Below are 44193 nucleotides of genomic sequence, written 5' to 3'. Positions count from 1 at the left end.
AGCTTAATATTAGATTCTTCGCTTCGCTCAGAATGACAGGGAACTTCTCTTGTCATTCTGAGGAGGAACGACGAAGAATCTTTTCCATTGAGGTAAAGGTAAAGGCTGAGGTTGAGAGCTTACCACTAATTGAAAATTTCTAATAATCAAAGAAAAATAAGATGACACAGTTTTTTGAACAGCCTCCTTTTTTTTAGCAAATTTATGACTATCAATTATTCAAAATGTCAACCAATATTAGGACACCTCAACCGAACCCAGAACTCAAAACCCCGAACCCAGAACTCAGAACTCAGAACTCAAAACCCAGAACTCAGAACTCAAAACCCAGAACTCAGAACCCAGAACCCAGAACTCAGAACTCAGAACTCAGAACTCAAAATCCAAAACTCAAAACCCGAAACTCTAAAACCCAGAACTCTAAAACTATGCAAACAGTAACAATACATCCACCCAAGCAATTAAATCAGGCAGTCATTTCCCTGCCATCCTCGAAGAGCATCAGTAACCGGTTGTTGATACTCAATGCATTGTCTTATAGCCCGTGGCCGGTGAAAAATCTGTCGGATAGTGACGATACGCGCGCACTTTATACGGCATTACATTCCAATGCAAACATTTTTAATGTTGGAGCGGCCGGTACTACCATGCGTTTTCTTACCGCGTTTCTCTCAAGGGTAGTAGGGGAGTGGATCATCACCGGCAGCGAGCGGATGAAAGAACGGCCTATTGGTGTTCTCGTGGATGCCTTGCGCGAAATCGGTGCGAAAATCGATTATCTTGAAAAGGAAGGATACCCGCCGCTGAAAATATTCGGAAGTTCCCTGCAGGGGAAAACACTGGAATTACCCGGAAATATCAGCAGTCAGTACATTTCTGCCTTGCTGATGATTGCACCCTGTGTTTCCAATGGCCTGACACTAAAACTGATGGGTGATATAACCTCCAGACCTTACATCCATCTTACGCTGAAACTGATGGAACAATATGGTGTAAAGTCGGAGTGGAAGGACAATATGATTACCGTACCCGAACAGCCAATGACCCCCGTTAAAGTGAAAGCCGAGGCCGATTGGAGTGCGGCCTCTTACTGGTTTCAGATAGCAGCGTTGAGTGGTGGCAGCAGCTCCATTGTTCTGAAAGGACTCGACCGTTACAGTTGGCAAGGCGATTCGAAGGTTGCCGAACTTTTTGAATCGCTGGGCGTGAAGCATAAATTTTCGCAAAAAGGACTGGTGCTGACATCTACCGGTGAAACTACCAAACGATTTGCATACAATTTTACGGATCAGCCCGATCTGGCACAAACCTTCGCCGTTACCTGTGCCTGCCTGGGTATTCCGTTTCATTTAACCGGACTTCATACGCTCAGGATTAAAGAGACTGATCGCATAAATGCTCTTATCACCGAAGCCCGGAAACTCGGGTTTGTTTTTACTACCAACAATGTTGATGATCTTAGTTGGGATGGGACAAAGGAAGAGGCGGAGGAGCAGCCGCTCATAAATACCCATCACGATCACCGTATGGCCATGGCTTTTGCACCCGCGTGCCTCACCCGGGGAGCTTTGCAAATCGAAAATCCTTCGGTGGTCAGTAAATCGTATCCCGGCTTTTGGCAGGATTTGGCAAAAGCGGGTTTTGCTGTTGAGGGAATGGGTTGAAGTGCCCGAATATGAGCGCAGAGGGAATATCTTGTTGTGGCAATCTTTACCATGCCCGTTGCAAACGGTATATATTTTCGGTTGTAATCGAAAATAACGGCTTTTTTTTTTGAATATAACCAAAAATCTAATTAAAAATTTTGAACATAACCAAAAAATTCATTAAAAAATTTCGGTCAATTCTCTTAATCTCTTTGAGGTTGTTTTTTGTTTGAGGCGGGTTCGACACTTTCAGCGTTGGTTTTGATTAAGGAGTGCGGTTTGAAAAGCAGATTAAGGAACACTGAGTCTTTTAGACTGGGCTCAAAGAACCAAAATAAAGTATTCTCTTAATTTCTATGTGATTGTTTACAAATCGAATTGACGAACATCAAAAAATAAGTGATTAAATACTTAAAAAATTCCATGAAAAAAAATTTGCTTTTCTATTGAATATCTTCATGTTGTCCGAATTCTAAATGTTAAAATCACATTTCTTCCCTTTTTTCTGCCTTTTTAGGCCAACTTTTTTTGATGGTTTTGCGTAAAAACTTATCGAAACTGTTTTTGTTTTTGCAGAAATTAATGTTTCTTTACAGTATGATTGTTTTAGAGAAATATAAATTATGAAAAGCAAGAGAGATCGTTTTCAGATTTTTTTTGTTCCTAACCCCCCAAAAATCGGAAAAAACAAAATTGCATGAGCAGGCTGTAAATAACATAAAAATTTTATCCGATAATAAAATTTGAATTTTTCCTGCGATTACTTAAGCCTGTGCATGACAGGCCGTCTGAGAAAGTAGTGACAACCAAAGGGCCATGGATGACCACTTCTGACAAAATTCCCCATTTTATGGTTCCGGTATTGTTACTTTGATTTATGGAAACGAGTCCTGATTTCATGGGACAGGTTCTTCCAATAAATCGGGTCAGGCTATCAGGTTCGTAGTAACAACCTGATTTTATTCTGATAAATAAAAAACAACTTTGCCAAAACCCACTTTTGGCCCAATGATAATAAGCTGATGAGGAAAGGTTTACAAAGAAAAGGAACATGGTTTTTTCGTAACTGGCTGAAGAGTGCCCTGCTCTTTGCAGGACTTGTTGTGTGGGGGGGGGATGCTGTTAGTCAGAACCCAACTGTTTGTGCCGGAGGATATTTGACAGGGACAGAGGTGATGAATGATATGTCCACAGCTCCTGGACAAAGAGAGGGGGGGAATTTTAATCTCTTTTCAACAACTCCGCCAGGGGGGACGTTGAATATTATTCCTGCAGCATCAAATGAAGATTTTATTTTTTCAGGGTTTGATGCATCTTACAGTAGTTACACAATTTATTATGATAGAGGGCCTGGTTATTATGTTACTTATGATGTTTCAGGTTCTGCGCCGACCGTTACTCTTTCCTCTCCATCTCCGTCTAATGTTTGCACGGGAGATAATGTCGTTGTTGAAATTACTCTTTCAGGAACAGGTGGAAATTGGAATGTTCAACTTGATGGAACCCCCAGTGGAAGTCAAACTTATAGCCTTTCTTCTTCAAATTCCGGGGATACTCATTTTTTTACTTATGCATTAAACTCCGATGCAACTTTTGAAATATCTTCTGTTGTAGACCTTTCCGGGTCTGGTTGTGAAGTTACTACGAGTAATTTGCCTGATCCTCTCTCTTTTACCGTTGAACCTGATCCCACCCCGCAACTTACTTCCGGCACAGGTGTTTGTTCATCCGATAATCTTGATATAATCCTCGACAATTCCGAAAGTGGCATTGAGTATTATGTTGTTTACGATGACGGAACCACTGCATCTGAAGTGTCCGATACTCGATGGACTGGTGATGGAGGAAGTCATCTATTTCCATCTATAAATGAAGGAACAGGTGAATATTATATCGCTGCCGATGGTTGCAATGGCGAAGTCATGATGAATGGTGGCCCGTTTTACATCAGTTCTTCTCCAAGTTCTAATCCCTCTATTAGTTCTACAAGTCCCGCATGTCCCGGGTCGGATTTGAATGTTGCTGACACCGAAGGATCGGATGTACGGTATTATCTTTTGCGGAATGGATCACCAACCGGCGCTTATAAGGATGGAAATAATAATGGTACAATTATCTTTGGGGGATTAAGTACACCAGGTACTTATACTATTGAAGCTGACAGGAATGGTTGTTCGGTTCTTATAGGTGGTTCTTTTGTGATACAAGCTTTTCCATCCGTATTTAACCTTTCAGCGAACAAGACATCTTATTGCGCAGGAGCATCTCCTACGGGCGTTCAGCTTAGCCTGGATGGTTCTGAATCTGGAATTGAGTACCAATTGCAACATGATGACGGTTCCGGATATACAAATGTTGCCTCACCAATAAACGGTGATGGAAATCTGTTATCCCCGGCCTCATGGAGTGATTTGACAGAAGGCTCTTACAGGGTAATAGCTACTTCAACTGCCGGGTGTACTACCAATATGAGTGGAATTCCTGTTATAGTTGAATCCAATCCGCCTACTGCAACTATTACCACATCTACTCCCAACATTCGTTGTGAAGGAACATCGGTTGATTTTTATATTAATGTTTCGTTAACCGGTACACAACCTTTTAGTTTTGAAATAACGAATAATATTGGAGATGCTCCAATTACTGTAAATAATAACAATAATGACACCTATTCATTTCAGGTAAATCCATCGTCTAATGTCACTTATACTTTAACCAACCTTGTGGATGGTTCGGGTTGTAACCCGGTTACCAATGTCGGGCAGGTGCAGTTTTATGTCCGCCCCAATCCCGTTTTTACATTTGAAGCAAGTCCAAATCCTGTAACAACTTCCGGAGGAACTTCATCTACAAGTGTTTGTGCCGGAAGTCAGGTAACTCTGGGAGCCAATGTATCGAATACATCCGGCCCCTATGATTATTTTTGGAGTAACTCGTTAGAGACGACTCAACTCGTCTCTTTCTATCCCAATACAACAAGAACTTATTATGCCACCGTTGAAAATGAATATGGTTGTACAACCACACGCCAAATCGATGTTGTTGTAAATTCACTTCCAATTGTTGATTTTGAACCGGAAAATGGAGATTATGAGGTTTGCGCCAATGGAGGAAGTGTTGAATTAATTCCTGTTGCACCAAATACCGCGGGTGACTTTACCGGTACTGGTGTTTCGGGCAACTTTTTTAATCCTTCTGTGGCGGGAGTAGGAAGGCACCCAATTACATATTCTTTCACCAATACCACAACAGGTTGCGAGAATAGTATTACCAAAGATATTGACGTTAACCCGGTACCAAATGTAGATGCTCAGGGAAATCAAACAGATTATTGTGACGGAGCAGGAGTAGTTGATATTTATGGATATCCACAAAATAGTAATGGCATCTGGACAATTGTAGGGGGTTCAAGGCCTTGGTTCGGGGACGGTGGAGACGGAACAGCCCAATTGGACGTTGATCAGGCATTAAATTTAACAGTTGGTGGATCGTTTGATCTGGTTTACCAATATACTGATCCGACAACAGGGTGTATTGGGCAAGATATTCTTACTGTAAATATCCATCCCAATCTTGCTGATGAACTTGAATTTGAATATCGGTCAACAACAGCTGCCCCAACTGATCCTTGGCTACCATTCCCTGCAGGTGATCTTCCCATGTGTCAGACCGGTGATGTTATTAATTTGCGTGGAATTTTTGATGGTACCGGGACAACCGTTGGTGATGGTATATTCACAGGGCCGGGAGTTACCGATACAGGTGCGGGTACGGCCGAATTTGATCCTTCTGTTGCCGGCAATGGTAATCATACCATAACTTATACCTACACCGATCCGGTGACAACCTGCACAGGTACTATTACGCATACTATTCAGATTGGGACTACGCTGGAGTTCCCCGGTCTCAATTCTTTGTATTGCGCCGCAGATGGCCCTGTTAATGTTTATGGGGATGAAGTACCGTCATCCGGTATAAGCGGAACTTTGGAAATTTTTGATAATACCAATCCGGCCATTCCTGTTCCCATTTATACACAATCCGGCAATTCAGCTGCCATTCCGTTTTCTTTTGATCCTTCAACAGAGGGGGCAGGGGATTATTTATTCAGGTTCACATATAATGATGGCACTTGTAATAATATTATTGAACAGGAAGTAACGGTTGCTGATGAAATTGATGCCACATTTACATTAGATGCGCCCTCAACGCAGTTTTGTGAGACGCAGGGGCCGGTTGAGTTGGTTCCCAATCAGACCGGAGGTGTCTTTACAATTAATACGGCTACCGGAGGCGGAGTCTCAGGCTATTACTTTAATCCGTCGCATCCTGATATTATTCCGGGAACTACTTATACTATTACTTATACAATAAACACCGGAGCATGTTCTGATTCTTACTCTCTGAATGTTAATGTTATAGCGGCGCCTACAATAGATATTTCAGGACTCATTTCTGATTATTGTGACAATGACAACGGGACTCATTTAATCGGACCTAACAACGATGGTATTTCCGGAGCAGTATATACTTTCTCATCCACGTTGAATGGTGTTGGCCGTTCTCCACTTTATTATGACGATGGAATTGACACCACTCATGTTGCTTCCTATTCATATACAGGCAGTACCGGAGATCCTTTTTACTTCGATCCGTCGCACGTAGGTTACGGCACTTATACCATTACTTATACTTTTGACAATACTGCCAATACCGGTTGTGTTACATCCGTGTCTGAAACGGTGACCGTCCATGAAATCCCTGGAGTTACATTTGAGGGAACTACAGACCCGATAGAATATTGTCAATCAGATGATCCTGTGACATTGCAGGGAAGTTTTGTTGGTGGTGGATTTACAGGGACAGGAAACTTTTCCGGTAATGGTATAAATAATCTTACAGCGGATGATGGAGTAGCCGAGTTTGACCCCTCTGTGGTTACACCCGGTGACCATCCTATTACATACAAATATGTGGGTCCCAATAGTTGTGTCTCAGAAAAGACAAAAACATTTACAGTAAAAGAGACACCAGCCGCTTATAATGTCACACCCAATTCTTCTACGACTTCTTACCCTGGTCGCTTCTGTCCCGGTGATAATGTAACGATTGGAGTTGACGCCTCCCAGGATGGGGTTGATTACAGATTGATTCTTAATGATAATTTTTCTTCTCCCATAGAGATAATATCAGGTAATGCCAGCGCCCCATCCATCGATTTTAGCCCGGTAACGACTCCGGGCGATTATACAGTACAAGCCGTTTGGCCAAGTCCTTCCGGCTGTACAGCTATGATGAACGGAACCGTTGAGGTGCGCGTAAACAACGTGGCTGCTTCAGTTACAAAAACCAATGTTTCCTGTACCGGCGATACCGATGGTGAAATCACGGCATCTGCTTCCAATGGTACGGGACCCTATCATTTTTATTTATATAATGATGCAGCTGCAACTTCAACAGACTTAGTGAATGATAACAATTCAGGAATATTTTCTGGATTATCTGCGGACACATACTATCTCCAGGTAGAAGATGCCATCGGCTGTTCCTTGTCCAATCCCGTTGAGGTTACTATTACCCAACCTGCTTCTGGTCTTTCGATAACAACCGACAGTTCACCTGTCGGCTGTTCCGGATGCACAGCAGGCGTCGATTGTGAAGGAGTGGCTGAAGTGAATATTTCGGGCGGTACAGCTTTTGCTGATCTGACTGCTTATCCTTCGGGGTATGATGTACAATGGACCGATGGCGGAGGAAACCCTGTTGCTTCTGTTGGAGATGGTACCGGGATTGAGCAAATGCCGGCCGGTCAATATACCGTTTTAGTCACTGATGCCAATGGTTGCACCATTTCAGATAATATTATTATTAACACTTTACCACCTTTGAATGTGACAAGTGCCATGGAAACACAGTCTGTTTCCTGCAATGGAGGAGTAGATGGAGCAATAGAAGTTACTGCCGAAGGGGGTTCCGGATCTTTAGGTTTTCTTTTGGAATCAACTTCATCATCTTATACGTCCGGATGGCGGAATACAGGTGTAACTGACAATGGTGATGGCACATATACTTATGTTTTCACAGGACTTGAAGCCGATGAGTATACTGTTACCGTACGAGATGAAAATTATACACGGTGTACGTACGTGCATACTTCCACGGTAACCGTTTCCGAACCTGCTGCCTTGTATGTTAATGAAATTTTAGGTTCGCATAGTGATGTTGACTGTAATGGAAATTCAACCGGCCAGTTTGAGCTGACAGCTATCGGCGGCTCCGGTAATTATGATTACTCTAATGATTATGGAACCAATTGGCAAACGGGAAGCTTATTTAGCGGTCTAAGTGCTGGCACCTATTCTGCATGGGTGAGAGATGCCAATGCTCCTTCATGTGTTAATCGGACCCTTGAAATTACCATTACCCAACCTGATAAACTTTTAGTAAGTGATTATTCTTCAACTCCTGTTTCCTGTTATTCGGGCAATGATGGAAGTATCTCCGTTACAGCTTCGGGAGGAGACGGTAGTTATGTTTACTCAATAACCGACGGACCGGAAACCAGACTAAATCAGTCGGGTGATACTTTCAACTATCTTCCTGCCGGAACTTATGAAGTTACGGTTACCGATGGAAATGGCTGTCCGGCAACTTATTCCGGAATTGTTGTTGGAGAACCTGCTTCACCACTTTCTTTGACCGGCGTTGTTGATCAGCCTGTTTTGTGCGGGGGTGGAAGTACCGGTGAATTAACGGTAACCGCTTCCGGAGGCTCGGGAGGATATGAATTTAGTATAGATGGCGGCACCAATTGGGTTACCGATAATACGAATCAATATACATTTGGTGGTCTGGTTGTCGGGATTTATACCATTGATGTCCGTGATGTGAAGGGCTGCATGACCAATACTTCAGTAAGTGTAAATGAGCCTGCCACAGCTTTCTCACTAATCGGCTCTGTCGATAAACATGTTACCTGCTATAACGGGAGTGATGCCCGGATAATTGTGGACGGAGTTGGGGGCTCGTCAGCATCCGGCGTTAATTATGTTATATATAAAGATATTTCGGGCGCCTGGGTGGCTCAGGCTTCTCAATATGATGGAGTCGGCGATCCATATACATTTACCGGTTTGGATGCTGGTGATTACCGCATCGAAGCATGGGACGATAATAATTGTACAGACATTGTAGAACTGACTGTTAACCAACCTGCTTCGGGAATTGAGATCAATGCTGTAGCTATAAATAATGTAACCACACCCGGTGGCAGCAACGGTTCTATTGAGATTACGATTACCGGTGGCAGCGGTTCTTATCCCACCATTAACTGGGATGGCACAGCTACTGGTCTGGTAGATAACGTTTATGTTCAGCCTAATCTGGCAGCCGGCACATATACTGTTGAAGTTACAGATGACAACGGATGTACCGTAATGTCCGATCCTTTCGTGGTGACCGATCCCGACTCACCACTCGGTCTGATCATTTCCAAAAGTGATCCCGGTCCCTGTCATGGGGCCACCAATGCCATTGGTCTGACAGCTACCGGTGGTGTTCCTCCTTATGCTTCTATTACGTTAAGCAGAGGCGGTACGGTTATTTCTCCTGCAACGGCGGGCAGTGACTATGCAAATTATAACAATCTGGGCGAAGGTACTTATGAAGCTAAAGTAATTGATGATGCCGGAAATAGTTATACCGAAACCATAACATTTACGTTGCCACCCGAGCTGACACTTGATTTTGCCATTGATAATGATGCTACCTGTGCAGGAAACTCAGATGGGGCTGTGACTTTCAGTGTTAGTGGTGGTACACCCGGTACCACTACCCCTGATACTTATGATTACTATATTACGCCGCCTTCCGGGAGTGTCATATCGGGGACTGTCGCTGTAGGAGGAAGCGAAACCATTTCAACACTGGCAGCCGGAACCGGTTATAAACTCCAAATTGTCGATGCAGTTGGATGTTATGTTGAAACTTTCTTTAATATTAATGAACCCGATCCGATAACATTTGATATAGAGTCTGAAAACCTTTCCTGCTTTGAAAGCGATGACGGTGAAATTTCCGTGAGTAATGTCCATGGAGGTTGGGGAAGTAACTATGGTTATGCCTGGGAAGTTTATAATGGCAGCAGTTGGGTTACGTATCCGTCATCCGGTCAGGCTACAACGCTAACAGTTACCGACCTTCCGGCCGGAACTTACCGGGTAATTGTTACGGGGAACCTTCATGGGTGTACGACAATCTCTTCCGGTATCCTGATAACTCAGCCCGAAGAACTTGAGCTTACCCTGTCGGGACAAAAAGACATTACCACATGTTTTGGTGATAATACCGGCGAAGTAACACTCCGGGCAGAAGGCGGCACACCGCTCTACGATCTTACCGGCAGTGCTATCAATATGAACTGGAATGGCGATACTTACGTTGTTACCGGATTGTCTGCCGGCACCAATAATTTTACTGTCCGGGATGTTAATGGGTGTACTGCCAATGTTTCGACCAACATATCTGAACCTGAACAGTTGGTTATCAACAGTGTCGATTCCCAAATTGAATGTGAACCCAATGGTACAGGCGGAGAACTTGACCTTGAAATAGAAGGTGGCCTGGCTGATGCCTCCGGAGATTACTCATACCGGATTGAATTAATAAACCAGACTACGGGAAACAGTTTGGTTTGGATTCGAACATCTGATGTTCAGCCTTATGTCATAAATGATATTACAGGTATTCCTGCCGGGGATTATGACCTGGAGATTACCGATGCCAACTCCTCCAATCCTTCCGGGTGTGCATATAATGACGTGATTAGTCTTTCTTACATTGATATTCAGGCCAATGTAACAGATGTTACCTGCTCCGGGGCTGCCAACGGTGCCATTGACATTACAGTCAGCGGTGGTTCAGGAAATTATATCTTCAGTTGGGCGAAAGAGGGGAATCCCTACGCCACTACTTCCGACTTAAGCGGATTAACGAGCGGTACTTATACATTGACCTTGATGGATACAGACCGGGGTTGTACTTTGGATCCCCGTGATTTTACGGTTAACAATGCGAAAACTCTTGCCATTGATGCGTCTGTTATTCCGGTAAGTTGTAACGGAGGTGCCACCGGGGCTATTATTATCGATGATGTGATTGACGCAACGCCTCCTGTTAATTATTATCTGAATGGTGTATTGGATAGTAACAACGATGGTCAATGGACCGGTCTGACTGCCGGTACCTATGAAGTGACTGCGATTGATGCGGATGGATGCGAGATTACAAAATCCTATTATGTGTCCCAGCCATTGGCAATCGATTTTTCTTTGAGTACTTCACTTGATTGTTCGGTTGACTATAACCGCTCTATCGTACTAAACGGTTTAGCAGGAGGCACTCCGCCCTACTCATACGTCTGGAGCGGGCCCGGTGGCTTTACTCAGGTATCGGATGTGGAAATTGCAGGTATTGTTGTGGGAGGCACTTATAGTGTTAAAGTGACCGACCACAGAGGTTGTTCTGTAACCAAAACCATTGAGGTATCTGGTAAACCTGTCCTTACTGCTGATGTAACACCTGTTCAGTGCAACGGCGGTGCCAACGGCATTATTGACCTGACAGTTACGGGTGGCAGCAATAATTACACTTACTCATGGGATGATCCCGCAACATCGACCACTCAGGATTTAAGTGGATTAGCTGCCGGAACATACGTAGTTGAAGTGACCGACCATTCTCAGATTTGTGCAACAAGTAGTGCTCCCTATACAACCACGCTTCAGGTTGATGTCCCTGAACCCGATCCCATTGTTGTGGACAGTTATGTTGCGCACAACGACTGTGGTGGCGGTACGCCCGAAGGGGAAATTAATATTACCTCGATAACCGGAGGTGCCGGAGGCTATACACTTACATGGGATGCATCGCCCTACATTACACCCGGGGCCTGGCATCAGACCGGCCTGCCGGGAGGTGAGTACACCGTCGTTATTACTGATGCTGACGATTGCAGTGTAACCAGGAGTTTTACGGTTGATGAGCCCGATCCGCTTGATTTTACATTGAATGTTGATAATTCCGATTGCAATCAGAATAATGCCATTGAAATTGTTAACCCGGTTGGTGGTACAGGTAGCTATGAGTATGTTTGGGCAGGTCCCGGGGTGAATACATCGGGTCCGACAATCACTACCCAGAGCAATTTGCCCGGTGGTGAATATACCGTTACCATGGTGGATGTGGGCAATGCGCATAATTGTAATGTCAGTAAATCGGTGACCCTTACCAAACCATTGGATGTTACTTATACTGTCCAGGCAGAAACCTGCCCCGGTGCCAATAACGGCTCCATCAACATTACCCCGGCTGAGGGTGTACCACCCTATTCTTTCAGTTGGACAACAACGGATGGCAGTGGATTGTCGGCCACCCAGGAAGACCAGAGTGGATTGTCAGCCGGAACTTATGAAGTGACGGTAACCGACAGTAATCCCAACGGGCCTTGCACGTTTCCCATTTCAGATATTGTTGTTCCTGTAGCAAATACGATCACTATTGCCGGCGATATCACGCATGTAAGGTGTTTCGGGGCTTCAACCGGCGCAATCAATATTAATGTCACAGGAGGTTCGGGGGCATATAATTATACATGGAGCGGACCGGATGGTTTTACCTCTTCCAGCCCGAATATCTCAGGATTGGAGGCAGGCAGTTACACAGTGGTCGTTACCGATGTTATTTCCGGCACAACCTGTTCTGTAACACGAACATTTGCTGTGAACGAGCCGGCCACCTCTGTTGAAGTTACCGATGTTGTCGTTGACAGTGCGGAATGTCGTGGTGAAGCGACCGGGTCTGTTGACATAACAGTTGCCGGAGGCACATCACCCTACAGTTTCCAATGGACCGGCCCGGGAACAATACCCGATCCTACGCTCGAGGATATTGATAATATTCATTCGGGCGATTACAACGTGGTCATCACCGATGCCAATGGTTGTGTGCTTGACTATCAAAGCACTTATGGCAGTCTTATTCATGTTCCGCAGCCCGACGAAGCCTTGTCCGTCACTCTGGTAAATGTGCAGGATGTCACTACTACGGGAGGAAGTGACGGTTCCATTGAGGTTGAGGTATCAGGAGGTGCCGGGTCATATACCATTCTCTGGTTCGATGAAAATGGCGATCCTGTTCCCGGAAGCACCGGGCTTGAAGTGGTTGATAACCTTTCTGCCGGCATTTACCGTGTCTATGTGGAAGATGAACACACCTGTTCTGATGAAATTATCAATATAGCGGTAACAGAACCAAACGCTACACTGGAACTTATCGTCAGCAAGCGGAATGTCGGACCATGTAATGTTGCCGGTAACGGACGAATAACTGTGGATATGATTGGCGGAACATTACCCTATCAGTCCATTACGTTATATGATGGAGAAGGTCAGGTTGATCAGGTGACCAATGACAACAATGCTGTATTTACCGGTTTGCCTGCCGGCGAATATGAAGTGGTTGGAATCGATGCCAACGGGGTCGATGTAAGAGAAGATGTTACCATATTGCAACCTTCTGCTTTGCAGTTAAATGCCTCGATCACGCAACATGTTGACTGTTACAGCGAATCTACGGGAATTATTGAAGTTTCTGTCAACGGTGGTGTGGCTTATGAAATATCGGGAACTTATTATGTAACGTTGAGTGGCGGCCCGTTTGGAACAGCAGCCAATCATTCGCCAATATCCGGAGAAGTCTTTACTTTTGACAATCTTCCTGCCGGAACTTATACGGTTCGGGTCATTGATGACAGTAACATCAATGAGGTAGCCTTTGATAACGATGCTTTTGCCGATGGCTATGGCGATGGTGCTTTCAATATGAATACGGATTGTTACACGGAGCAACAATTGGTGGTTACCCAACCGGAGGCAGAGCTTGAAATCAGCACTGTTACAGGTAGTGAAGAATTGTGCGAAGGAGCATTGCCAACGCTTCAGATTATTTCATCGAATTGGAATCCGGCAGCCCGTCCACTGGAAGTTGAATTGAGCGATGGTGAGACTTACACTGTTGACGACTCACCATACCAGTTCCAACCGAATAACGTGCCGGATGTCGGAATAACTCAGTATTCAATTGTCGGATTTGTTGAACAGGGAACCACATGCAATAAGGGAACAGCCACCGGAATTGCTACGGTAGAAGTACATCCGTTACCTACTGCCCGTATTTTTGGTAATGCTGAACTTTGCACAGGCGAAAGCAGAGACCTTGGGATAGAACTTACAGGAACTTCTCCCTGGGAAGTGGTGATATCGGACGGTACGAATACCTGGACTGAAAACTATACAGGTACTTTCAATATTTTTACTGTTTCACCGGTTGCCAACACTACTTATGAAATATTACGCGTCACTGATGCCTATTGTAGCAATACCGGGACCGGAACAGCTGATGTGACCGTCAACGAATTGCCGGACGTGACCCTTTCCGGGAATGCAGAAATCTGCAAGGGACTAAGCACCGATCTTACTTTTGATTTTACTGCCGGCACAGGACCTTGGACAGTAACATTTACCGAAAACAGTGTCGAAAGAACGGTTGGCCCGATTATCAATAATACTTATGATCTAAGCGTTACACCATCCGTTACCACCGATTATGAACTGGTAAGCATCCAGGATGCCAATGGTTGTTCTCAGCCGGTATCCGGTAGCGTGAGGGTTACGGTTCGTGAATATCCCGGGCAGCCCCTGGCAATAAACGGCAGCGATATTGTTTGCCAGGGAAGTACACAAACCTACTCTGTTGACCCCGTGCCCAACGCGGTCAGCTATGTTTGGTCGTTGCCAACCGGTGCAACCATTAATCACGGTGATGGCACACGGGAGATTGAAGTTGAGTTTGCTACCAATGCACAAACGGGTAATTTGTCTGTTTATGCTGTGAATAGTTGCGGAGCCGGCCCCAACAGGACGCTTCAGATAAATGTGGATGAATTGCCACAGACCATTGGCGTTATTTCAGGCCCTGAAGATATTTGCCAGGGAACAACCGGGATAACGTATAGCGTTGCACCTGTTGCCGATGCTTCAATCTATAACTGGACTGTTCCAACAGGGTTTTCTATTGTTTCCGGCCAGGGAACCGCCAGAATTATTGTAGACCTGGATCCGGCTCTGGATGCTACAATTGGAAATGTCACGGTAACGCCAGAAAACAATTGTGGTGTTTCCTCAAGCACCTCTGCTCTTGAGGTGGCAGTTCATCCTCTTCCCCAGGCCGATGCCGGGAGTGATCAGCAATTGTGTGGAAATTCTGCTACTTTGGCCGCAGTTGACCCAACTACAATAAATGCAAATTGGGAAGGAACCTGGCAGGTTGTCTCCGGCTATGCCGATATTGCTTCACCAAACGATCCTTCTTCCTCTGTTACCAATATAAGCCGCGGTGATGTCGTGTTAAGCTGGACGGTTACCAATACAGCAGCCGGTGGAAACGGTTGTAGCATTAGCGATGAGGTAACCCTCAGAAATAACACGCTTACCGTTATTGCCGATGCAGAAAAAACACTGACCTGTGACGGGTCAAGTGATCTTTATGCAACGCCGGTGCCTGCATATCCGAATACCAGTGGGCGCTGGACGGTTGAGTCAGGAAACGGTGTTTTTGAGGATGCCAGCTCTCCATCCACAAATGTATATGAGTTGGATCCCGGTTCGAATATTATCAGATGGACCATTACCCAAAACACCTGTGAGAGTTATGCCGAAGTGGAAATTGTGAATGATCAGCCCGATCAGGCTGTTATTTATGATGAGGCTGTTATCAACCTTTGTAGTACCAACACCGTCCTTACTGCCAATGATCCGGTAGAAGGTACCGGTGAGTGGACCGTTGAGAAGGGACGTGCTACCATAACGCCAATAGGAGGCAATGATTATGAGGTTGAGGTTACAAACCTGGCCAGAGGAGAAAATATTATTCGGTGGACCATCTCTAAGAACGGACATTGTTCGACTTATGACGAGGTAATCATTCGTAACAATCAGTTGGATGTGGATGCAGGTGATGACTATACAACCTGTCAGTCTTCCGTTCAATTAGATGCAACACCACCGCCATCGGGTGTTGTGGGACACTGGACTGCCCTTGATGCGGCGTCCGGATCGGTCGTCTTCGATAACGGAACATCCTATCAGTCGCTGGTGAGTAATCTCGTTAATGGTGAAAATCGTTTGAGATGGACACTATACAAAAACGGATGTGAAAGTTCCGATGAGATAATAATTACCAGCAATGCTCCTACTCAAGCAACTGTTGGGAGTGAGCAAACAATTTGCAAGAACGATACCATTCTTTCGGGGAATACACCTGAACTTTATGAAACAGGCCGATGGACCGTTGTTCAGGGAAGCGGGGATTTTGAAGATTTGAATGATCCGACGACCAGAGTAACCGGTATCGGACTGGGAACCAATATTTACCGTTGGACCATTTATAATGGCAATTGTTCTTCAACGGCCGATCTGAAAGTCATTAATCAGCAGGTCGAAGCTTTTGCCGGTAAGGATACCGTTTCCTGCGACCGGTATGTAAACCTCAATGCCGATCCTGTCCCTTCAGGCTATACAGGACTCTGGACAGTAGAGTCCGGTGGCGGTGGTGCTGTCTTTGACGGATCAGCCAGCGATCCCCGGGTGGGCGTACAACTGGCCAAGGGAGAGAATATTTTGCGTTGGAATGTGGTGCACAACCAGTCGGGTTGTTCTTCTTCCGATGTGGTCAGTATACTGGTCAATGCGGTGGAAAATGTGGATGCCGGTGGGGACCAGATAATCAATGATGGCAGCGGTCAGGCTACAATGCAGGCACATTTACCGCCTCGTGGCACTGGTCAATGGAGCATTGTTATCGGTGGCGGAAACATTATTGATCCATCTGACCCAAATACAGTCATTGAAAATCTTACCAGAGGCCCCAATATTTTCCGATGGACAGTCTCTATTGGTAATTGTACCGATTATGATGAAGTGGAGATCGTTAACGGCGATGTCATTGAAGCCGATGCAGGGCCTGATATCTTTACCTGTAATGACGAAGCCGATATGCATGCCAATGACCCTGAAAATGCCATCGGCCGATGGACATTGGGTAATTACGGGGCAGGTAAATTTGAAGATGACAGGGACCCGCAAACGCGCGTTTACGATATTGGCCCCGGAGAAAATGAGTTTGTATGGACGATTTCTTATGGTCAGGGAACATCATCCTCCAGCGATGCCATAATTGTTACCAACAACCGTCCTGATGATGCCAGAGCAGGTTCTGACGATTATACCTGCAGCAACACCTATACATTACTGGGCAATACCCCTGACCCGGGTATGGGAACAGTTTCATGGAGAATAATTTCAGGTAGCGGAACGCTTGTTACTCCTGATCAGCCCGAGACAGAGGTGACCGGTCTTTCGCAGGGTGAAAACAGATTCGTATATACGATTGAAAAAGGCTCTGGTAATAATGTTTGTTATTCTTCTGATACGGTGAGCATTGTTAACGGGCTCGCTACAGAAGCCTATGCCGGAGAAGATCAGACGCTGTGTACCGATAGTGTGAAACTGGAACCCAATGTTCCCAATCATGGCATCGGTGAATGGCGTATCCTGGAAGGAGCGGCTGAATTTGACGGTAACATGGCCCGTAACATTGCCCGCGGAACCAATCGTTTCATGTGGGTCATCTCAACCGAATATTGTTCTTCTGTTGATACGGTTACTATTATTAATAACGAGCCTTCCATCCCTCATGCAGGCCGGGATATTGCTGTCTGTGTCGATAGTGTAACACTTTCCGGCAGTCTGGATGTATACCATACCGGGGAATGGACGCTTATATCCGGTTCGGGTAATATTGAAGACCCGACAGCACCTGATACAAAAGTTACCAATCTTGGTGTGGGTGAGAATAAATTCCGGTGGACCATTACCAACGGGAACTGCTCAGATTTTGACGATGTCGTCATCAGGAACGACTTTAAAAAAGCCATTATTCGTTATGATGCATCTACTCCTTTGTGCGTTGATTCTACCCTTCTCGAAGCCAATAATCCTTTACCCGGGATTGGCACCTGGGGTATTATCGGTGGTGGGGGGTCTGCCGAATTTGAAGATACGGAAGATCCATATTCTGTTGTGCGAAACCTTGAACAGGGAGAAAATTTTCTTACCTGGAGTATAACCAATGGTGAATGTACCGATGTAGATACCATCAGAATTATTAACAACCGGCCTACCCCTGCCGATGCCGGAGGTAATGCCGCCACATGTGATAACTTTGTTTATCTTTCTGCCAATACACCCGTTGTTGGAAACGGAAACTGGACGATAAGAAACGGTAGCGGCGTGTTTTCATCTCTGATCGATCCCTCGGCAAGAGTGGACGATCTTAAGTTTGGTGCCAATGTCTTCCGCTGGACCATAGAGCATGAGGGGTGTAAATCGTTCGATGACGTCCAAATCGATTACAATACCATCCAGGCAAAAGCAGGTGACGACAGAACCATTTGTTCCGATACCGAAATACTTCAGGGGAATAACCCGTCGCCGGGTACCGGAACCTGGATTGTTGCCGGAGGTACCAGCCAGGCTACCTTTGATGATATCAATGATCCCAACACCACTGTTCGTAATTTGCGTAAGGGAACAAACAGATTGCGTTGGACGATCAACTACAAAGGTTGTCAAACTTATGAGGAAGTAGCTATTACCAATGCTTCGCCCAGTACCGCCTATGCAGGTAATACGCAGCCGCTTTGTGCTGATGAAACGGTGCTTGATGCGCTGCAACCCGATATTGGAACAGGACACTGGGAAGTAATTGCCGGTTCCGCAACCATTGCGTCTTCAGACATTAATAATCCTAAAGCAAGCGTTACCAATCTTGCCAAAGGAGATAATGTGCTACGCTGGATTGTTGAAAACGGAATATGTGAGAGTACCGACGAAGTGCTGATCATCAATAACCTTCCATCTACGCCTTTTGCCGGGAGTGATCTGGAGGTTTGTGAACCCAGGCACGACCTGATGGCTGCTACGCCCGAATATGGCGAAGGATATTGGTCTGTTGTTGAAGGTGGAGGCTACATCTCGGATGTTACAAACCCGAGAGCCAGGATACGCAATCTTGTGCCGGGAGTTACCCGTCTTAAATGGACGGTAAGTAAGGGGCAATGTACACTCTCTGATGAAATTGTTATTGAAAATAATACCCCTACTCAATCCAATGCAGGACCTGATGTGGCCGATTGTAAAGACTGGTCACAACTGGATGCCAACCCGGCTATGCATGGCACGGGAGAATGGTATATTGTTTCGGGAACAGGAACTTTCCAAAATCCCGCTGATGAAGGTACGGTGATAGAAAATCTTGGCTTTGGCGAAAATATCCTTATGTGGGAAATCTGGAACGGAGATAAGTGCTTCTCACGTGACACCGTTAAGATTTTCAATAAAGTTCCCGAACAAAGCGATGCCGGAAACGACAAGACAATCTGTGAAAACTATACCACTTTAAATGGTAATTATCCGCCTGATCCGGCCATTGGTACATGGACGGTTGTCAGTGGTGCCGGCGATTTTGATGATTCTCATTCACCAAGTTCTATCGTCAGGAATATCGGCTTTGGAGATAATCTCTATAAATGGACAATATCTTACGATGATTGTGTTACTGAAAGTACCGTTACCATTACAAGTAACAAAACGGATGCGTATGCCGGAGAAGATATGGTTGTTTACGATCCAGAGGCCATGCTGAATGCCAATAACGTGGGAGAACTCGATGCCAGTTGGGGAATCGTGGGTGGTACAGGTGAATTTGAAGACCCGACCTTCTTTAATACCCTGGTTACAGGATTAAGCGAAGGTATTAATACCTTCAGATGGACCATTGATGTGGAGGGATGTGATTCTTACGATGATGTGAGTATTGAATACCGTCCTGTTCCTGATGCCGGCTTTATTACCAATGTCGATGAAGGCTGCTGGCCACTGCAAGTTATTTTTACAAACTATTCGGTTGGCGTACAGGTAAGAGATTATCATTGGGACTTTGGCGATGGAAGCAGCAGTGGGGACCAGAATCCGACGCATACCTTTGAAGAACCGGGTGATTATCCTGTTGTATTGACTGTTCCGGGACCCGATGGTATTGAAGGGCATTATCAGAAGATTATTCGTGTGCATGAACACCCCCAGGCTGCTTTTAGTGTTATGCCGGAGGAAGTATATGTGCCCGGTGATGAAGTCAGATTTTTCGATCTGTCGGTGGGTGCTGTGGAATATGAATGGCATTTCGGCGATGGAAATACCTCTGTCGAGCCTCATCCGGTTCACGAATATGCCGAAAGCGGTGTTTATGATGTTACACTTCATGTTGCCAATGAATTTGGATGCGTTGACAGTGTCACCATCGAAGATGCCGTTACTGCCATATCGAAAGGATTTATTAAGTTCCCCAATGCATTTAAACCCAGACCCGATGGCGGAATTGAAAACAGACCGAGTGAAACAAATAACATTTTTAAACCCGTATACAGGGATGTGGATACTTATCACCTCCAGATATTTAACCGGTGGGGACAGTTGATTTATGAATCCGATGATATTTCAGAGGGCTGGAACGGGTTCTATAAAGGTCAATTAGCACCACAAGCGGTTTATGTCTGGAAAGTGAACGGAACATTTGTTAACGGCGAAGAATTCCGTGAAACAGGAACGGTTTTGTTAGTGAGATAAGAGTTTCGGGTTCCGGGTTCCGGGTTCTGGGTTCTGGGTTCTGAGTTTTTTGGTTTCTGGTTTTTGAGTTGAGGTGTTTGCGGAACGGGGTTTCCTTTTAAGGAGAGTCATTGGGCGTGGGTAAGAGAAGTTGTTAGCCGGCAGCTCTTATTTCTTTGATGATTGGAGATTTTCAATTTGTATTGAGTGCTCAGCCTCAACCTCAGCCTCAACCTCAACCTCAACCTCAACCTCAACCTTAGCCTCAACCTTAGCCAAACTGGTAATTGTTCATTGAATCAGCATAACCTGATTACTCAAAAGTTTAGATTGTGAAAGAAGAGATTAGACATATTATCTTATTGTTGGGAATAATTCTGACAGGAATGGGGAATGCGAAAGCGCAGGATCCCACTTTCTCGCAGGTTTATGCTGCTCCGGTTTATCTGAGTCCTTCTTTTACCGGCTTAACCAACGGAAGCCGGGTTGCTCTGACCTACAGGGATCAGTGGCCCGGCATTCCCAATACATACAGAACTTTATCCTTTGCTGCCGATCATTTTTTTGAAAAGTACAGCAGCGGCGTCGGATTGGTCTTTGTTCGTGATGACCAGGGAGGCGGACAGCTGATTACGCAAAACATTGGTTTGGTTTATGCTTATGAATTTCCTTTGACACGTAAAATTTATATGCGTCCCGGACTTAATTTCAAATATTTTGAAAGAAAGATTGATCCTGCTTCACTGCTCTGGGGCGACCAGATAGGTCCTGACGGTGATATTCTGGCCAGTGCCATCGGGGATTTTGAAAAGGAAAGTTATCGCAAATTTGATGCAGCTGCATCCGCAATGGTTTATAGTGATGATTTCTGGGGAGGAGTTGTGGTTGACCACCTGGTAAAAAGTGATCTCGGGTTTACCGATATTGAGTCGGCTCTGCCCATAAGAACGACTTTTTACGGCGGGGGAAAGTACCGTTTCAGAACGAGAACAAGAAATCAGGATGAAGTGAGTGCTACCCTGGCTTTTATGTATCGAATGCAGCAAGATTTTCAACAACTGGACATAGGGAGTTACTGGTACATCAATCCCTTTGAACTCGGTTTGTGGTATCGGGGTATTCCAATCGGTAGCAGTGACGGGCTTACCAATAATGATGCGCTTATCTTTATTGTCGGGTTTAATATTGGCGATGTACGGTTGTCCTATAGTTATGATCTTTCTTTGTCTGATTTGGCAGGGCATAGTGGCGGTGCTAATGAGTTTTCGCTCATTTACCGGTTTTCGACCTCCGGCATTAACAAATCTCCCAGGGGCGCCATCCCGTGTTCCGAATCGGGGAATGACTGGTTCCGCAATAAATCTTCTTCCAGAAGAGGCAGCAGAACGCTATTCTAATTTCTGCCATTTTGCCATCCCTCAGCGGTTGGTTTAATTAATTCTAAACCTCACAAACAAACCCAAAAATTCAAAACCCGAAACCCAACCAAAACTCAGAACCAGAAACCCCGAACTTAAAACTCAAAACTCAAAACTCAAAACTCAGAACCCCTTCCTTTCCAACTCCCGGTATTTTATCAGTAATTCCTTTTCGTCCAAAATGTCGTCAATGTTTTGGCCGGATTGTTCGAGGAGCGATAAAGCTGCATCGAAAACGTCCTTTCTGGCATAAAAATGCTCGTGAGAATAGTTGAGATACTTAACAACCCGGAAGGCATTAAAAACACCAAAGAAACGCTTTAAAAACGTTTTATTGCGGTTGCTGTTTTTTCTGATGACGGATAGTTCTTCCTTGAAATTCGAATTGAGAAGAAAACTCCGCAGCGGGCCTGACAGATTATAGGTCCATTCTTCAAATGATTCGGGGTTAATGTCTCTCAGTTCCTGAATTTTTGAAAACAAGCTGCTAAGGTCTTCAAATGCGAGAGGATTGTATGTGGTCCCCTGTCGCCGGCTGCCTTCGAGGTGTTGCTTAATGCTGGCCCCTGTTCCGAATACAACCCTGTCCGATGGTCTTGGTGACGGATACACGGCTGTAGTGTTTATTTCACCAAAACCGCCGAGGGGAATTAGTTTTTGAAGGAAATAGAAATCTTCGCCTGCCTGTTTTTTTGGCATTCCGCCTGCCTGAACATATTTTAATGCCCGGAACGTCATGCATGAGCCGATGGTGTGACAGGCATAGGGGAATCCTGCTTCCTGCAGGGCTCTCCGGTAGTATCTTAAGTGCAACTCGTAAAGCGTGATGGCTTCATAAACTTCGGGCGGATATTCCTTCCCTTCCAGCGGATGCTCAAAATAAATCATTGCCCCTTGATGCGTGGGGTCTTTGTACCATTCTTCTATGGCCCGGAAGTAATTCGGAGCTACCGGAGAATCGGCATCAAGACAGGTAATGATCCCATCGGGTTTTCCGAGTTTATAATACCTTCTTACGGCTTCATCCAATCCCGTTTTTCGGGCCAGTCCTGCACCAAAATGTTTTTTACGCAGGTTGTAGGCTTCCAGGGGATGAATATGAAGCCAGTCGTTGCTTTTCCTGTTTTTATAATTCAGGATTTCAGTAAAGCATTCTTTTTGTTTTTCAAGAATGTGGGGGGAGTCACTTTCAGAGGTGTTGAGCACGATTATAACTTCTGCCTGTCCCGACGGAGGCGTACAAGCATAAAGCGATTCCAGCGTTTTGAAAAGGTAATTTTTTTCCAGATAGGAAGGAATAACAACAATTAGTTTAAGGTCGGCGGGAGGTGGCGTTTCAATGCGAAATGCAGGAAAATGTTTTTCCAGGTAATTCTCAAAAACAGCTTTCGTTTTATCTTGTGCCATCATAATGCCTGAAAAAAGCAACAGGCCATCGAAAGTAAGCAACAATCAATGACCTGCTTTTATCTGACTGGAATCTTAAAATGCTTAATTGTTTCTGCCTTTTGCCTGTCAAACTTCTGCCCGGGTCGCTACCTGTATCTTTAATTTAAAAATCTAATGATCTGTTCATTGCTGTTCCCCGGTTTTTTTCTGAGCTTTTTCATAGCGCTCATTCAGAATGGCAACTACCTCGTCAGTAATATTGAGGGCCTCGTTTGCATAGAGCACGTTATCTCCCATGGTATTACTCAGCACCAGTTTCAACGGATGCTTTTTGGTGTACTCTTCCAGAAAAGCAGTAATGGTATCTCTTAATTCTTTGTTCATTTGGTTCTGCTGCCTCATCAGTTCATTCGACAGCTGGTTATTTAAGTCCTGAAGTTCCTGCTCCTTTTGTCTTAATCTCCTTTCTTCCTGTTGTGCACGTTCAAGGCTCAGGAAAGCATTGTTTTGAACTTTTCGCTGAAAAGCGCGCATATCGTCCTGAAATACCCTTGCACGCTCGTTGAAATCGGCTCTTGACGATTCCTCTTTTTTCAACAGTTCCTCGTTAAGATACTGAGCATATTCATAATTCATTAACAATGAGTCGGTATTGATGTAAGCTATCGGGTAGTCCTGCACCTGTTCTTTCCTGGTTTGTTCGTCTGCATCTTCTACCGATGACGAGTCGTCGGATAATACAAGGAAAAACAGGACAATAACTGCAACAAACAAAATAGCATTAAGGACGATGGATATATTTTTCATAGCAGAAAATGAAAGTTAAATTTTAATTTTTTAATGAGGACAAATATAAGTGTATTGTTAAAATATTGAAAGGTTCTTCAGGGTTTTTGCTTTTCCGGGGGAATAAAATATCAGGTAAATTTTCTGAAACTTACATAACCGTCAAGAACGGCTGAAACAGCTACGAAAATTATCCAGTAGGATCGATCGTGATAAATAGCAAAGACTGCGGCAGCAAGAAATACTGCACTGGTCATTAATATTCCGTTTAATCTCTTGCGGCGGGGTGCCGCAACGATGAAGTTGTATATTCTGATTCCCAGAACGGGGATGAGGCCTGTTGCAAAGACCCATTGGGCCGCGGATATACCGGCAATATGCATAATGATGCCCGAAAGCACCAGCACCATTCCGGCATAGTAGAGACCACTAAGGAAGCGAAGGATATTCATTTAGTATAAAATTTATCTAAGTTATTGATCTGATGCAACTCGTTCCGACTTATCGGGACTCATCTTATCATACTTTAATTGATGTCAGATGATTAGAGGTTAAATTCTTCGCTCCGCTCAGAATGACAGACTGTCGAATGTCATTCTGAGGAGATAACGACGAAGAATCTGTTCCCTGTTTTTTTCTTTGATGATTAGAGGTTAGGTGGTACTTATAGATATTTTTATTGTGACAATCTTTGTCATGCTCGTTTTATCTAAATCAAATTATAAACTGCTCAAAATATGATGTTTATATTTTTTTTGTTAGTTTTCGCGTTATGTCAGTACCCTCAAATTCCACTATTGACTAAAAATTACTGACTACTGACTAAATTACTTTTATTTGATATTCAGCATCTAACTTCAAACTTCTGCCTTCTGCCTGTTGGCTATCTTTATCTTAAATCTTATATCTAAAAATCTAACTTTCTGTTATTCTTCAATAACGACAAAAATATCTTCATCTGGTTTTTTCATGAGGTATTGTTCACGGGCAAATTTTTCAAGATTTTCGGGGTCGCTTTGCAGCTCCTGCATTCTTTGTTTGTTACTTCTTATTTCCTGTTGATAATGGATTTTTTGTCGTTCCAGCTCTTTGATTCGCTGTGAAAGTTCATATCGTTCCAGCAGGTTGTTTTGGTCAAAAAAACCTATCCAGATAATAAAAGCAAGAATGGCAATGACATACCTGTTTCGCAACAGGGGTAAGACAAGTCTTATGATTCGCTTTAATGCCTTCATTGTTTTCTAATTAGCGTCTGCCTATAAAGTATCATTTGCTGTATTATGCTTGCCGCCAAAACACTCATTTACGAAACGGGCATGGCAAAAATTGTTATATAATAATTGTCAGGAATGTTAGCTACTGTAATACTCTCTCATAATAAAAACTTTGCGTCATTGCGTCTCTGCGTTTAGGCTTTTTTAAACTGACTATTTACTTTCTGAACAGACACATGATTTGGTGCAACTTTTCCCGACTTTTCAGGCGGGCACTAATTCATTGTTACTCTTTATTATGGGCGTGTAATTCCTCTAATGCAAAGTTAATTATTTCTGGAAATAAAACAATAAGCCGGAATGCGGTGAAAAAAATGAGGGCTTCACTTTATGTGAAACCCTCACTTTTGGAAAAGACCGGTTATTCTTTTTCCATGTATGGGTATTTAAAATCGGTTGGCGGTATAAAGTTTTCCTTTATGGTACGTGGTGAAACCCACCGAATCATGTTAAATAAAGAGCCGGCTTTGTCGTTCGTGCCCGAACCTCTTGCACCCCCAAAGGGTTGTTGACCTACGACAGCGCCGGTTGGTTTGTCGTTGATGTAGAAATTTCCGGCGGCATTAACCAGTCTTTTCGTAACCTTTTCTATGATGTAACGGTCTTTGGCGAATACAGCTCCCGTTAGTCCGTATATTGATGTTTTGTCAAGAATATCGAGTGTTTCATCGAATTTCAGGTCGTCATAGACATAAACGGTCAATACCGGCCCAAAGAGTTCTTCCTGCATTGTCCTGTATTGCGGGTTTGTGGTGAGAATAATGGTTGGTTCTATATAATATCCGACCGATTTATCGCAGCTGCCGCCTGCAATTATTTTGGCTTCGGGATGATTGTCAGCTTCTTTAATGGCTGCTTCAAGTTTGTCAAAGGATGCTTCGTCGATCACTGCATTTACGAAATTGCTGAAATCTTCGGGTGGTCCCATTTTAACTTCACTGAGCTGACGGAGCACTTCGGCTTTGATTTCTTCCCAGCGACTGTCCGGCATGTACGCCCTGGATACTGCCGAACATTTTTGCCCCTGGTACTCAAATGCACCTCTGGTGATGGCAGTTGCAACAGCTTTTGCATCACATGATTTGTGAGCAATAATGAAATCTTTTCCACCGGTTTCTCCAACAATTCTGGGATAACTTTTGTAGCGATGAATGTTCTCTCCAATGGTTTTCCAGATAGATTGGAATACCTCTGTGGAGCCTGTAAAGTGAAAGCCTGCAAATTCGGGGTGTGAAAAGACTTCCCTTGCTACAATCGGGCCGCTCGCAAATACCAGGTTGATGACGCCTTCCGGTACGCCTGCTTCACGGAATATCTGCATTATGATATTTGCCGAATAGATGGCTGTTTTTGAAGGTTTCCAGATTACCACATTGCCCATCATGGCCGGGGCCGATGGCAGGTTCCCTGCAATAGACGTAAAGTTAAAAGGTGTAAGTGCAAAAACAAATCCTTCCAACGGTCTGTATTCAACTCTGTTCCAGATGTTCTTCGATGATGTTGGCTGGTCTTCATAAATTTGTGCCATGTACTTCACGTTGAAACGCAAAAAGTCGGCCAATTCACAGGCACTGTCTATCTCGGCCTGGAAAACGCTTTTCGACTGGCCCAGCATCGTGGCTGCATTGATCTTTTGGCGATAAGGTCCTGATATCAGATCGGCTGCTTTCAGAAATATGGATGCCCGATGTTCCCAGCTCATTTCCGCCCATCTGGGGCGGGCCATGAGAGCGGCATCAATAGCCTGGTGTACATGCGACTCGTCGCCCTGATGATAATGTCCGAGACAATGTTTCAATTCATGGGGCGGATGGATGGATACTTTCTTCCCTGTTCTGATTTCTTCACCGCCAATGAACATTGGAATATCAAGTTCAACGGCACGAAAGGCTTCGAGTTGTTTTTTCAGTTCTGTGCGTTCCCTGGTTCCCGGGGCATAAGTTAAAACCGGTTCGTTGGCAATGGGGGGAACCTTAAAGACTCCTTTTGGCATAGCACTTGGTTTTTAGATGTTAGCAATATCTTAGTTACGAATGAGTAAACTCTCTATTACAAATCTAATCAATTACCGGTGCTTATGTTATGAAAAATGTCAGGTATTTCCGATGCATAAAGGAAGACTGGCATTACCTCTTCTCAAAGGGGCGTTACCCCCATTCAAAGGGGTAAATATTCTTCACAGAACCGGTTTTAAACATATAGGGGGTGATTCTGATAAAACCCGGCGATGTAAAAATGAATGACTGATCAATTTATTCCGAACCCCGAACCCTGAACTTCTAATAAATAGGTGGAAACTTTTCGGGATAAGCCACACCCATCATGTCATAAATGGCCTCATAAACGTCTTCGGCATTGGGATTGCTGAAATAGTCGCCATCTGTACCGTAGGCCGGCCTGTGGTCTTTGGCGGTGACGGTTACGGGTTTAGCATCGAGATAATAAAAGCCACCCTGTTCTTCAATGACTTTTTGCAACATGTATGCCGTGGCTCCGCCCGGGACATCTTCGTCGAAGAAAACAATGCGGTTGGTTTTCTTTAACGAGTTTAGAATTATGCCTTTTATGTCGAAAGGGAGCAATGTTTGGACATCAATCAGTTCGACCGAAATGCCGGTTTCTTTCAGTTGGGTTATGGCTTCCTGTGCAATTCGTACACATGAGCCATAAGTAACAAGTGTAACATCAGTTCCTTCGGTCAATACTTCAGGAATGCCGAGCGGGATTCTGAATTCACCAAAATTGGAAGGTTGCTTTTCCCTGATTCTGTAACCGTTAAGTGGTTCGATGATGAGTGCCGGGTCTTCGCCTTGCAGCAAGGTATTGTACATCCCGGCCGCCCGTGTCATGTCGCGGGGTACACAAACATGAACGCCTCTGATGCTGTTGATGACCATGCTAAGAGGTGATCCCGAATGCCAGATGCCTTCGAGCCGGTGTCCACGGGTTCTGATGATCAGAGGAACTTTCTGCCCGCCTTTGGTGCGGTAATGGGTTGTCGCTACATCGTCGCTGATAACATGTAATGTGTAAAGCAAATAACCGAAGTACTGAATTTCGGTAATCGGGCGGAGTCCCCTGAGCGCAAGGCCAATGCCTTCACCTATAATGGTTGCTTCGTGAATGCCCGTATCTCTTACTCTCCACGCTCCATATTTTTCCTGTAGTCCTTCAAGTGTTCTGTTAACATCCCCCAGTTTTCCTGTATCTTCACCAAGTGTCAGTATTCGGGGGTCTTTTGCAAAAAGAGCGTCGAAATTGTCCCGAATTATTTCGCGTCCGGGGACCAATGGTGCATCTTTTGAATATTCGGGCATTACAGGTTCTGTTTTCAGGGGTGAGGCATCGGATTCATCATAGAGATACCGGTTGTATTTTTCACGACCACTTTCAAAGTAATCGGCAATCCATTCGCGAAGCTGTTCTTTTAGCCCTCCCGGGTTGTTGCAGGATACACACACGTGGCGGAGTATCTTCCGGGCCGAGCTTAGGATTTCTTTTCGGTTGAGGGTGACAACGTTATTCAGGTTGTCGATAATGGCATTGATCTGTTCTTCTCCCCGTGAATGGCAAACGCATTTTTTTTGTCTGACCATTTCAATCAGTTGCATTTTTTCTTCTTTGATAGGGGCCATAATCTCACGGAATGCTTCTTTCCGGGCAGTATGGGCCTCTTCCTGAGCTTCCGTTGCCAGGCGATTCAGGGTGGCCTCATCGGCCAGCTTTGTTTCCAAAATCCATTTGTGCATTTGGAGGAGGCCGTCTTTTTCTTTTTCCCATTCGAGTCTTTCCTTTGGCTTATAGCGTTCATGAGAACCGGAAGTTGAATGCCCTGTAGGTTGTGTCAGTTCCTTTACATGAAACAAGACAGGAACGTGTTCTTCTCTGCATTTTCGAATGCCTTCTTCGTACATTTGGCATAATCCGGCATAATCCCAGCCATACCCCTCATAGATGCGGATTCCGCTGGCGTCGCCTTTTTGCTTCTCAAAACCTTTGAGTGCTTTGGAAATGCTGGCCTTCACAGTCTGAAGATCAACCGGAACGGAAATTCCGTACCCGTCGTCCCAGACAGAGACAGCCATGGGAATTTGGAGGACAGCAGCAGCGTTCATGGTTTCAAAGAACAATCCTTCTGAAGTGCTGGCATCTCCGATAGTACCGAAAGCCACTTCATTTCCGTTTTTACTGAACGATTTGAGGTGGTTTAGTTCGGGTTGTTCGCGGTAAAGTTTTGAGGCAAGTGCCAGTCCGACAAGTCGTGGCATTTGTCCGGCCGTTGGACTGATGTCGGAAGCGGAATTTTTGTTTTCGGCCTGGTTAATCCAGTTTCCGTCAGGATCAATCAGTCTGGTGCCGAAATGGTTATTCATAGAGCGTCCGCCATTGTCGGGGTTTAGTTCGGTACGGGTTTCTCCGTAAAGCATGGCAAAGAACTGCTTTGGGGTGGTCATTCCCGTGGCCAGCATAAAGGTCTGATCACGATAATAACCCGAGCGCCAGTCGCCTTCTTTGAATTGCCTGGCCATGGCAATTTGTGCTATCTCTTTGCCATCACCAAAGATTCCGAATTTGGCTTTTCCGCTTAACACTTCCCGTCTGGCAAGAAGACTCATCTGACGGCTTAGATGTGCCAGTTTGTAATCGTTTAGTACTTCCCTGCGGAACTCTTCGAATTTAATTGCTTCTTTTTCTTCAGTATCGTCCTGAATGTTCCTGATATTTTCTTTTTCTTTTGTGTTGCTTGTGATCATTGCCGTTTATTTGTGTCGGTTAAGCTCTCCATAGGCATTCCAACAAAGCAAAGGTATATTTTTGGGCGGTTTATTCACACACGACCGGTGAAACATTTTTCCGGCCGGGTACTGCGGGGATAAAATCCGGCCAATGCATATCCCGTTGCATTATTCAAACACAAAGTTGCAGGTGAATGTTTAAAACGAGCTGTTTTTTGTATTTTTGCAGAGTCCAAAACAGTTGAAGATGATACTTAAACTTCTTGTCATTAGTATTTTATTGATGGCTGTGATTACAGCCCTCATGGCTATCCGCATTCTATTGAAGAAAAACGGTCATTTCCCGAATATTCATATAGGGGGAAACAGAGATATGGCACGTCGTGGAATTTTCTGCGCTACTACGCAAGATAGAATTGCAAGGAAAGATCGAAAGCATCTTCTTAAAGATACTTTATCGTAGAATTGTTCTCTTTTGTGAAACAGGCTGCTATATTTTGGCTATTGAGGTGCCGGTAAGATTTTGCACGCAAAAGCTATGAAACGAGCATGACAACGTTTTCCACAACAGAATATGTATAAGTTCTTGCATGCGAGTTCCATCCGACCAATAACTTAGACGATTAATTATATACGGATGAAATCTTTTCTTTGCGATTTTTGCATTCCTTTAATTTTGCGTTCTTAGCGTGGAATAAAACATAGACAAAACGCATAGCATCTCCAAATTAAATTAACTTAGAATTTAAAGACGAATCTTAATCCAGATATTTGCATCCGAAAATCAAATACATTATCTTTGTACAAACAGAAAAAGCAAAGGAGTAGGATTATGAATACAGTACTGATAATGGTAGGAATTACAATTTTGTTGGTTGCACTTGCTTTTGCAGGGTTGGCATTGAAAATCTTTTTTAAAAAAGATGCCACATTGACTACTTGCAGCGGAGGTTCATGTGCCTGTCATGCAGGGACCGAAAGTTGCGGTTCAGGGCAGGTTATTTCGGATATTAAAGAATAAAGCAGATTAGTCGTCGGCTGAAAAATATTTTTCAAATCCTTCAGTCCACGAAACCTCCATGCCATCTTGAGTAGCGTGAATAAAATAGCCGTCCACCTCAGGATGTTGACGTAATAATTCAAGGCTTTTTTCAAGACCCATCACCATGCAGGCAGTAGCCCAGGCATCGGCAGTCATACAATCATCTGCGATAATAGAAGCGCTTAAGAGAGAATGCTGCACGGGTTCTCCCGACAGAGGATCGATGGTATGTGCATATTTTTTGCCGGTCTTTTTGTCGATATAGAATTGTCTGTAATTTCCGCTGGTGGCCATAGACTTCCCGGAAAGTTGTATCACAGTCTGTATTTCTCTGTTTGAGGCTGAAGGGTCATCAATGGGTTTGTCTATTCCAATGCGCCAGGGAATGTTTTTTGGATTCATCCCTTTTGTTGTTATCTCGCCGCCAATTTCCACCATGTAATTTTTACAACCATATCGTTCCAGAACTTTTGCAGCAACATCTACACCGTAGCCTTTTGCTATGGCTGAAGCGTCGAGCATAATTCCGGACGTGCTTTTCAAAACCGAATCACCTTCGATCGTTATGTTATCCATTCCCACCAGCATTCGCAGGGAGTCGATAAGGGCCGGTGTCATATTTTGTCGCTTAGAGAAACCGAACCCCCAGGCATTAACAAGCGGCGCAACTGTCATGTCAAAAGCGCCTTCTGTTATCTCTGTAATTCTACAGGCTGCTGTAAAAACGGCACGAAAATGATCGTTGTTGACCTCTATTCCTTTTTTCGACCGGTTGAAACGGGATATTACTGATGTTGAATCATAAGTTGACAAAGCGCGATTGACGGAATCAAGGGCAAGCATAACTTCATCGTTCAGATTTTTCCCTTCCGGACTTTCATATATCAGGTGATAATAGGTGCCGAATACTTCACCTTCATTTTTTATCCAGTTATTCCGGCTGCAGGAAGATGACAACAGCAAAACAACAATAAGAATAACGGGATGATGCAACAAAAGAGATTTTTTCATGTTTTTACATCCTGATTTGATTTTTTATAGCTTGTTGGTTCATGTTTGTCCAGGTCAGGTAAAAAAGGACTGTTGCTTTGGCGACAGTCCTTTTTTGAACATCGTGGCAAACCGGGATGTTATTTCCCGGTTATCTTTTTATTCTAATCTGCTCAACAGTCCGTAAAAGTTTTGCGAACACGCGTCCAGGCGTTATTCATATATCCATCGGCTTTTATGAGATATATAACTAAGGAAACCTTTGCGTCATGGCGTCTCCGCCTTTAGAAAATTTTCAATGAACTATTGCTCTAATGGGCTGTGCATAAGTGCCATTTACGGTTTTCTGCCCTGCACCTGTCATTTATTATGACCCAAAGTCGTCGAATGCTATCATTTCGTCGGGAACGCCCAGATCGTACAGCATTTTCTGTACTGCAGCATTCATCATCGGGGGTCCGCACAGATAATATTCTATTTCTTCGGGTTCTTCGTGTTTGCTCAGGTATTTTTCATAAATTACTGAATGAATAAAACCGGTCGGTCCGTCCCAGTTATCCTCGGGTAAGGGCTCGGAGAGAGCAATGGTGAAATCGAAATTGTCAAATCTTTTTTCGATATCACGGAAATCTTCTTCGTAGAAAATTTCACGTTTGGAACGTGCCCCGTACCAGAAACTTACTTTGCGATCGGTTTTCAGTGTATGAAACAGGTGGAAAATATGTGAGCGCATTGGGGCCATCCCTGCACCACCACCGATAAACATCATTTCGCGATCGGTATCTTTCAGGAAGAATTCTCCGTAGGGGCCTGAAATGGTTACCTTGTCGCCCGGTTTACGTGAGAAGATATAGGAAGAACAGATGCCGGGATTAAGTTTTTGGAACCCCCCGTTAACTCTGTCGAAAGGTGGAGTAGCAATTCGGACATTCAACATGATGATGTTATTTTCGGCCGGATGATTGGCCATAGAGTAGGCACGGAATGTGGGTTCCGGATTGTGCATCTTCAGGTCAAACATGTTGAATTTTTCCCAGTCGCCCCGGAATTCTTCTTCCACTTCAATATCCTTAAAGTCTACATCAATTTTTGGAACATCAATCTGGATATATTCGCCTGATTTGAAATTGAGTGTTTCACCCTCAGGAAGTTTAACCACAAACTCTTTGATGAATGTCGCAACGTTTTTATTAGAGACAACTGTGCATTCCCACTTTTTGATACCAAGAATTTCCTGTGGAATTTCCATTTTAATGTTGTCTTTTACCTTCACCTGACAGGCCAAACGCCAGTCCTGCATTTGTTCTTTACGGGTGAAATAGCCGGTTTCGGTTGGCAGAATTGATCCGGCGCCTTCGTGTACCTGGCAGCGACACATGGCGCATGTTCCGCCTCCGCCGCAAGCCGATGGCAGAAAAATTTTGTTGTTGCCCAGAGCGGCAAGCAGTGTTTGCCCGCTGTCCACTTCAAGTTGTTTCTCGCCATCATTAATGTCAATAGTGACTTTTCCCTGGGGTGTTAGTTTCTTTTTTGCATACAAGAGGATCGAAACCAGCAGAATGATCACGGTCAGAAAGACAATGGCGCTGGTTATGATCACCGGTAGTGAAATAACTAATAGATTCATTTTCGAGTGCTCTTTTTAAAGTTGAATACCCATGAAACTCATAAATGCAATACCCATGAGGCCTGTAATAATGAAGGTTATTCCCAGGCCGCGAAGGGGAGCCGGAACATCAGAGTACTTTATTTTTTCTCTTATGGCGGCAATACCGACAATGGCCAAAAGCCATCCAATACCTGAGCCGATACCGAAAACTGCTGCTTCACCAATATTGGCATAGTCACGCTGCTGCATAAAGAGCGAACCTCCCAGAATTGCACAGTTTACGGCAATTAGCGGGAGGAAAATTCCCAGAGAGGTATAGAGTGCCGGAACAAATTTTTCTACGATCATCTCAACGAGTTGTACCATAGATGCAATAACAGCAATGAACATGATAAAGCTCAGAAAACTCAGGTTAATGTTTTCAAATCCTTCGCCCAACCAGCTCAAAGCGCCTTCTTTCAGGACATAATTCTCGAGCAGATAGTTGGCCGGCACTGTAATGCCTAAAACAAAAACAACTGCAATTCCCAGTCCGAAGGATGTCTTGACGGTTTTTGAAACCGCCAGGTAAGAACACATGCCCAGAAAGTAGGCAAAAATCATGTTCTCAATGAAAATGGACTTTACAAATATATTTAGCAGATTTTCCATCTTTCTGTGTTTATTGGTTTTTCAATCTTCATCTTATACTCTTCCCGATTTCTGATCAACAATCAGCTTGCATCAATCAGGTCTTTGTTTCTTGACCGTTGTATCCATATAATGATGCCAACGGTGATCAGTGCCATCGGGGGCAGGATCATCAAACCATTGTCAACATAGCCCCACTGGTACATTACGTCAGGAACGATCTGTATTTCACCAATGCCGGGCAATGTTAAGTTTCCCGTTCCGAATAATTCTCTTACAATACCGACAATGACCAGGATTATTCCGTATCCTGCTGAGTTTCCGAAACCGTCAAGCACCGAAGGCCACGGTTTGTTACCCAGGGCAAATGCCTCGAGGCGTCCCATGATGATACAGTTGGTGATGATCAGACCAACGAATACCGACAACTGTTTGCTGATTTCATACGCATAAGCTTTCAGTATCTGATCTACCAGGATTACCAGAGAGGCAACTACTGTCAACTGAACGATTATCCGGATACGCGACGGAATGGTATTTCTCAGTAACGATATTATCAGGTTTGAAAAAACAAGTACAAAGACCACCGAGAGGGCCATCACAATGGCCGGTTCGAGCTTTGCAGTTACCGCCAGGGCCGAACATATACCCAGTACCTGTACGGTAATTGGGTTTTTTGCTCCCAGCGGTGTCGTTAACAGTTTCAGGTTCTTCGATGAGAACAAAGGTTCTTTCTCACTGCTCATAGTTCTCTCTTTTTATTTTTTTAAAAATGCTTCGTAACCACTAAAATAATCCATCAACATGTTTTCCACTCCGTGACTGGTGATGGTTCCTCCCGAGATGGCATCCACACCGTGCGGTGCATCGTCCGGGGCTCCGCCTTTGACTACATTGATGGAAACGAGTTCTCCTTCTTCATTGAAAATGGTCTTTCCCACGAATTGTTTCTGAAAAGCTTCGTTGGTAATTTCAGCTCCTAATCCGGGGGTTTCTCCTTCATGGTCGAAGGTAGTTCCGTAAATTGTATTTTTATCTTCGTTGAGTGCTATGTATCCCCAAATAGGCCCCCATAAACCATTGCCACGAACGGGCAGGATGTATTTGACCTCTCCATTGTCAAGATGACATTCGTAAACGGGATATTGTCTTTCACTCAGAGGTTTTCTTACTTCTTTGCTCAGGTCGATATTGAACGCTGTTTGTGCGTTGGCTTCCTGGCGTTCACCTTCGTAGTTAACGATGAAGACTTTGTCGCCGATGTATTTGTTGTATTTTTCGGCGACATCGGCGGTAGTACTTTCTATGTTGACTGACCTGAGTATGTCCATCATTTTTGCCTCTTCTTCATTCTTTTTCTGGATGGGATTGAGCGCTTCCGAAACAAATGCAAGCACGGTGGCTACTACAATCACCATCACCGAAGCATAAAGAAAGGTATATTTATTTCCTTGTCTGTCCATTGTATCAATTGTTATGCGGTTATACTTGCTCTTTTAAGGCGTCGCTTGATGTTGCTTTCTACTACGAAGTGGTCAATCAGTGGAGCAAAAGTATTCATCAGCAAAATGGCCAGCATGACGCCTTCGGGGTAGGCCGGGTTGAAAACCCTGATCATAATACTTAGCACCCCTATAAGAAAGCCATAGATGTATTTGCCTTTCGTTGTTCGGGTGGCTGATACCGGATCGGTAGCCATAAAAACAGCACCGAATGCAAAACCTCCGAGTACCAAATGATGCCAGGCGGGAATTTGCATCAGTGGAGTAGATCCTATCGCATTGAATCCAAGCGCCATCAGGAACCCTCCTGCAAAAACGGAGAGCATGATGCGCCAGCTTCCAACACCTGTGTATATCAGAATCAATGCACCTATCAGTATGGCAAGCGTGGAGGTTTCACCAACAGATCCGGGAATGATTCCGAGGAAACTATCCATGAAGGAAAACTTGTCAATATTGCCTGTGGTAACAGCTGCACCGAGGGCGGTGGCTCCCGAAAAGCCATCTACGATACCTTCACCGCTTGAGAGGCCGCTGATCCAGATGGTGTCGCCCGACATGTATGCGGGATAGGAAAAAAACAAAAATGCCCGTGCCAAAAGTGCCGGGTTCCAGATGTTCATTCCTGTTCCTCCAAAAACTTCTTTGCCGATAATTACTGCAAATGCTGTGGCTACAGCTACCATCCATAAAGGAATGTCAACCGGGACGATCAGCGGAATCAGTATGCCTGATACAAGGAAGCCCTCGTTAACCTCGTGCCCCCGTATTTGCGCAAAAATAAACTCAATACCCAGACCGGTCACGTAAGAAACAACGATGATCGGGAAAACTTTTAAAAATCCATGCCCGACCATCGGCCAGAAATCCGCTTCCTGACCCGTAGCCAAAAAATGTTGATAACCGGCATTCCAGATGCCAAAAAGCAATGCCGGTACCACGGCAAGAACAACTGTGGCCATGGTTCGTTTCATGTCCATGGCATCGCGTACATGTACCCCGTCTTTGTTGGTGGTATTCGGGACAAACAAAAAGGTCTCGAATGCATCGAATGTGGAGTGTAGCTTTTCAAACTTTCCGCCTTTTTCAAAGTGGGGTTTGATCTTATCAATAAATCTTCGTAATGCCTTCATTCGAAAATATTTGTTTTTTTATGTTATCGAACTCGTGTTTTGGGCAATAAAGCCGTGATTTCTCTGTACCGGACAGGCTAGCCCAGCTCTTTTATCATCAGTTCAATGCCGTTGCGTAAGATTTTCTGCAAATTCATTTTTGAAGGACAAACAAATTCGCAGAGTGCAACATCTTCTTCAGCCAACTCATAAATGCCGAGTTGTTCCATTTTATCGATGTCCTCAACAAGAATCGCTTTGAAGAGCTGTTCGGGGAGGATGTCCATAGGAAGTACTTTCTCGTACACGCCCGATAAAACAATGGCCCGCTTACCTCCATGTATGTTGGCATTAAGCCTGTATTCTTTTCGGGGTTGCAGCCAGCTGAAATAGGTACGTGAAACACTGTATTTTTCAAAGCCCGGTTTGGCCCAACCTAAAAATTCATAGTCGTCACCTTCGGGAATGGCGGTAAGTTGCGAATGGTAGAAACCCAGATATCCCTCTTCGCTTATTTGAGTTCCGGTAAGAACGTTTCCACTTATCAGGCGGACATGTTCATCGGTATTGATGTTATTGCTGATATAAGGAGCAATACACGCTCCTACAACGGTATGATAATAAGCGGGCTTCTTGATTTCGGAACCTGCTACCACAATTGTGCGGGAAAAATCGTGTTTGCCGGTTGTGAACAGGTTGCCCAGGGCAGCTACTTCCTGTGGTTTTATGGTCCATACTGTTTCGCCCTTGTTAACGGGCATTACATGATGGATTTGAATCCCGGCATTTCCGGCCGGATGAGGCCCGCTGAACCGGTGTATTTCCACTCCCTTTGTGTTGAGATAAAGTTTTGACGCAGCTTCATCGTTAATACCTATATGGATATTTTCACAAAGCTTTTTCAGAACATCAATCCCAGCCTGAAATTCTTTTTCTTTTCCGGTCATGATGAAATCATAGTCGGGCGCCAATGGAGCCGTATCAAATCCGGAAATATAGATGGCTTTCGGCGTATGCTCCGGCTTTGCTATAACGTCGTAAGGACGCTGGCGCAAGTAGGGCCATGCCCCGGCTTCCTGCATCTTTTTTATCACTGCACCGCGCTCGAGAGAAGAAATATCTTCTTTGCCGAAATCGATGGTCTCGTTTTTACCATCCGATTTAACAACAACCTCGAGGATTTTCCGCCGCTCTCCCCGTATTACAGCTTCGAGATGACCACTGACGGGAGAAACAAATTTTACATCGGGCTGATACTTGTCGAAAAACAATACAGAGCCTGCCTTTACTTTTTCACCTTCTTTGATGACCATTTTTGGTACCACACCGTTAAAATCGGTGGGTTTTATGGCAAACAAATCGGGCAATTGGGCCTGACCAAAGACTTTGTCGGCTTTGCCTTTGAGCGGGATATCCAACCCTTTTTTTATTTTGATTACCTCAGACATGTTTGAAAAACGGTTTTTGAATTTGCCTGCAAAAATAGTTAAATTTATTACTTTAGAGCATTTTTAAGGGAATTGAAACCACTTCAAAATGAGTATTTATATCTTTTTCACATTGGGCAAACAAATGGTGAGAGTCTTTGGTTCTGATTATTTGCGTAAAAATTTCTTTAATCTTTGTTTTTTCCTTTTTTTAGGTATTTATACCCCGCTGTTTGCAGGAGATTTAGGCGCTTTTACCGATCCCGAAAAAACTGAAGAGAACATAAAAACGGTTTTGTTTCATCGCAAGGGATGGGCGATGTCTTATCCTTTTATTGAGCTTAATTCGGGACAGCAACTGTTTCTTTCGTTCGATGAGTTGGGAACTGAGATTAAGAACTATTATTACACCGTTGAGCTGTGTAATGCCGACTGGACACCTTCCATTCTGATGCATACAGAGTATTTCAGAGGCGATGATCCGGTCCCGGTTGAGAACTACCGGCGTTCGTTCAATACCACTTTCGACTATGTACATTATGAACTTGAGTTTCCCAATGAAAATGTAAGCCTGTTGTTGTCGGGGAATTATCTGCTCAGAGTCTTCGAAGGGTACAACGGGGAGCAGGCGGTAATCGTCCGGCGCTTTATGGTTACGGAACAAAAAGTGAGGATTGAATCCGACATCAAGTATACCATGTTATCGTCAGGGCGCTCCAACTTTCAGGAAATCGATTTTGAAGTGTTGCACCCCGGCATTAATATCATGGATCCGGCGAATGAGATTAATGTAACCATTATGCAGAACGGACGAACCGATAATGCCATTACAGGCCTTCGCCCCTTGTTTATTGGTAATGATTTTATGGATTTCAACTATAACCGGGAAGTAATAATGGAGGGAGGAAATGAATATCGTTGGGTTGATTTACGGAGTTTTCGCTTTCAGTCGGATCATGTTGAAGATATTACTTTTTCGGACCCTTTTTATCATATCAGGGTGTTTACCGATCACCCTCTCAACGAAAGACCTTACTATTATCATGACGATTTGAACGGACGCTATTATATTGATGTTCAGGAGGAGCAGGAGCCCGCAGTGTCGGCCGATTATGCCTTTGTTCATTTTGCACTTGACTGGCAACCTCCTGTGAATGGCGAAGCGGTTTTTATCAGCGGGGCATTGACAAATTGGAAGCTGGATAAAACCTCACGGATGACATTCAACTTTGACGATGATTTGTATCATGCTACTTTACTTTTAAAGCAAGGCTATTACAACTATCAGTATGTGGTTAAAAATCAATCAACTTCAGAGACCTCTGTTATGCCGGTTGAAGGGAGTTTCGGGCGAACAGAAAACGACTACCTGATACTGGTTTACTACCGGCCGGCCGGCCGAAGATACGACCGGTTAGTGGGGGTGACGGTAGTCAATTCGGTTAATAAAAACTAACTGTAATAGCCGCTTTTTCTGAAACGGCTGTACCCATATCCGTATCTATAGCGCGATATGGAACTGTATCCGTCAGGTGTTTTTACGTCATTAACCAGAATCCCTGTTCTGTTAATCCGGCCCTTCTCATGAAGATGGTTAAGAAAATCTATGGCTTGTTTTCGGGTATGTCCCTGCCTGATAACAAAAATATTCAGGGAAGTCATTCCGGTAATAAGCAGTGTGTCCGAAACCAAAGCCAGGGGAGGTGTATCGAGAATTACGACATCAAAATGTTCTTTTGCCGTATTCAGAAAATCGGTCATCTTACCGGACTGCAATAATTCTGCCGGATTCGGTGGGATGGGACCGGAAGTAACAACACTCAGGTTCTGTACTCCGGCAGGTATTACAATATCATGAAACGATGCCGTACCGAGAAGATAATTACTTAGTCCTGCTTTATTGTCAACTTTGAATTCCCTGTGTGTTTGAGGTTTCCTCAAATCCATACCGACTACCAGTATTCTTTTCCCGGTAATGGCCAGAATGGCGCCCAGATTGGCTGAACAGAAAGATTTTCCCTCGCCTGAAACAGAGGATGTGACGGCAATAACCGGTGAGATGTTTTCTTTCCCGATCATAAAATCGATATTGGTCCTTAAGGCTCTGAAAGATTCTGCCAAAGGTGAGGAAGAATGAAGAATGACCGGTAAGGTCTCGTTATACGTGTTGTGTTCTATGTGTCCCAATACGGGAAGTGTCGTGTTTTCTTCGACGAGGTATCTTGAAGTAATTCTTGTGTTCAGGCTGTCACCAACAATAAGGCCCAGTCCGGGTAATAATAACCCCAGAATGGCGGCAATGACAATATTAGCCATAGGGCGGGGGGTGGTTTGCCTGGTGTTTTGAACCATTGCCGGGTCTATTATTTTATGGTCGGAAATATTTGAGGCAAGGGCAATGCCTGCCTCCGACCGCTTTTGAAGCAGGAATGTGTAGATATTGTCATTGAGCTGAAAATCTCTCTGAATGTTGATGTATTTTCTTTCGGTTCCGGGCAAGCGTTGTATTTCGCGGTTGACTTCTTCGATCTGCTGATTGATTTCTTCAAGTTCTATACGCGTTGTGTTGATAATGTTCCTTACATTTTCGATAAGCGCGCTGTGAATGGTCTCGATTTCGTTATTGATTTGTTTTATCTGAGGACTGTTTTCCGTGGTGGTCATGCGTAAACGACTTCTGGCCGTATAAGCTTCACTTAGTTGTTTTACCAGATTATTTAATGATTGATCGGTGATTCCCATGGTGCTTGGCACAATTACGTCCTGGAATTCATCTTTATTTTGGATGTAATCGTACAAATAGTCGTAATATTTTATCATTCGCTGTAAATTGCTTTTTTCGGCAATAAGAGCTTCCAGCTTCTCCATGGCATAGTTCCCTTCGGAACTTATATTGATCAGCTTGTTTTGTGAACGAAATTCCTGAAAGTTCGATTCGGCTACCTGCAAAGAATCCGATATGCCGCTAATTTGTCTGTCAATAAATTCGATGGTGGCATTGGCAATTCTGTTTTTTTCTTCCAGACCGCTTTCGATAAAGGTTTTTGCATGCCTGTTCAGGAAATCTGCTACTATCTCGGGATGTTTGCCTTCCAGGCTTAATTCAAGAATGGAAGCATCGTCAAAATAGAGGTTTACTTTCAGGTTATTGCTGTATTCTGCCGCCAGTTTTTTAATGTCGTGAAACATGAAGCTGTAATCATGGGTATAGATATCAGAAGATTTATCGGTCAATTTGGGAGAATATTTATTTCGCAGGTGAACGGAAAATGAAAAATATGAACTTTTAACAGGTTGCTCAAACCTGAAAGTGTCTGTTTGGGCGATTTCTTTGTTGTTGACTATGGTACTAAATTCCAGAATGTATTTTTGGGGAGAAATAATTTGAATATAAAACGGAACTTCTGACAGTTGCGGAGTATCCGGTTGGGGTTGAACCACAATGGGCGAGTTGTGATAAACGGCTCTTGAAAGTGCGTTCATGCGTATCTTCCTTGAGAAACGGGGAATTTTGTTGTAACTGATTTCCAAATCGAGTGCTTCCAGTGTTCGTTTGGCCAACGAATAGGATTTGAGTATTCCGATTTGATTCCGAATGTTATCGTGGGCGTCAAAAGAAAGATCGCGAATCAGCGCTTCGGCACCAATTGGCTTGTTTTGCTCAGACCTGATAAGAAGTGTCGTATTTCCCCGGTACATGGGATGAGAAAATCTATTAATGATGACGGCCACAGATAAAGCAATGATCAAACCGCCGGCAAACAGATACCATTTGTCCACTAACCGGTTCAATACTTTTATAAAGTCTTGAGAATGGGGTTTAGTAAATGAATCTGTTTCCTGTTGAGAAGACTTTATGTAGTCGTTTTGCTTCATTTTCAGGTTGGTTTGAATTTCTTCGGTTTATTGATTGTCAAAATACTGCAACAATACGATCAGCGTAGTGACAGATGAAAGAATCATGCTCATCGTGGGAAGGTTGATCTGGAAAGCCTTGCCTCCTGAGGGTTTAACGTAAATAACATCATTGGGTTTAACAAAGAAGGTCGGTGATGTAAGCAGTTGCTTTTCGGTAAGGTCAACCTGGTATGTGATTTTGCCTTCGGGTACCGACCGGATGACCATGATGTTGCGTTTGTCGCCAAGGTCGGTGATATCCCCGGCTTTGCCCAAGGCCTGCAGGATGGTCATTTGGTCGTTGTAATGACTGTAAACGCCTGGTTGTCTTACTTCTCCCAATACCGTAACCTTGTAGTTGAGCAATCTCAATATTACCGTTGCATCCACAAGATACTCATCGGCCAGGTGCTGTATTTGTTCCTCTGCTTCATGGAGGGTGAGTCCTTCAACGGTAAGTTTTCCCAGAACAGGAAGATTGATATTGCCGGTCTTGTCGACCGTAAATCCATTGATATACTGGTCGGCCTCGGAGCTCATAGAGGTGCTGAAACCCGATGTCGGAACATTGTTATACAACGCCGAAATTTCGGGATTTCCGGTAAGTATTCTGACATAAAGGACGTCATTTTCAGCTATTCTATATTCCTTCATGGGTTGCTGAAACACCATTGTCGAATCCAGCTTTGATGCATCCTTCAGGTAAACCATTTTACGCGGGCTTTGGCACCCGGTAATTAATATTAATATAATCAGCACAAAGGTGACTTTTGGCGTTATGGTTTTTAAGTTGCTGTTCATCAGTGTAACTTCTTATCATTCGTACAAATCTATGTAATTCAGCAGGCAATTTCCACCCTTTAGTTTTGAGTGTAGCATTATATTTGATTAATGAATGTTTTTATAGGGCAAACTTTTGGTCTTGGAATGTTTTTTTCTTAATTTAGATAGGAAGAATGAGTTATCTGAAAAAGTGAATGGTAAATTTATGAGCCCGGTATAAAAGGCATTTTTGTTGCCAAACTCATTGTTGTTTTAAATTTTTGAAACGAGCATGGCAAAGACTGTCACAACAGAACATGTATAAAACTCAATCATGCGAGTTCCATCCGACCTTAATAAATAAATTTTATACGGATGAATAAAACAGGTTAAGAAGAAAAATTTAATAATTTGGCGTGATAAACAGTTCAATAATTTAATCTGTTGATTTATTAGATTCAGGGGGTAACAGACCAAAACGAACAACCATGAAAAATCTGGATTTCAATATTTTCCAACCTACACGTACCAACCTTAAACCGGCTGCAGGGAGGGTGCTGATTGCCGAACCCTTTTTGCAGGGGCCCTATTTCGGGCGTTCCATAGTTTTGCTTACAGAGCATAATGACGAAGGCACTGTAGGATTTGTGCTGAATAAGTCGACTGAGTTGTATCCCGATGAGGTTGTAGAAGACATCTTGAGTTTCGAAGGCGAATTGTTTGTAGGGGGCCCGGTTTCTTCCAATACCATGAGCTTTTTGCACACGCTGGGCGACCGGGTTCCGGGGTCAGTAAAAATTACTTCGACCGTGTACTGGGGTGGTGATTTTAATCATCTTAAAAGAATGATTAACAGTGGTGAAGCATCCAGCCAGTCAGTTAAATTTTTTGCCGGTTATTCCGGTTGGGCGCCAGGTCAGCTTGAAGGTGAAATTGCTGAAAACAGCTGGGTGGTATCTACTCTGAGAGATGAACTGATTATGACCCGTGATGTGGATAATATATGGGAAATAGCCATGCACGAAATGGGCGATATATATAAGACCTGGACTAATTTTCCCAGAAATCCGTCTTTTAATTAGATGTGAAGATTAAAAGATTTTTAGATTTAAGATAAAGGTAGGAGGAAGGCAGAAGGCAGAAGGAGGAAGGCAGAAGGCAGAAGGCAGAAGGCAGAAGGCAGAAGGCAGAAGG

The 44193-nt window shown here is 44.1% G+C and carries 22 protein-coding genes; 7 read left to right on the top strand and 15 right to left on the bottom strand.

Annotated features, from left to right (window positions below; all coding sequences use genetic code 11):
* The first annotated feature begins 428 nt into the window (after positions 1 to 428).
* From ATH1_RS0102770 to ATH1_RS0102750, 3 genes are all read left to right on the top strand, one after another.
* The gene (locus ATH1_RS0102770; RefSeq protein WP_044114807.1) at positions 429 to 1664 is read left to right on the top strand and encodes a 3-phosphoshikimate 1-carboxyvinyltransferase; all 1236 of its coding nucleotides are present in this window, start codon (positions 429 to 431) and stop codon (positions 1662 to 1664) included.
* A 1004-nt stretch (positions 1665 to 2668) separates the two neighbouring features.
* Positions 2669 to 20446 (top strand): PKD domain-containing protein, encoded by a 17778-nt coding sequence (locus ATH1_RS0102760; protein ID WP_010417197.1) that lies wholly within the window; start codon positions 2669 to 2671, stop codon positions 20444 to 20446.
* Between the two features lie 311 nt (positions 20447 to 20757).
* Positions 20758 to 21822 (top strand): PorP/SprF family type IX secretion system membrane protein, encoded by a 1065-nt coding sequence (locus ATH1_RS0102750; protein WP_245531690.1) that lies wholly within the window; start codon positions 20758 to 20760, stop codon positions 21820 to 21822.
* Positions 21823 to 21966: 144 nt separating this feature from the next.
* On the opposite strand, the gene ATH1_RS0102745 is transcribed toward ATH1_RS0102750, so the two are convergent.
* The 6 genes from ATH1_RS0102745 to ATH1_RS0102715 form a co-directional block, all read right to left on the bottom strand.
* The gene (locus ATH1_RS0102745) at positions 21967 to 23292 is read right to left on the bottom strand and encodes a glycosyltransferase family 2 protein (RefSeq protein ID WP_245531689.1); all 1326 of its coding nucleotides are present in this window, start codon (positions 23290 to 23292) and stop codon (positions 21967 to 21969) included.
* A 123-nt stretch (positions 23293 to 23415) separates the two neighbouring features.
* On the bottom strand, positions 23416 to 24039 hold the full coding sequence (locus ATH1_RS0102740; RefSeq protein WP_010417189.1) for an OmpH/Skp family outer membrane protein: 624 nt from the start codon (positions 24037 to 24039) through the stop codon (positions 23416 to 23418).
* Between the two features lie 110 nt (positions 24040 to 24149).
* Positions 24150 to 24470: a hypothetical protein gene (locus ATH1_RS0102735; RefSeq protein WP_010417188.1), complete on the bottom strand. Its 321-nt coding sequence runs from the start codon at positions 24468 to 24470 to the stop codon at positions 24150 to 24152.
* A gap of 474 nt (positions 24471 to 24944) precedes the next feature.
* Positions 24945 to 25253 (bottom strand): FtsB family cell division protein, encoded by a 309-nt coding sequence (locus tag ATH1_RS0102730; protein WP_010417186.1) that lies wholly within the window; start codon positions 25251 to 25253, stop codon positions 24945 to 24947.
* Positions 25254 to 25653: 400 nt separating this feature from the next.
* Positions 25654 to 27285, bottom strand: a complete 1632-nt coding sequence (pruA, locus tag ATH1_RS0102725) for an L-glutamate gamma-semialdehyde dehydrogenase (protein WP_010417184.1) — start codon at positions 27283 to 27285, stop codon at positions 25654 to 25656.
* A gap of 286 nt (positions 27286 to 27571) precedes the next feature.
* Positions 27572 to 30046 (bottom strand): alpha-ketoacid dehydrogenase subunit alpha/beta, encoded by a 2475-nt coding sequence (locus ATH1_RS0102715; protein ID WP_010417179.1) that lies wholly within the window; start codon positions 30044 to 30046, stop codon positions 27572 to 27574.
* A 229-nt stretch (positions 30047 to 30275) separates the two neighbouring features.
* Between ATH1_RS0102715 and ATH1_RS0102705 the strand changes: the two genes are divergently transcribed.
* Positions 30276 to 30491, top strand: coding sequence for a hypothetical protein (locus tag ATH1_RS0102705; protein ID WP_010417177.1), 216 nt, complete (start codon positions 30276 to 30278; stop codon positions 30489 to 30491).
* A gap of 369 nt (positions 30492 to 30860) precedes the next feature.
* Positions 30861 to 31049: a hypothetical protein gene (locus tag ATH1_RS0102700; RefSeq protein WP_010417175.1), complete on the top strand. Its 189-nt coding sequence runs from the start codon at positions 30861 to 30863 to the stop codon at positions 31047 to 31049.
* Positions 31050 to 31055: 6 nt separating this feature from the next.
* Here ATH1_RS0102700 and ATH1_RS0102695 read toward each other — a convergent pair whose 3' ends face one another.
* The 7 genes from ATH1_RS0102695 to ATH1_RS0102660 all read right to left on the bottom strand — a co-directional run bounded on the left by ATH1_RS0102695 (position 31056) and on the right by ATH1_RS0102660 (position 38361).
* A complete protein-coding gene (locus tag ATH1_RS0102695) occupies positions 31056 to 32081 on the bottom strand; it encodes an FAD:protein FMN transferase (protein WP_010417174.1) in 1026 nt (341 codons plus the stop codon).
* Positions 32082 to 32427: 346 nt separating this feature from the next.
* A complete protein-coding gene (nqrF, locus tag ATH1_RS0102685; RefSeq protein ID WP_010417170.1) occupies positions 32428 to 33687 on the bottom strand; it encodes an NADH:ubiquinone reductase (Na(+)-transporting) subunit F in 1260 nt (419 codons plus the stop codon).
* Positions 33688 to 33702: 15 nt separating this feature from the next.
* Positions 33703 to 34320: an NADH:ubiquinone reductase (Na(+)-transporting) subunit E gene (nqrE, locus tag ATH1_RS0102680; protein WP_010417168.1), complete on the bottom strand. Its 618-nt coding sequence runs from the start codon at positions 34318 to 34320 to the stop codon at positions 33703 to 33705.
* 62 nt (positions 34321 to 34382) lie between these two features.
* Complete coding sequence (locus ATH1_RS0102675; protein ID WP_010417165.1) at positions 34383 to 35045, bottom strand: NADH:ubiquinone reductase (Na(+)-transporting) subunit D; 663 nt, start codon at positions 35043 to 35045, stop codon at positions 34383 to 34385.
* Between the two features lie 12 nt (positions 35046 to 35057).
* On the bottom strand, positions 35058 to 35762 hold the full coding sequence (nqrC, locus tag ATH1_RS0102670; protein ID WP_010417163.1) for an NADH:ubiquinone reductase (Na(+)-transporting) subunit C: 705 nt from the start codon (positions 35760 to 35762) through the stop codon (positions 35058 to 35060).
* A gap of 11 nt (positions 35763 to 35773) precedes the next feature.
* Positions 35774 to 36934: an NADH:ubiquinone reductase (Na(+)-transporting) subunit B gene (locus ATH1_RS0102665; protein WP_010417161.1), complete on the bottom strand. Its 1161-nt coding sequence runs from the start codon at positions 36932 to 36934 to the stop codon at positions 35774 to 35776.
* Positions 36935 to 37011: 77 nt separating this feature from the next.
* Complete coding sequence (locus ATH1_RS0102660; protein WP_010417159.1) at positions 37012 to 38361, bottom strand: Na(+)-translocating NADH-quinone reductase subunit A; 1350 nt, start codon at positions 38359 to 38361, stop codon at positions 37012 to 37014.
* 88 nt (positions 38362 to 38449) lie between these two features.
* On the opposite strand from ATH1_RS0102660, the gene ATH1_RS0102655 reads away from it, so the two are divergent.
* Positions 38450 to 39796, top strand: a complete 1347-nt coding sequence (locus tag ATH1_RS0102655) for a type IX secretion system plug protein (protein ID WP_010417157.1) — start codon at positions 38450 to 38452, stop codon at positions 39794 to 39796.
* Here ATH1_RS0102655 and ATH1_RS0102650 read toward each other — a convergent pair.
* Both ATH1_RS0102650 and ATH1_RS0102645 read right to left on the bottom strand, forming a co-directional pair.
* Positions 39793 to 42216, bottom strand: a complete 2424-nt coding sequence (locus tag ATH1_RS0102650; protein WP_010417155.1) for a GumC family protein — start codon at positions 42214 to 42216, stop codon at positions 39793 to 39795. The two genes, ATH1_RS0102655 and ATH1_RS0102650, sit on opposite strands and share 4 nt — an antisense overlap.
* 27 nt (positions 42217 to 42243) lie before the next feature.
* Positions 42244 to 43038: a polysaccharide biosynthesis/export family protein gene (locus ATH1_RS0102645; protein ID WP_010417154.1), complete on the bottom strand. Its 795-nt coding sequence runs from the start codon at positions 43036 to 43038 to the stop codon at positions 42244 to 42246.
* Positions 43039 to 43487: 449 nt separating this feature from the next.
* Between ATH1_RS0102645 and ATH1_RS0102640 the strand changes: the two genes are divergently transcribed.
* On the top strand, positions 43488 to 44081 hold the full coding sequence (locus ATH1_RS0102640; RefSeq protein WP_010417152.1) for a YqgE/AlgH family protein: 594 nt from the start codon (positions 43488 to 43490) through the stop codon (positions 44079 to 44081).
* Positions 44082 to 44193 lie beyond the last annotated feature (112 nt).

It is taken from the genome of Anaerophaga thermohalophila DSM 12881, from assembly GCF_000191885.1.
GTDB classification, from domain to species: Bacteria; Bacteroidota; Bacteroidia; order Bacteroidales; family Marinilabiliaceae; genus Anaerophaga; species Anaerophaga thermohalophila.
Note: the sequence above shows the minus strand (reverse complement) of the source record. Positions and strands in the feature narration are given on the sequence as shown.

Bases quoted from the DNA above. Each gene is read 5' to 3' on its own strand.
- ATH1_RS0102770 (WP_044114807.1), top strand. From the start codon at position 429: ATGCAAACAGTAACAATACATCCACCCAAGCAATTAAATCAGGCAGTC.
- ATH1_RS0102760 (WP_010417197.1), top strand. From the start codon at position 2,669: ATGAGGAAAGGTTTACAAAGAAAAGGAACATGGTTTTTTCGTAACTGG.
- ATH1_RS0102740 (WP_010417189.1), bottom strand. From the start codon at position 24,039: ATGAAAAATATATCCATCGTCCTTAATGCTATTTTGTTTGTTGCAGTT.
- ATH1_RS0102735 (WP_010417188.1), bottom strand. From the start codon at position 24,470: ATGAATATCCTTCGCTTCCTTAGTGGTCTCTACTATGCCGGAATGGTG.
- ATH1_RS0102730 (WP_010417186.1), bottom strand. From the start codon at position 25,253: ATGAAGGCATTAAAGCGAATCATAAGACTTGTCTTACCCCTGTTGCGA.
- pruA (WP_010417184.1), bottom strand. From the start codon at position 27,285: ATGCCAAAAGGAGTCTTTAAGGTTCCCCCCATTGCCAACGAACCGGTT.
- ATH1_RS0102715 (WP_010417179.1), bottom strand. From the start codon at position 30,046: ATGATCACAAGCAACACAAAAGAAAAAGAAAATATCAGGAACATTCAG.
- ATH1_RS0102705 (WP_010417177.1), top strand. From the start codon at position 30,276: ATGATACTTAAACTTCTTGTCATTAGTATTTTATTGATGGCTGTGATT.
- ATH1_RS0102700 (WP_010417175.1), top strand. From the start codon at position 30,861: ATGAATACAGTACTGATAATGGTAGGAATTACAATTTTGTTGGTTGCA.
- ATH1_RS0102695 (WP_010417174.1), bottom strand. From the start codon at position 32,081: ATGAAAAAATCTCTTTTGTTGCATCATCCCGTTATTCTTATTGTTGTT.
- nqrF (WP_010417170.1), bottom strand. From the start codon at position 33,687: ATGAATCTATTAGTTATTTCACTACCGGTGATCATAACCAGCGCCATT.
- nqrE (WP_010417168.1), bottom strand. From the start codon at position 34,320: ATGGAAAATCTGCTAAATATATTTGTAAAGTCCATTTTCATTGAGAAC.
- ATH1_RS0102675 (WP_010417165.1), bottom strand. From the start codon at position 35,045: ATGAGCAGTGAGAAAGAACCTTTGTTCTCATCGAAGAACCTGAAACTG.
- nqrC (WP_010417163.1), bottom strand. From the start codon at position 35,762: ATGGACAGACAAGGAAATAAATATACCTTTCTTTATGCTTCGGTGATG.
- ATH1_RS0102665 (WP_010417161.1), bottom strand. From the start codon at position 36,934: ATGAAGGCATTACGAAGATTTATTGATAAGATCAAACCCCACTTTGAA.
- ATH1_RS0102660 (WP_010417159.1), bottom strand. From the start codon at position 38,361: ATGTCTGAGGTAATCAAAATAAAAAAAGGGTTGGATATCCCGCTCAAA.
- ATH1_RS0102655 (WP_010417157.1), top strand. From the start codon at position 38,450: ATGAGTATTTATATCTTTTTCACATTGGGCAAACAAATGGTGAGAGTC.
- ATH1_RS0102650 (WP_010417155.1), bottom strand. From the start codon at position 42,216: ATGAAGCAAAACGACTACATAAAGTCTTCTCAACAGGAAACAGATTCA.
- ATH1_RS0102645 (WP_010417154.1), bottom strand. From the start codon at position 43,038: ATGAACAGCAACTTAAAAACCATAACGCCAAAAGTCACCTTTGTGCTG.
- ATH1_RS0102640 (WP_010417152.1), top strand. From the start codon at position 43,488: ATGAAAAATCTGGATTTCAATATTTTCCAACCTACACGTACCAACCTT.